This is a genomic window from Rhizobium sp. No.120 (assembly GCF_054558365.1).
Genome location: NZ_BAAJNQ010000006.1, coordinates 1 through 57,671 on the forward strand (window position 1 = coordinate 1; position 57,671 = coordinate 57,671).

Below are 57,671 nucleotides of genomic sequence, written 5' to 3' on the forward strand. Positions count from 1 at the left end.
AATGGGCCGGAACTTGCGCCCACCTCAATAGGCCCGGGATCGCCGACTTCGTAAGAACGGAATGCTGAACACTACGGCATCTCAATGTTCCCGCACACCCCCGGTCCACATTGCGTCTTGCCGGACTTCGCAGCGACATTATCGAGAAACTGATATTTCGGAGAAAAGTTGATGACCATAGCCGAAAGGCAATCCGGCTTCGCCATTCGTGTTGGGGGCGTAGTGGCGAAGCCGGGTATGCGGGGCGACCAAAGCCTGGTCGAGCCAAGCTGCTGATCGATGGCGATTTTACATCAGTTGGGGGCAGCGACATTTCTGAATGTTGCCGAAACAAGGCATTTTGGCGAAATTTAATGTCCCGGCTTTTCCGCAGGCGCGAACCATTTGGTAAGTTCTGTAATCTTACTTTTAATACTGGTTTATGTAGAATTTTCGAGAGTTCTACGCAAGTAAAGCCTGTTTGATCGCACGGATGTTCTGGCAGCAGACCCCGTCCCTGCCAGAGACGTCCCAGCTGCGATACCACGATGGTTTGGATTCGCGTCGCTCGTGCTAGCTTGCGACCTTGGCCCCGGCGCTCTTGAACGATACGACCTGCTCCAAGCCGCGTGGCTGGCGGTTGCGTACCTTGATCTCGCCTCCGAACCGGTTGATGATTTCGCGCGCAATAGCCATCCCAAGACCGGCCCCCGGAAAAGATCTTTGCCTTGCGATATCGATCCTAAAGAAGGGCTCAAATACCTGGTTCAGCCGGTCCTCCGGAATGCCGGGGCCGGTATCGACAATACGCACAACCGCTCTATCGCCAAGATGCGTCACCGTCACCACGGCTGATTGGCCGTGGGTTGCGGCATTGATAAGCAAATTTCGCAAGGCTCTGGTGATGGCGAGCGGGCCGGCGCAGATCGTTGCCTGCTCCAGTTCGCCCCTCGCGACATTCATATCGATCGCCTTCAGCTCGCTAACGATGTCATCGACGATCCGGTCGAGCCTGACCTGCTCCAGGCTGTCCCGGGAGATCTCCTCCCGGACCAGCCCGATCGCGCTGTCGGCGATCCTGTCGAGCTCCTCGAGATCGGCAAACCATTTGCGACGCTCTTCGTCATCCCGGATGAACTCCGCCCGCAGGCGCATGCGGGTCATCGGCGTTCGCAGATCATGCCCAGCGGCTGCAACGAGGCGCATGCGGCTTTCCGTCGCGGCCTTGACCCGAGCCGACAGGCCATTGAGCGCCTGGGCGGTCGCGCGGATTTCGCCCGGCCCGGTTTCCGCTATGTAAGGCAGGGTGCCGTCGGGATTAACCGCCGCAACAGCCTCTTCCAGCAGACGCAGCGGTTTCATGATTTTCGAGGCGGCAAAGATGGAAACCAGCACGCTGCCGATTATGATGAGACCGAGCCACCCTACCAGGATCTTCCATCCGCCCGGCGGCGGTCCATGATCCGGCATCGGCATGATGAGCCAATTGCCGTCGGAAAGCTTTAGCGACGCAATCATCTCGCCTGTCGATTGGCGCACTATGACGGCTTCGCGCATGCCGGCTATTCGAAGCAGGGCCTCCATCAAAAAGCGCGACAGCTCTTCGTCGCTCGGGCCTTCCGCCGGCTTGGGAGCAACGACCAACCCCGCCGATGCCGCTGTCATTCTGTCCTTCTCTGCGAAGGTGGCGAGAATGGAAAGCTGCCGCGCCATCCGTTCGACGGTCATATCCGGACGTGGCCCGCGCATGACAAGGCTTGCCACGAAGGACGAGGAAATGACGACCAGCACAATCGCCGTCATTAAAAGCAGCGCCAGCCGCGCCCCAAGCGACCTCATGAATCGACTTTAACGGCCGTCACGGGGACAACCAGTTGATAACCGCCATTACGAATCGTTCTGAAGATCGGATCTTCGGCCGTTTCGCCGAGCTTGCGGCGCAGTCGACTCATCAGGACATCGATGGAACGATCGGCGGGATCGCGATCACGCCCTTGTGTAAGGTCAAGCAATTGATCGCGCGACAGGAGCCGGCCTGCGCGCTCCAGGAATGCCTTGAGAAGATCGAATTCAGCGCCGGTCAGCGAAATCGCCTCGCCGCTGTCTCGACTGACGCTGCGAAGTTGCGGATCGAGCATCATGTGCGCAAATCGATAGCGCTTCTGTTCGGGCTCAGACGAGGAAATCTCATTCGTCCGACGCAGGACAGCGCGGATACGCGCTGCCAATTCGCGCGGATTGAAAGGCTTGCCGAGATAGTCGTCGGCGCCGATCTCGAGGCCAAGAATGCGATCGATGTCCTCCTTCAAGGCCGTCAGCAGAATGACCGGCACGCGAGGGCGGCGGTTTCGCAGATCGCGGCAAAGATCGAGGCCAGACCCATCGGGCAGCATGACGTCAAGAACGAGAAGATCGGGGTTCCGCCGGTTGAGCGCGTCGTTGCATCCGCGAAGATCGCTCGCCGTCGACACTCGAAAACCTTGTTCCTCGAGATACCGGCTCAGAAGCGAGCGTATTTCATGATCGTCGTCGACTATCAGAATATCCGGTGCGGCGCTCGCGTTCATGGGCTTCATTCCGTTTTCTCAATCCTTATACAAACTATGACTTCTCTGAAAAGAAGGGTTTTGCGGCGCCAATACGGAAATCTTCGCCGCGAAACATTGGTTTACAAAATTCCGGGCGTCAGAAACGCTGAGCAACAAAATAATGGGTCAAAAAGTGAATCCGCTGGCGCTGCAGGCCAGCGCAGCAGCCAGGGCCGCGGGCGCCTATTAGAGACAAGAGCCGATTGTCAGGCTGCTCGCAGCCACTCGACGCTCCAGGCCGAAAGACGCCCCTCGATTGCGCCGCTATCCATCATCAATCGAATTTCGATCGGCGCACGCGGATCAACGACATCGATCGGCACTGCCGCTTCGAACGAGCCGGTGCCTTGCGGGCACACACGGAGACTACCGAGCAATTCGGCAGCATGTACCTCGAGGGTGAAGATCTGCCCCCGGCAGTCTTCGTCGACATCGAAAAGGAATTTTGCATTCCAGCGCCCCGTCGGCAAGTGGAGGTATGGGCCGTAGATAAGGCAGCGGGCACCACCGGTAAGATCGACAAGATCGTCCAGAGCCTGCCCCAAACTATCCCCTGACAGGAATGCCTCTTGCGGCCAGAAGACGGTGTTCGAGGCTTTGCGGCGATCGAATTCCAAGGGGTGGAGAACCTTCTTTGCCGTCTCACGGAGTGCCTCGCTGACCTCCGGAACCGCCTCCTGCGGTGTCAGGTAGCCCGCAATGACAGCCGCGGCGGCCTCCTCCAGCCTCGGCGCTTTTTGGGGTGGTTGTCCGGAAGGTGACATGCCGACATGCAGCAGCGCGTTGGCTATCTGCTCGAGTTTAAGATCGGTGCTGAAATGGCGGTCTATGGTCTTCAACAACAGATCTATGCTGCCTTTTTGATCAACATCGCCGCGACGCAAGACCAGCGCCCCTGAAGCGTCCGCAAGCGGCTCGAGACAGGCAAGGCTTGCCGAGACGGCCCTGACCAAACCGATGTCCCGCTGCCCGGTCGCGCGAGCAAGATAGGAAACGGCGTCGAGGGGATCTTCGAGAAACAACAAAAACGGCACGTTGACCCTGAGGATCAGTTCCGATAGCCGCGCTTCCGGAAACTGCGAGACAAGAACGGCATGCGCGCCCGATCGCGCAAGGACGTGCTGCTTGAGATCCTCCACGGTATCGGTGGTAATCACCGCATAGTCCCCGAAGGCTTCGCGGGCCAGAGCGTGAACTGCTGCAACGCCCCAGGAAGACATGACCCCCGGCATTCCGAACGCAAAGAGGATAGTCATGACGAACTCCCCTTTTGATTATCCGTTAAGGAGGCGATCATAAAGCGAGCCAACCTTCTGTTGATATCGATCCGGTGAAAAACGTGCGGCTTGCATGGGGCCGGATTTGGCGAAAGAGGCGCATAACCCGTCATCCTGATCCAGACTGACAATCGCCTTGCGCATCTCCTCCGTATCGTAAGGGTCGACCAGCAGCGCCGCATTCCCGGCTATCTCAGGAATCGATCCCTCCGTGGAGCTTAGAACAGGCGTTCCAAGCTGCATGGATTCCAGCACCGGTAAGCCGAAGCCCTCGTAGAGCGAAGGAAATAGCACCGCGCGCGCTCCCCTGATCAGACTGATCAGCAAAGGATAGGACACGAAATCGAAGCGTTGGATTTGCCGCTGAGGCAGGATACGATCCTCCGCGCGAAGATAGAAGCGGAAACGATCGTCATCGATCAGCTGCTGCGTCTCCGCACCCTTCCATCCGGGCGCGCCGACAATGATGAGCGGCTTGTCTGTCTTTGCGGCAAGATAGGCTTCGATCAGCCGGGAGATGTTCTTTTTCGGCTCGAAAGCGCCAAAGAAAAGGAAATAGCCCTTCCAATCGAGATGGAAGATGCCGGCAACCTCGTCCGCGACAACGTCGTCCGGCTTCTCGCGAAGTCTCTCCGGTACATGAACGGCCTGGTAGGTATTGCTGACGCGCGCCTCGTCAACGCCGAGAACCTTGATGATATCGGCGCGCGACGTTTCGGATACCGTCACGATGTGATCGGCTCGCCGGACCAGAGAGCGCAGCATCTTATAGTGATAACGCTTGTTGTCCTCGGTCAGATAAGGCAGCCGCAAAGGAACCAGATCGTGGATCGTGTAGACGTTCAGTGCTCGTTTTGCCGCAATCGGCATTGGATAGGTGCAATGAAGAAGATCGGGCTGCGTCTCGAACTTCATGGTCAGATTGTTGCCGTAACGCTTGAAATGATAGCGCGCGAGCTGGAACAAATCGTTGGCGGCATAGACGGTGTCAGCCGCACCAAGTTGTGATTGAAGCGATTTCACAATGACGGTGCCGCTCAAAGGGATCGGAACCGGAGCGATGCCGAACGGGGCAGCGATGCGGCGCCGCAGCCAGCGCTTTGCGACCGAAATCGCTCCGGGCACATGAGCATTAGCATCATCGAAGAGGAGCACTTCCCGCAAAACCGGGTCCTTCGGTACCTTCCCAGGAATCCCATGGACGACGCCCGTCAGATAGCCGAGGGACTGGGCCGTCGCCATCAGGCTTCGGGTATAGGTCGCAACCCCGGTGCCCTTCTTGAGGGAAAGATTGAGACCGTCGTAAAGGATCGTCTGGCTCACTCCCATTTCCCCCTCAGCATTTGGGAACCCTCATTACTTCCGATCAAACTGGCTTGTCGCGCGAAAGGACGAGCAGCGAATCGTCGGCCCCGTATTTCGAAAGCAGGTCTTCGCTGGTGATGGGAACCGCTTCACCGCTGAAATCGAGACGTCGCATTGTCCCGTAGATACCGGCGAGCCGTTCAAGAAAACCGGATGCGTCGGCATAGCGGGCAGGATTGAATTCGACCACGAGCATCGGCTTATGGCGGGCAATGGTCTCAGCCATTCCTTCGAGTATCACCTCCTCTGCCCCTTCTGCGTCGATCTTGATGAAGTCGACGCGAGAGCAGGAGGCGCTCATCCCGTCGAGGGTTGTCACCGGGACCTTGATGACGACACCGTCCTGAGGGCGGGGTTGGAACATTTCCGAAACGATCAACGCATTCTTCGGCTCGGTATGGGGAATATATAGAGAGGCTTTTCCCGATATCGTTGCACCGAGCGCCGAAGTTTCGATCCGCGTCCGTCCGAGCAGCCCGTTGAGCTCGACACTGCGACGCAGGAAATCGGCGGCATGGGGATTGGGCTCGACGGCGATCAGTTCGCCCCTTGTGCCGATGAGCTCGGCAAGCAGAAGGGAGTAATAGCCAAAATTCGCACCGACATCGATCGCGGTCATGCCGCGCTTGACGTTGCGCGCGCAGAACAGCGTCAGCCAGATTTCCCAAAAGCCGTCCAGAAGAACATGGGATGCGAAACCTCTGTCTCGGGTGTCTACGTAAAGCTTGTAGCGACCGAGCACACGCACCAAAGCCGTGTGATTCCCGAGGTAGGCGCTGCTCACGCGCTGCAGGATGGCCGTTTCGGCCTGATGCCGATCGAACGCCATTAATTCATGGAGATGTAACAGTGCCGAAGAACTCATTGTACCTCTCTCGTTCCTGCATGCCCGTAACGCATTCCACAGGCCGGGCAACATCAGGAATCTCCCTTGATCGCAGCGAGATTATCCGTCTCGGCCTGTCCTTCGCTTTTGCTCCGTCATCTTCAGTTTGCTGCCGACGCGGAGATGCCGACCGATGCCGCAGACAGAGCCGTCCCGGTGACTCCCTGGAAGAGGCCCATGAATTTTTGAATATCGATCGACGAGGCATTGGAGATGTAAATTATATCTCGCGGTTGAACTTCGAAGTTCTGCATCGCCAGAAGTGTCGAGCCATTTTTCAGATTGAACCGATAGACGATCGGCACAGGTCCGCCACGGCGCAACAACGGATTGTTGGGCGCAACGAAGCGGCGGGCAATCTCAAGCGGCTCGTAGCGGAAGAGGAAGACGCCTGAAGCATCGGCGCGGCTATCCTGCAAGCCTCCCGCCCGCGCAACCGCGTTCGCCATCGTCAAATGCTGAACGCTGAAGGGGACCTCACCGCTCTGACCTGAGGCGCCAAGGATCGTGTATGTAACCGGCTCGCGCACCACCGTAACAACGTCTTCAGGCCGCAATCTCACGTTTTCGCGCGGATTTTGAACAATCGCGGTAAAAGGCAGATGCATCGTTCGGCCGCCACGCGTCAGATAGACGACGCTGTCGTTGACGCCGGCGCGCAGTCCTCCCGCCGCGGCAATAGCATCGAGTACTCGGCTACCGGCGGGCGAAAGTGCGACGCGCGCGCCGCCAGCCACCTCGCCTGTAACTGTCACGGTGTTCGACGAGCTTTGCTGGACGGTCACCAACGCCTGTGGTTGCACCGCCTTGCCCATCAGGCCAGAAACCACCGCCTTTTCGACCGAGGCTGGAGTGCGCCCAGCGGCCGCGATCCGGCCCACATAGGGGATACTGATGGTGCCATCGCTGTTGATGGTTTGCGGCGGGATCGTCACCGAACTACCTGTCGCCTGTTGTTGCCCCGAAGCGCTTGAGGCCATTCCGAACAGGCTGCCGGGCGGCGCTTCCCAAAGGCTGACGGAAACGACATCGCCAACCGCGATCCTAAGGCCGGGATCCCGTGCGCCCTCACCAAAATATGCCGCGAAGCTGGCTTCCGGTCGAGCGACGCTCTTGACCATCGCCGTCGATGTCACATCGACCACTGCGAATGGTGGCATGGTGCGCGCAGCCGCCTCTTCCAAGATGCGGGAGGCCTTGGGGCCGGCCTCCGGTAATCCACAGCCCGTAAGAACGCAGGCAAGAACGCACAGTAGTCCGAACTTCAACGGCATCGATGATCCTGATTGGCATGGAGGCAGTTTTGACGAGGCAACATCGTGCCAAGCAGGCTAGGCCGTTCCGGCATCGTTGCTACGCTCCCGGGAAAAACGAAGCGTCGACGACGGACTGAAACCGTAGGCATGTTTGTAAAGAACGGAAAAACGTCCGGGATTGGAGAATTGCAGGCTCATGGCAAGATCGGTAATGCTTTCGGCCCGGCCGCCCTTGATGGCGCCATGCGCTGCGGCAAGTCGGTAATTGCAAAGGATTCCCATCGGCGTATCGCCGCGATAGGTTTTGAACATGCGTTGCAGCGCGCGAGGGCTGCAGCTCGCCGCGTTCGCGAGATCTTCCAGCATGATGGCATTGTGCAGATTGTCACGCATGAAGGCCTCAGCCCTCAGGAGCTGCCGCGGCGCGTTATCCAAGGTGCCGCGATTGAAGGCATCGGACAGATTGTGCGGCAGCTTGGCAAACAGCTTTACCAGCAGGAGCTCGCCGTAGGCCTTGGCGAGCATCATTCGTTCGGTCTGGCGTGCGGTCGTCAGATCCTTTTCGGCCTGACGCAACGTCTGATAGAGCCCCTGAGCACCACCTTGCCGGAAGCTTACCGGGGCCAGCGCGAATTCCTGCACGTAAGGCTTGCCGGTCAGCTCTTCAAAATGTTGTCTAATAACCGATTCCGGGATCTGAAATAGCAGCCAGGAGCTGCGCGGTTTGATTTCGATGCGCTTGCCAGCGCGATCACTGATGCTCGCGACATAATTGGCGGGAATGCGCAGTGATTTATGCATTCGCCGGTGATTGATTTCTATTTCTCCCGCGAGAACGAAGACGATGCTGACTCGCGGCAAATCCTGTTTGGCGATACCTTCCAGGCCCGCCGAATGCTCGGCGCTTATGATCGATGCTGACTGAAGAGGTTGCTTACTGAATTTGAAGGAATAGTCGCCAGAGGTTTCTGAGGGAACAGACCACTTCCAGTTTGGTTCAAGCATATCGAGATTACGAATGATTGCATCACGGGAATACACCTCGAAAGTACCGACGCATTGCTCGATAACTCTTTCCAACATCGCCATCCGCTATTCCTACTCAAAATCTCAAGTTGCATATTAGCAATTGCTAACACGTGATTTCTATCTAGGCTACACTTTTTCCAGCGTTCGTTATGACGACTCCATCATCCCGTTCCCGCGGCTATCCAGGTTGCGGGATCGTTTAGCGTAAGTTGCATTATCTTTCATTAAATTAGCACGACGAATTTTAGCGCAACAGTACAGATAGTGACGATGTTATACAGAATCCTACCAGTTCACAGCTCGACTGAACGTTGAATTTTCCAAAGCGACGAGATCGGACAAAATACAGCCGTACGGACAATATAACCGAAGCCCTACCGGTGCTGGTTGCAAAGAGAGCCGGAGGTTTCTGCAAATAGACTTACCGTAAGGCTATTAACCCGACCCGGTTCTTTCGGGTGACGGGGGCAATGGATCCGCATCGCGCCATGGCTAATAGAGTCGACTGACTCCCCATGATATTTTTAATTATTCTAATTATAGAAAGGCTTAGATGTGCAAGCCTCTAACGATACGCGAAGCTTTCGCCTGTCCTGTGACCCAGCGCTCAAAGGGATTGAAATGCCGCTGGCTGCCGCCTGTTATTGTGTCAATTTGCAGCGGATGCGTACATTGTTGTTGCCAATCAACGCAACCCCTTGCGGTGACTTGGCCTACAATGTGGAGTAGATTCGAAATGCCGTTTCAATATCGTTGAAGACGCGACCGCGGCCGTTCTTCAACACAAGCGCTGATGTGCACAAATCACCGATCACGTTGAGATTGTGTCCCACAATGATCATCGAGCGATCTTTGCGCTTGACGAAAAGCTCCTCGAAGCTGCGTGTTTGGAAGCGTTTGTCCCCGACGGCCAGCACCTCGTCGATGAGATAGCAATCGAAATCGATGGCAAGCGACATTCCAAACGCCAGCCGGGCCCGCATGCCCGAGGAATAGGTTCTGAGAGGCATCCGCAGATAGCGGCCAAGCTCACTGAAATCCTCCACGAGATCGCGGATTTCATTGAATGGCTTATCATAGATGCGCGATAGGAAGCGCATGCAGTCGAAGCCGGTCATCGAACCCCCGAAGCCACCGCTCAAGGCGATTGGCCACGACATCGACATATTGCGCACGACCCTACCTGAGGTCGGCTCTTCTATCCCCGCAATCATGCGCACGAGGGTGGATTTGCCGGCGCCATTGTGCCCAAGCACGGCGATCTTCTCGCCGCGGCCGATTTTAAACGACACGCCGTCAACCACGCGACGCATCCGGCCATTCACTTCATACTCCTTGACGAGATCGAATACCCCGACGATGCCATCTTCATGCCAGGGAATGTCCTCTTTCGACCCCGGCGCCCCTGACGGCGCGATTTGCGCAAGACTGGAAGGAAGGATGGTCATTGCTGGGCTGCGTGCTCGTGGACCTGAGTCACAAAAAAGCGCAGGATCCAAAAGGTAGCGAAGCAAACTGCAACCAGCATCAGAAACGAAACGAGGCGTTTCGGATACAGCGCATGATCGGGCAAGTTGGGGTCGGCGATTCGTTCCAGATACAATTGTTGGCGTTGTGCATCGATCCTGGCGTTTTCCAGAGAAGTGGTTGCCGATGTCAGCATCTTCGCCGCCATTTCCCGCTCCAGCAGCAGTTGTTCATATTGTGCGATTCGCGGCGCCATAGAGCCGTCGCTGCCGACGATCCGTGTCCGTTCATCGCTGATCTGACGTTCCATCGCTGCCACCCGCGCCCTTAGCGCTTCGCCTTGCGGGCTTTGCGGCGCCTGTTCCTCCAGCGCTGAAAGCCGCGCCTTGCTGTCGGCGAGATTGTCTGAGAGCCTCGCGATCATATCCAGAGCGGCGGCCGACTGCTTGCTCGGGTCGACAAGCGCCTCGCGATTGCGAAAATCGGTCAGGCTTGTCTGCATCTTGGACAGTCTCGCTTGGCTGTCATTTACCTCGATCTGCGCATAGCGAATGGCATCATCACGGGCGCGATCGTTGAGCCGGTTGATGAGCTCTTCGGCATGCTGCACGAGGGCGTTGGCCAGGCGATAAGCATCATCGGCGCGAAATGCGCGCACATCCAGCGTAGTCACGCCGCTGCCGCTGTCGGTGTGCACATTGAGGAAACGAAGATAATGCTGATACAGCTCCTCATTATTGGCTTCGGCCCAGGGCAGTGGATAGCGGCTCAGGAAGTCGCCTTCCGGACGGGAAAGAATCGCTTTCAGATCGTCCCTGCTCACCAGCGCGTCGACAGCTGCGCGCGACTTGATGAATTCGGTGACGATGTAGCTATCGTCCTGCGCGCGGACGAACCCGGTGCTCTGAAGAAACCCGCTGAGCAGGCCGGCTGCATTTCTATTGGGGCTGCGCACGACAAATTGCGTTTCCGACGCGTATTGATCGGCGCAGATGAAACCATAATAAATCGCGCCAAACACGCCGGGAACGACAACAACCAGCAAAAGAAGCAGCTGCGATCGCACCCATTGAACAAAAGAATGATGCCAGGAAACTGGTTCGCCTATAACGACGCCAGACGAACGGGCACTCACCAGTGTAATGAAATCGGTAAATTCCTTATTATTTTCGATGCGGCTCATCTGGGACCATCAAATCTTTCTTGGAATTGCCAAGACCATTCCACTGGCTGCCTCTCCGAAATATCCGATCGGCTCCCGTGATCTCGCGGCTTCCACCGTTCAGCTTCGCCTTTGGCGGCGGTTCACGGGACGATGTAGGCGGCAATTTACTCCTAAAACATTCCCATATATCCTTTGAAAGTCAAATATAATTCTGGTTATCGGAAATTTTTACATATGTGAATAAGAATAATGTCCCTTCTGTCGCAATTAATACTTTGGCGACGCGATCCGTATGGCAGGCCGAGATTGCGACGGCAATAACTGCCATTCGATTAGCTATTTCTCCCTCATTGCTGGTTCGAGGAATTCGGAATGGGAAAGCTCGGAGGCGCGTTGAGGCAAGTCATCGGTAACGTTGCGGCGGATGGTCATGGAGACCTGCTGTTCGGCCGGGTTCGCCGAAGCCTCCTGAAGTTTCTTGCATGCCGGCAGCGCAAATCAGCAGGCCTCATATTTGAGGATGTCATCCGGCTGCAACTGTTCTTCATGCCCCCGAAAGTAGCTCCGCTCATGCAGCCGGTCGTAATCGAATATCGCAAGCTCCGCCGTTCAGGCGCGGGTTTTTGCTCTTAGCGGGCATCTTGGGGGATTGATATGTACAGGGATTCGACAGTCTTTCCTGAGGGGATGCAATCTTCGGTCGCAAAGCCGAGCGAGCAGCCGTCCTGGCTACCGCCAATCAACGCGCGGCTGCTTGCTTTCCTTCCGACACGCCAGCGCTTTCCTCTTATCGGTGCAGCTTTCTCGGCATCCCTCAGGCCGATCGAATTGACAATGGGTGCCGCTGACGGAGTCGTCAGCTGGGGAAACGGCCCGCTTTCAAGACTGGCGCGTCTCTATGCGCAGGTGCTGCGTCTGCCTTTCTGGACAGTGGACGGCGGCTTCTTGCAGTTGCCCGCCGCGGACGCCGCTTCACCGATCTCCATCATCGCCGATGACCTTGGCATTCATTTCTCCGCCCGCCAACCTTCACGGCTCGAGGCACTGCTACAAGACGCGTCGTCCGATGCTGATATTCGGCGAGCACGGGACCTGCGGCGCTGGATCAACCACGAGAGACTTTCGCAAGACGGCCACGTCCTCGAAGCAAAATTTCGTCTTCGCCGGAGCCGCCGCAGGCGCATCCTGCTCGTCGACGAAGTGGTCGGAAATCGCGCTGTCGACAGCGCCGGCGCTGATGCAGAGGCCTTTGTGAGAATGTGGACAGCGGCTCTGGCGGAGCCAAATGCCGACATCATCGTAAAATGCCATTCCGACGTCGTCGCCGGCCGAGCAAGAGGCTACCTTCAGTCTCTTGCTCGGACCACTGAGGCGCAGTTCGTGGACAAGGCGATATCAACGCACTCCCTGCTGGATATGGTGGATGAGGTCTGGACGGTATCAAGCCAGCTGGGTCTCGAAGCGCTTCTGCGGGAAATACCGGTGGTCACCTTCGGCATGCCCGCTTATGCTGGGTGGGGACTGACAACAGACCGGGCCGAAGGCGCGGTAGCGGCTGCGGCACGCTCGCGTCGGGGACGCCATGTCAGCATAGACGAGTTTGCCGCGGCTTCGCTCTTTCAATATTCGCGTTATGTGGATCCCGTCTCACGCAGCCCGATCACAGCCGAACAGGCAGTGGAACGGCTACTCGAATGGCGCGCTCGCGCCCGCTCGCTTACCGGCCGTTACCTTTGCGTCAACTTCTCCCTGCACAAACGCGCGGTCATGCGCCGTTATCTGAGCAGCCCCCGATCACAAGTTCGTTTCGCTAACAATCCGAGCGCCTTGGAAATCCAGAGCGCCGACACGATCGTTCTTTGGGGCAATGCCCCCGCTCCCGAGGAGGGAATTTTGTGGAAGCAGGGCAAGAGATTGCCGATCGTCCGGGTTGAAGACGGTTTCATCCGCTCCTCTGGCCTTGGCAGCTCGCTCGTGCCGCCATCCTCGCTCTGCTTCGATGAGGAAGGCATCTATTTTGATGCCTTTACCCCGAGCCAGCTCGAAACGATCCTGAACAAGACGAATTTCGACGATGCACTTCTTGAGCGGGCACAACGCCTGCGGCGAGACATCGTCTCCATGGGCATCACCAAATACAATTTGCCGCCTCAGCCCGCACCGGACTATCGAGCTCTGGCAGAAGGCCGCACCATCGTTTTGGTAGCCGGCCAAGTTCCGAACGATGCGTCGTTGCGCTTCGGCATGGCAAGCCATTCTTCCGATATCGAGCTGCTCAGGGCCGTCCGACGCACCAGGCGCGAGGCATTCATCATCTATAAGCAGCATCCGGATCTTCTGGCGAAGGCGACAGGCCGTCACCCAACACCATGCCCGCCAGCGGAGGCCGCCGATCTGGTGATCGGCAATGTCGATCTGGACAATCTTCTGAGTGCGGTCGACGAAGTTCATGTCGCGACCTCGCAGATCGGATTCGAGGCACTGCTGCGCGAAAAACCAGTGTGGTGCCACGGCCTTCCCTTTTATGCGGGCTGGGGTCTTACGCAAGATGCGGTTGTCTCGCTGCGGCGAAAACGCGTGCTAACGCTTGATGCGCTGGTTGCAGGCACGCTCATCCTCTATCCGCGATACTGGTCTAACATCACCAATCTTCCGTGCGAGGCCGAAGACGTCGTCGCCGAACTCTATCGTTGCCGCCAGGGCATCGCTCCCAATCCATCACGTCGGCGCTGGCTGGCGCAGGCCATCCATATGCTCGAGGCTAGAAAATTATGACCACGTCCGTCATCATGGATATTTCCCGATTGATGGAACGGGCGCATTGCCCCACACCTACCGGTATCGATCGCTATGAGCTTCATTACGCCAACTGGCTAAACGAGCGCCGCAAACGGACTGCCTCGACAGGTTTCGATGCGCTTACGCAGCCCTCATGGTTCGTCGAAACCGGCCACAACAGCGCCATTCCCATACCGTCAGAACGGGCGGACAAGCTGGTTTCCATGCTCAACAGCCGCTGGTCGGCGACAGAAATATCGCCAGCACAGGCCGCTCTTCTCGAACGGATTTTCGCCGCCATTGATGGCAAGATCAGGTGGCAGGCAGCGGCGGAAGTGAAGACAGGGGAGGCCCATACGCAAAAGCTGCGCAAGATCGCGCATGCTGTCGCCAACCGTTTCGCATATGGTCTAATGCTGCCGCCCAGGGCTTCCTTCGTCCACGTGTCGCACAGCCGGCTGGATCGGACATCCGCCTTCTCCTGGCTGAGAGAAACCGGCCGTAACGGCGTCTTTTATGTTCACGATCTCATCCCGCTATCGCATCCGGAATTCGTCCGACCGGAGGAGCCGGAGCGACATCGCCGCAGGATGGAGACAGTGCTCAAACACGCGTCGCTGGTGCTTTGCAATTCGCAGGTAACCGCACGTGCCTTGCGTACGTTTGCCCAGCAGAGCGACAGGACGCCTCCCTCGATTGCGGTATTGCCTCCAGGCATCGAGCGCTGCTTCCAGTCTCTGCCAAACGACATGCCGCGACCGCGAATGCCCTACTTCGTGACGCTCGGAACAATCGAGCCACGCAAGAATCACATGCTATTGCTGCACCTGTGGCAATACCTGGCCGAACGTGACGGGGCGATGGCCCCGCGGCTCGTAATCGTTGGCAAGAGAGGGTGGGAAAACAGCCACATTCTGGCAATGCTGGAGCGATGCCCTGCCCTGCCCGGCCTCGTCATAGAGGTGCCTGGGCTGGAGGATGCGGCTCTCGCGCGGCTGGTTGCTGGCGCAGCTGCTCTTCTGGCCCCATCCTTCACCGAGGGTTACGGCATGCCTGTCGCCGAGGCTATCGCGCTCGGCACGCCCGTCATCGCCTCCAACATCAGTGCTCATCGAGAAGCCGCCGCCGGACAGCCCGCCATTTTCCTCGATCCGCTTGATGGTCTGAGTTGGAGAGCCGCGCTCGACATGATCGCCGCTTCGCCACATCGCCGAATGAACCCCGGCCCATCGAACGGATGGGACACGCATTTCGATGATTTGGAGACACTGATCGACGCCGATTTTTCGGCGCGGCGCCACGCTGCCCAACGGGCTCCGAGGCGCATCGGGAGAATATCGACCTCGTCGGTTTTACAGTGAGGGCAGTGGTGCTGGCGCAACACAATAACAAAGTTCGTCAGCAAGACGTGGGAGCGGCGACGTGACAAGCTTTTACGACATCGAGAATTGCTACAAATTCATTCTCGGCCGTCCGATCAACGACGATGAGCGAAATGTCATCGGCAACCATCTCCTGCAAATCACCGATCTGCCGCTGGACGTCCATCGCAGGCGTTTTCTGACTTCCAGCGAATTCCACCAACGTCATAGCGAATTGCTGTTTCACAATTTCGTGCCGAGCTCGATCGTCGTCCTTTTTGAAACCGCATACAATTTTAAATTGTATCTGGATCTTCGCCAATATCATATTTCTTTCGGCATCATGAACGGTGAGTATGAGAAGTTCGACATCGAGCTCGTGAAAGCCATCGTGCCCGATAACGGGCAATTCATCGATGTCGGCGGCAATGTGGGGTACTATTCCCTCTCTGTCGCAGCGCATCATTCGCCGTTTAGAGGAACGGTTCTCGCCTTCGAGCCGTTGCCGAAGCTCTCGGAGTTGCTCAATCGATCGATCGTAGAGAACGGATTTGAAGACAGAGTGAGCGTCCACCAGCTCGCTCTTGCCGATGCACCCGGAGAACTACCGCTCAATGACGCGGGGGAAACGGTCAACGCTGGCGCCACGCGACTGGTTACCGATCTCACCAAGACCAAGGTCGATCGCATGACCAAGGTCGAGACACTTGATCGCGTCATTGGCAATCTGCGGCCTGATGTTATGAAAGTCGACATACAGGGAGCAGAAGGCCTGTTTTTGAAGGGGGCGCTAAGAACCATTGTCACAAGCAAGCCTTCCCTATTAATGGAGATCAATCATGATATGCTCTCGATTGTCTCCAAAACCACTCCAGGCTGGATCCATCGCCAGCTCGCCGATCTCGGTTACCACGTCTGGATCAGCTCCCAACATCGGCTGACGCGGATGGCAACTTCGGAGGAATTCAACTCGAACTTCTCTGCCGGCGCTGTAGCGAACATATTTGCAGTTCATGAAGTTCGCGCCGAGGACGTCAACCGGCGGCTTCAGCACCTTGAGTTGCAACCGATTCCGACCAAGCGAAAAAGGCAATACCAGAAGGAGACTACCGCCTAGCTGTCGCACTTGATTTTCGGCTTCAGCACCTGAGCGTGGATCGAGAATGAAGATCTTGTTGAACAAAAAGGGGCAATCATATGGGTGGCATCGCCTATTATGGCTCATGCCCTAGCGAGGAGTTTGTCCGATACGTGTTCCCGGATAGCAGCATCGTCTTCTTCTGCTACGGCATCAACGTCGCCAGCTTCATGAACGACAGGCAGGCGTCCATCACCGCCCTCGAGGGGTGGCCCGAACCGATCCAAAAGAAGCTGCAGTTCGAAGCCGACAAAGGCTTCTGTGATCGATTGAGGGCGTCAGCGCCGATGACACTGGTGATCGATTTCAGCCGCGCCACGCGCGCCTCGCTCCTAGACTACGAGGGCACCTTACTCACCGTTCCCTACGAGCTTCTGGATGCCGGATCCGAGTTGCAGCGCGAAGCATTCAACATCTTCAAGCTCATTCCGTTCGGTAGCCGCGATTTCTGGACGCTGGTGATCGAGGCAGCGCAAAGGTTCTGCGAGTTCCTGAATGCGAACCTGCCGGATACAAACGTGATATTGCTCGATATGCCCCCCACAACCGACTATCGAGGCACGCTTATCGACCGCAATACCTACATGACCGACTTTTGCCGCTGGCAGATACGGTATCCGATTTCTCGCGCGCTTATCGACTTTTGCCGGGAGCGTATTGAAAACAGCAGGGTACTTGCACCGCCGTCAGGCCTCTATTCCGACGACACCGCACTCTACGGACCCGCACCGATGCACTATTCCGTGGAGGTCTGGAAGGAAATAGCCGTTCGCTTTCATGCGAATGGCGGCTTCGACGGATTGCCGCGTACAAGCGATACGGTTTCCACACTCACGAACTATTCCGGCCTTATAGACGCCTTCACCAAGACGGCGCTGACCAACCCGAACCTTCATCGGTTCAGCCTCGATATTCTGCTTGGTGCACTGCCCTATCTCTTCGCAAAAATCAGCAACCCCGCCTATAACCACTTTGGCGACCCCATCGATTCCTATGATGTCGTTGCAGCCTTTCGCTGGATTCTCGGTCGCGAGCCGGAATCCGTCGAAACCTTTCTCAGCCATTATGCGCTGCCCAGCCGAAGGGATTTGCGCGAAACGCTGCTACGGTCCTTGGAATTCCAGTACCAGGTGACGAACTATGTCCAACGTTAGCGCGACCGCAGCGGCATCACTCGAACTTGATGTGATTGCGTGCCGCGTTGATCAGGAAGAGCCCGACAGCCGTCGTAAACAGGCAGCACTTCGCAAGGTAATCAATGTCATAGAAGGTTTGCACGGAATCGCCGAAGACACCGGCACGAAAAAGCTCGAAGCAATGAACGAGAGGGACATAAAGCGCCAGCTTCTGGGCACCGCTCGGCAGCCAGGCCACCATGAAGAACATGCCGCAGATCGGCAATGTGAGATATTGAAACGGCGGCACCAGCTTCTCAACAAACTCGAACCGTTCCGAACCGGCGGCAAAGATGAGCGCCACCGCGAAAGAGAGCCAGGCCATGAACAACCAGCCCGCCAGCACCAGACCGAGATTCTGATAGGGCGGAATGATGTTTGCCAAACGCGCAACCGTGTAGACGAGGATGAGAGCGGCGGTCGTGCCGGCGGTCTCCAGAAGCGCACGGGCAATTATGGCGTCAGCCAGGCGGATCTGGCGATGATACATCAAGGGCATATTCTGGCGCAGACAAGAAACCGCATGACCGGTTATGTGGCGCCAGAGCGTCAGCGGCATGTAGCCGCTCAAAACGAAAGCCGCCACCGTCAATCCGTGCGCCTCGTGATTGAGCAGCGTCCACATGATCATGACACCCGTGGTCAGGATCATCGGTTCCAGCGCAAGCCACAGGAAGCCGATGTTTTCCCGCCCATAGCGTATGAGCATTTCGCGCATGATCAGCGCACCAAGGACGCGCCCCTGAATCTTCAATCCGGTAATGAACTGCGAACCCCCGCGCGCGTTTGCAGATACCCGATGCACCCGAAGCCCTCCTGGTCGCTATCCCATCTCCATCAGACGGTCGGTCAACGATACCGGCGAAGAGCAACCGCTCAATCTTCATTGCGCCGGGCTTGGACAATTAGCGTCCGTGACGTCCGCTCGCAGATCTGCAACGACAGACGATCACCAGAAAGGGCATGATCATGGCTCTGATTAACTCCGAGACCCAAAACAAGAAAGTCGATGCAGAGCAGCGGCCGCAACCTTTCCGCCGTATGATTGCCACTTCGGTTGCCGGACCTGCAAAAGCCCGAAAGCGTCGCAAGCGTTACGGCCGTCTAAGCGTTTATCTGCTGGCGGTTATTGCCCCTACCCTGGCGGTCAGCGCCTATTACGCATTCATCGCCGCTCCAATCTATGTGTCCGAATCCTCTTTCGTCGTCCGCATGGCCGCGCCGCCATCCTCCAATGTCTTCGGCTCTCTGCTGCAGAACAGCGGGATAACGCGCTCGCAGGACGATACTTTTTCCGTGCAGGAATATATCCGCTCCCGCCAGGCACTGAAGGAACTTGCCGAACGGCTTCCCGTACGTGCTATTTTCGCTAGTCGACAGGCGGACTGGCTGACCCGCTTTCCCCGCTTCTGGGAAAACAACAGCGAGGAACAGCTCTTCAATTATTATTCGAGCCGGGTGTCCGTCATTCACAACGACACCACAGGCATCACCGTCCTGCGGACAACAGCTTTTCACGCGCAGGATGCCGCGGACTTGAACACCTCATTGCTGGCACTTGGCGGCGATCTTCTTGACCGGCTCAACAATCGCGCCCGCGGCGATGCGGTTCGCTTTGCCGATGGCGAGGTGCAGCAGGCGCAGCAGCGGGTCATAGATGCCCAACGAAACATAACGAACTTCAGAAACAAGGAGCTGATGGTCGATCCGAATGCCAGCTCCATGTCGATGATCGATCTCATCAGCAATCTGACATCCGCTCTCGCCAATACGCGGGCACGCCTTGCAGAAACGCGCAAGACTGCGCCGGACAGTAACTCCATTCCCTTTCTGACGAGCCAGGTCGCGGCACTGGAGCAGCAGATCGAGAATGAGCGAGCAAAAATGGTCGGATCCGACAAGTCCGTCGCGCCAAGAATTGCGGATTACGAAAGCCTCGTGCTGATGCGGGAGTTTTCCAACAAGGCGCTCGTTGCCGCCCTCGATGCGCTTGAAGCGGCCCGAGCCGATGCCCGCCGCCAACAACTCTATCTTGAGGTCGTTGTTCCACCGCAGATGCCCGACGAGGCAGAGATGCCTTATGCGCTGAAGAACATTACCGTCGTTTTCCTGTCCTTGAGCCTTTGCTATCTGCTGGGCTGGCTCATGGTCACCGCCATCAGGGATCACGAAAGCGGCTGACCTTGCCGGAGCCAGATCGAACCCGGATTGCCGACCTCGATATTAGTGCCTCTGAGAGGGTTGTCTAATCGCAGTTGGGCGTGCCGCACCGCTTTTGCAACCCATGCATTTATTGAAGTTCACTATCACATAGAAACGGAAATGGAGCACATTGTGATCGAAGAGCAATCGAAAACAAGCAATGCAAAGGACGTCATCATCGCGGCATATAGAGGCCTTCTAGGACGAGATCCTGACAAGAACGGCATGAGTTCTTATCTCGATTTGCTGGAGAAGAACTCAATTTCATATGAAGATCTTATCCGGCAAATCAGTAGTTCTGATGAATTTAAGACCATACATGGATACATTCACACATATGGTTCCTCCAGAAGAGAGGCAATGGATGTATTTCGGCAATTCAGAAAGTATGAGGGGCCGGGCAGAGCAGGCTTTGTGACCAACTTTCTCGGTTGCGTTTCCAACGTGAACCATGTCGGTCTTGCAAGCCATTCGGGACTGATTGAATCATTTCCGTTTCCCGGTAATTTTCATGGGGCCGCCTTGGAATGGATCGCGGTATTGCGTTCAGTTCTCGACGCTCGGGAGCGATTCAGCATGATCGAGCTCGGCGCCGGATGGGCGCCTTGGTCGGCAATCGGCTACGCAGCCGCCAAACAGAAAGGTTTAAGCGCTCACGTGATCCCGATCGAAGGGGATCGTGGTCATATCGACTATATTCACGATTCGTTTCGTGAAAACTCCATCCCCGATGGCGATGCCGACGTTATCCATGGGGTCATCGGCGTTGAAGACGGGATGGCCAGGTTCCCTCGGGCAGCGCAGGCCGGGCATGTTTACGGCGGTGCCGCTGGTTTTTCTGGCGAGGGCAATGATGGCGATGCATTCGGGACATTCCTGAGGCATCATAGTGGCCTTATAGCAGAAATTGAAGAGGTGACATGTTATAGTCTCGCAACGATCCTGAACGGCAAAGGGACCATTGATCTCATCCATTGCGATATTCAAGGTGCCGAAGGCGACCTCTTTGAACACCATATCGATGTGGTGACGAAGCAGGTGAAGCGCGTATTCATTGGCACGCATTCCGCTGACTTGGATCGGCGCCTCATCAGCTTGTTTCCCAAGCATGGCTGGGTTTGCGAAGGCATCGTTGCCGCAAAGACGAGGGACGATCCGCACGGAGATCCGATGCTTGTTGCGGATGGTGACCAGGTATGGCGCAATCCGGCATTCTTCTGATCCAGGTCTTACAGCAATTCCGGGAAAGTGTATGGCGGTTTTCCGTCAGGAATTGCGTATAGATGTCCGTACTCACAGTCAGCTACTTTGCCGCACACTTCTCAAGGCGGCCTTCGGCGTACGCGGTAGTTATTTCTTCACGAAAACAAAGATGCTGGTAACATTGTCGATATGGCCAGGCTCTTCATGCAACTCGAATAACCGGCAGCCAGTTCTATCGGCCAGCTCCAAGATGGAATTTTGCGGCGTAGAGTGCATCTCCATATCGAGTTTGGAACCACCCTTGAGATAGTCTGCTACTTTGAAGCTGTAGCCATCTTCATGTGTCCTAACATGTACGATCGCGACTCCTTGAGGCGGCAATCCGGAAAACGCCTTCTCTAGGACAGACAGTGTAACTGGCGGCGGATTATGTTGCAGCACCAGCCGGGAATACCAAAGATCGAAGCCGCGTCCTGGCATGACGTTCTCAGACGTGACTTGGATAAACTCGACATTATTAGCGCCCGAAGATGCAATATGCTTTTTCGCCAATTCAATATGAGGGGCAGAGATGTCCAGCGCGATAACATGCTTGAAGGCCGTAGCCAGCGCAGCCGTCGCACGCCCGACACCACAACCAAATTCAAGGATAGTTTTGAAGTCATTTAGCGATCGGTTCATTCTACGGAGCAGGTCGCGAACCAGGTACAAATCTCCGACACCGCTTTCATAAAATTCAGCCAGATTTTGTTCCAATTGATCCGGCACATATTTATCCAAAGACAACACAGACCAATGTGGTGCCTGAGCACCAATTTCTGACCAATAGGATGCCGTCTTGGATACCACCTGTTTAAGGGTGGGATGGTCCATGATGGTTTCAATATCGGAGGGCGGAGTGTGGGCCAGAAAAGATTTAGTGACCGCTATCGGATTCTTTAATTTATACTCGGGAGATTCCATCAGATGCCGGCGGAATAATTCAATGTCTTCGAATGCCTGGCGATAAATTTCTATAACATCGTTGTTTTCCGGCAACCTGCCTAAAAGATAGCGATAGCCATAGCTCACGTCGTCCTTAGAAATTGGCATTTCTTTCGTCCTTAAGTGATATTTCTTGGCGCACAAGCCGCGACGGTCGTTGTTCTTCTTATTGTCCTGATGCGAACGTACATGATCCTCCAAGTACGAAGGAGCCGGAGCCGCCCGTCACAATCGTCGTCGGGGCCGGTATTGTCGCCTGGCCGCTGCCGCTTTGGACGAGCAATATTTGATTTAAGCCACTGGCTACAACTCCAGATAGAATAGTAAACGAGGGACTGAGCGTAATTCCCGCCATACTGGAAATGGTGCAGAACGCGCGCTGGTCTGGTAGCTCATTGTCCGTAAACGGCAGACCATTGATAAAGAGAGAACCTGAGAGGCCGCTGGAGGCAGTACCGTTTATGTAAAAGGTAATCGTCACCTGAGAGCCATCATACCAGAACGTCCCAACACGCGAGCTATACGTTACCGTGCCGCTCTCGCCGCTCCCGACCACTCCCGGAGTCCAATACTGTCTTACGCCGCGCAGCTCATAAATGCCGCCGGCGGATGTTGTGGGAATCACAGGTGCTGGATGTGTGACATTGGCTATACTTGGTGGATTTGCGCCTGAAATAAAGCCGGAAGCTCCGGCATTAATAGCGGCCGACCCATTATTGTCGTTGTTGTAGTTCCAAAGGACTCCGTTACCAAATTGCAGGCTTCCGCTGCCCAATACAGAGATGCAGCTACCGCCAGCGTAGAAGCAATCTATATTTCCGATCGATACCTGCGTACTTGTCCCAGAATCCTGATAGGTGCCTGAACCAGGCTGACTTCCGGTTCCGGGAAATGCCTGGCCCGACCCGCGAAGATTGGCGATCTGTAATTGCACGCCTGTCGCGCCGGGCTTAATCCAAATGCCGTATAACGTGGCGTCAGCGGACACAGAACCGATCTGGGCACCCGTCGTGGTACCTTCGTTCGATTGGGTAAAGGCTAGGGCACTATGATAAGACAAGGTAAAAATGTCGTCTATAAAAGGTGAATCGGATCGCGCATAGACAATCGGATCAACAGTCTGGTCGAACGCCGCGACGGCGGAAGCCCCTGACCAGAAAGGCCAAAACTGGATATCTTTAAGCGTCGAAATATCATGCATATGATCAAAGGAAAGACACGTTCCCTGGGGCTGGCCATAAATATTTGTGATGTGACCCCGCGCAGAGTTAAAGACACTGATGCAATGCGTTGTATTATAGAACATGATATTATCAAAATCGACCCGGCCATTATTGTTAAGTACGAAGAAATATGGATAGGCGTTTGGGGTCCAGGGACCAGTACCAATCGTTGGCTGATCGTCATAGAACGCTATATAAGAAAAGGAAGGCGTACCTCCTTGGCCAAAAAGTCCACTTATTGTGGCGGGGATGAACGAAGTGCTAGAGCGGTGAATCCACGTACCAAGCATATTTGTGCTGCTCAATGATCCCGCTGAAACCGCCTCATTCCAGCCTGCTCCGCGGATGCAAGGGGTCTGCGCCGACATTGTTACTGCAGAGGACCATAACCAAATTCCCGCCGGGATAAAGATGCAACCAACATTTGCGTCGTAGGCTTTCTGGACATATTGGCCAATATCTGTCGAGTTGTTGTTTTGTGCGCCCCAAATGCGGATGTCCGTTATTGTGCTAGGCTGCAGCATCCAACACCCTGTCCCGCTTGATGGCTGGACCTTCGCGCCGTTATCTGGGCCGGTGCAGTTGGATGCCGACAAGGTGTATGTACCCGCGCCGCCGTCACCGGCAGCGTAAAACCCGCTACGGACAATAGTCGTTCCCACCGCCAGTCCCGAAATGGACGTCGATTGTAACGCAGCGTTTGTTTGGACCGTGCTGGCGCTTTGCGCCCAGGCACCCGTACTGAAACTGAACACGATAAGTGCCCATGCGAGCAGCAAAAATTGTCCGGCAGTACGGTTGTTGTTTTCTGGCAACCTGCCCGAGAGATAGCGATAGCCGTAGCTCACGTCGTCCTTGGAAATTGGCATTTTTACAGTCCTCACCGACTTATGGAGACGACGCCGCTTCGCCTCATCTCTTGCCACTTGCCAAAGGCACGCTAGAACTCCCAACGGAGGAAATTCTCAATAGTTATATTTCAGTTTGAAAGCCGCTCACGGGGGATCAGCGCCAGATCTTCAAGGCGAGTATTCGCTCCATAGTTCTGTAAAAATATGCCAGCGTCTCCTATGTCCTTCGGTGCGCCCGTCGGGTCCGCTCGATCAAGAAGACCAATGTGATAACCAATATCGACAAACCTCTTCAAATAGCTCAGTGGGTCCACTCCAGATATGCGCTGAAGCATCTCCGGTGAGAACTCCGTCGATATGATGGGCCTATCGCGCTCTATAAGAGGCCAAGCGCCGTCAAAGACCTTGGACTCTGCGCCCTCTACATCCACCTTAATGAAATCGATGCGCTTTTGGACAAGCTGATCCAGGCGAAAGACCGGCACCACCGTACAATAAGGACTGCTTAAGACAGCCGAGTTTTCCGGCAGCAAGCCGCCATTAGAACCCACATGCGTAGAGAAATAGGCAGCTCCTTCGGCACTGGATAGTGCGACAGGCAGAAGCTTTACATTGTCAATTCCATTTCGCTCGATGCTCAGCAGTATCAAGCGACTATTTTCGGAATTCGGCTCTATTGCTGTTACGGAACCCGATGGTCCAACGAGCCTTGAGGACAACATCGTGAAATACCCGATGTTTGCGCCTATATCGACGACGTGCATTCCTTCTGTGATTGTCGATTTACAGAAGGCAGTGACATGAGGCTCGTATATGCCGGAATGCAATATGGAAAGACCGACGGCCCTATCCGCATTATCTACCGCCAAGCTGAACGATCCGAGATCAGCGTAGAAAATATCCTCTGGTCCAAATCTGACAATGATAGGTGTGTTTAAGCTCTGACGATCAAAAACACCTATAACAGAACGAATTTTTGAATAAGATAGTTCTCCATCCGAAATGCCGTGTCTGCTAACGTGATCTTTATGAGATGAAGGAATATCGTTCCCATACAGGAACTGACATATCGTTTCTAAACTTCCATCCATAAACAATCCTCCATTCACAGCATTGAATCTCGGGAATCGAGATGAAAAAATATAGGCGGACCACACCGCCTAACGGGACGGCATCGATCAGTTTCGGCTCAGCTGCGATTGGAGCGTTACCTTCTCCAACAAACCCACTCGTTCCAGTGGGTCCGCCCCATCGCAGTACGCAACGGCTGAGAGACCGAGATGGCATGACCGCTCGCCGGTATCGCCAAATCTGCCCCGCGTCAGCAGATTGACCGTAACTCTCCCGTGCGGCCCGACGATGCCCCCAAACGAAATATAGGTCGACCGATCGACGAGTTGGAAAGAGCACGTTTCTCCCCCGGCATCGGCGATAACGGCGATATTCTCGCTGAGAGGCGGACATTTCACCTCAAGATAGACGCGCACGCTCTCGCCCTCGGCGAGTTCGCTATCGAATACAAGCCGCGAGCGGCGCTGACTTGCCCAAACGCCCCAATCTTCCATAGCGAACCAGCCGGAGTCCCGCGCTGCGCGGAACGTGAGGATCCGCCGGCCTTCGGCAGCGATGCGCAACAGTGCCTTGTCGCCACCTTCGATGATGGTGTTGCGAGGCAGGCGGCAATTCAAAAGTCCAGGCTGGTTTCCCAGGCCAACGCTCATGTCGATCGCCGTCGAGAACAGCTCGGAGCAGAACGAATCCCACGATTTTGGCGCGAAATTCTCTTGGATATCGCGCTGCCAGTCGGCCAGCTCATTGCGATCGACAATGACCTGCTTAAAGACGTTATAGCCGTCCTCGACGTTGTACGGATTGATGTAACGCACGAAATGCCCTCCGACCTCTGGCATCGAGGTGACGTTGGAGGCGATGCAGGGCTTGCCGTAATTCAGGCTCTCGCCAATGGGTAGGCCAAAGCCTTCGGCAAAGCTTGTATAGGTCGTAAACAGAGAATGCCGGTATAGATATTCCAGCTCGTCGTCCGAAATGTCGTTGAAGATGTAGAGCCAGTCCCCGACATAGCCGTGAGTGGCCAGATGGTGGCGCAATTCGTCGATCTGCCAACCCCATTTGCCCACCCAGACGAGTTTCGGCGCCTTCTCGCCTAGTTCGCGGATCAGACGTTCCCAGATGCGGATCTGGTACATATGATTCTTGCGAACCTCAATCGTTGCAACACAGAGGACATATTCCTCCTCTGCCATGCCGAGGATGTTGGTATTAAGGATCCTCGTCTTCTTCTGTGTCTTCCGCAGCTCAGTAGCAAGCGGAATTGCCTTGACGGGCAGCTCGAAGTTGAGGCGCTCCTTGAAATATGCTCTAATTTCGGATGCGACGAACTCTGAGTTCGCCAGAACGAAATCGCAAACCGACAATACATCGATCAGCTGTCTTTGAAACTTGTCGACGGCAGCCTGCTGGACATATTCCGGATTCCGGATCTGGATGAGATCGTGAATGAATACGCAGAAGCGCATGCCCTTTTCACGAAGCTTCCGCATGACATCGTAATGCGGATAGATCCAGAAAGCGCCCGCAACGACGAATATATCATCCTGCGTGGGCCAAACTTCGAAGCGCGCGTCGAACACGGCGGCAATTGCCTTATCGACCATGCTGCGATCGACAATCGGGACATCGAACTGACGAACAAGCGTTGCAAGGGCTGCCGGGCTCGCGGCGAGAATCCGATGGCGGTCATACTCGGGGATCACCGGGATAACGCGGTAATCCTTGAATATACCGGACTCGATATGAAGGACCAGGTTGGCAACAACGCGTTGAATTCCGCTCAGGCTCTTGTTGTGCTGAGCATATTCCATGAGGTCGGTGACATCGAGCCAGATGGTCTTCACCGTTTTTTCGCTCTCGGCGCTGAAATCGGAAAAGACATCGCCAGCAGCGCCCGCTGCCACCAGTTCGATGACGGCATCGTGGTTGCCAGGATTGCATTCTACCGATCGCTTATAGCTTTCGATCGCTTCGGTCGTGCGACCCATGACCTTCAGCAGGTGCCCGCGCTGCAGGTGGATGTCGGAATCATCTGGGCTGAGCTCCAGCGCCTTCTGGTACCGCTTGGCTGCCTCACGGTGGTCACCCGCCTCCTTTAGGCAGTTTCCCGCCTGAACCCAGATCCCTGTGTCCTCGGGATTGGTCTGCAGATGCTCATCATATAGGTCGGCCGCTTTCTGCCACAGTCTCGAATCCCGCGCCACGTCGGCCTCACGGACGACATTTCTCATTTCTTCCTTGCTGCGAAAAATATTCATGAAATCTCGCCCGGTTCGTTGGGTCAGGTTGATCGCGATGGCTAAGGGGATTTCGGCGATGGTTCGTCGGCGCTCGCAACTCCGCCGGTTCTTGCTGGAGACGGATAGGTCTATCCCATCCGTCTCCGGCTGCTGAATAGCTGCTCATTCTGTCGGCGGTCCAAAGGTGGACCGCCGCAAGGTGGGCTTTCCTCAAGCGGCGCGGAGCCCCGCGACGTCTGCTTCTTCCGGCGCCACCCAAGGTTGGCCGGCTTCCGCATAGCCCGTCAGGCGCAGGATCACGTGACCCTTGCAATCGGCCCACAGCGTGGCCGGCAGCACGAGATGACCATTGGTCCACGACCAGTTGCATCCTGCTGCGAGCTCTTCCGGATGGAGGCCGACGAGGCCGTCCAAGCCAACGACATGATCGGTCTTGAGGCCATCGAAGATGCGCAGGCTCTCAAACCGCACGCCGAGCGCACGAACCTCGCGGCCGGGAGAGAAGGTCCGCGACACCAGGCTCGCCGTCTTGGCAGAGGCCGGGAAGATGAACCGGGCGAGGTCGCCGTCGATCTGCCCCTCCACGCGTTTGCCGTCGACCAGCATATGCAAGTCCATATCCGCAGCTCGGCTCCAGCCAAGCGCCTCCGCCCGCGCAATCAACCGCTCGCGGATCGCCTCGACGAGGACACCGCGATCAACGAAGGGACGGGCATAACGGGTCAGGCTCTCGGCCACACGTTGAGCGGCGTCGACCTCGACAAGGCGGCCATAAGCCCTGCCGAAGAAAGCGCGATTGCCCACTTCCATGTAGCTCTCGCAGCCCATGCCCTCAGCCACCAGCACATCATGGCTTTCCAGTTCCACGTGCCAATATGTGACCTCGGGCCACTCCTCGCGGACGATAGTCGCGCCATTGGCCAGCTCGCCGACCGGCACGAACACCTCACCCATCAAGTCCACGCAGACCGCATGGCCGCCGGATAGCAACAGATCGCGAGCGGGCAGGTTATCGCCGAATGCGCCGGCACGAACCCGGACCGGCCACTCATTGCGCACCGGCCGTTCGACCCGTTTGCTGCCGATCCAAATGATCGGACGTGCTTCGCCGGTCGCCGTGATCGCCAGGTCACCAACCCTCAGATCTTCGACGGCGACCTCGCCGCGCGCGGTAAGGATACGCGTTCCGGAAACGAAGCAGGGCGTCGCCACCGGAGTAATGTCTATCGCTGCGCCATTCGCAGTGATTGTCAGCGGACCTGCCTGGCCGGCTATGAAAGTGCCGGTCGTGAAACTGGTGCCGGCAACGGAGACATTTCCGAGCGGATTGTTGCTGCTGTCGAAAAGACTGATCGTCTGGGAGCCACCGCTCGAAGTGATGGTGTAGTGATCCACCGATCCGGCCAGCCCCTGGAATTCAATCTTATCCGTCGCTGCATCGAAACTATTGATGGTCGTTGACGAAAGATCGAGAACCGCCCCACCGGCGTTCGCGACGAAGGTGCCCCCACCGGCTCCGAAGTTGATGGTCGTGCCGTTCAGCGCGCTGATCAAGGCCGTTCCGTTGGTAAACGTGCCGCCATTTTCGATATCGACACTCAAGCCGCTCAGCGCTCCGAGGACCGAGCCGCCGGCAGCGGTGGCGGTGCCGCCGTCGACGATGACGGTCATGCTGCTCAAGGCGCTAACACCCGAATTGATAGTAGCGTTGCCGCCCACATAGACCGTGGATGAGCCTAATAGCGCAGCGGTAATGTTGACGGTTGCCGTCGCGCCGGGGGCCACCACATAGTTGGTGTTCCCGAGGACCGATAGGATAGACAGCGAACTGGTGCCATTAACCGGCGTCGCGACATTGCCTGGCGCAATGTTGGTTACCGTTGTTGTCGTAGCGTCAGGGTTGGTGATGGTAAGGTTGTAATTTGCACCTATCCCAAGTGGACCACCAGGGTTGTAGGTCAGATTATACTGTACGCCACTCGCTGTGGTGGCACTATAATTGCCTTCCGCCATGTTTCTTGCTCCGTTAAAGTAAACGAGTTCAGAACTAGTCTATGCTGACCCTCATCGCGTAGGACGATGGAGCTTCGGTTCGCCCTTCGCACATCTCCTTCAACGCCGTAGCACGAGGAACTCCAGAGCATGCAAAGACCATCAGCACTTTTGTCCAGGCGATCCCGCCCGTGCCACACCATTCCCGTCACGACAGTATAAAACGCGACAAAATATTCATGATCATAACCTAATGAAGATATTTCTGATTTTCTTAAGAGCTAGTTGACTTTTCAAAGTGGAATCATCGGCACACATAGTCTGTGGCTGTAAGATAATTGCAGCGTCGGTCAGGGATAAAGAACCGGTACCTTGCTTATCGTCTGAAGGGTGCCGATAGATTGTTCGCCAGTTTTCTCGACAAGACTTTGAGGTTGGAGACCACGGTTTCGGTCGGATTGAAATCGAGCTAAGCGGTGTAAGATATTCTGGCTCTTCAGCGATATTCGATTATTTCGCCAATCCTCCGCCGCACACCGTCAGAGCACCGCTTAGGTGATAAGCGAGTATTATGAACCAATCGTCAGGCGCTCAAAATGCGATGGAACGCGGGATGGCGAAGAAGCCGCGTGTTTTAGGGCCGACCGCTTTCGATCGAAACTTGCCCTTCGATCCGATCCATAGCTAGTAAATTGGATGAAACAGCATCATTTTGTTGCGTATTCTTCTGTCAGGATGCTTCAGCCTCATGGAGGTGATAACCCATTTGCTCCGCCCGCCTTTCAATAGACATGCGGGCCTGCTGGAGCACCTTGCCGGCATAAACTGGCGGATAGCACCAGTCGTTCCAGGCACGTGTTGCCGTGCTTGCAAAAGAACCGAACCGCAGTACGCCAGGCTCAAGGAAGGACATACGACCACCGAGAGCGAGATAGGTCTCGGTCGGTGCGCCTTCGGCAAGAATGATCGAATGCTGTTCGAGCTCGATATGGTAGTACTCGAACGGTACCAAAGTTGTCTCTTGGGTAATCGTGGTACCGTTGAGGAGGAACTTTGCTGGAATCAACGATTCTTCCAGAAACATGCAACGGTCCGGCGAAATGTAAAGGTCTCGAGAAGGGATATTTTCGGCAAGCGCGCCTGCCTGTATGCGAACCGGAAGGGTATCGCGTGGCTTATCGATCGCCTTCGGATCAATCCGCCGCCGTCCAACCCATCGGATTTCAGCAACGCCCTTGTGGGTGACCACAAGATCGCCAGCCCGTAAATCCTCGACCGGAGTATCTCCGTCGGGTGTGCGGATGAGCGTGCCGCGCAGGAAGCAGCTTGTAAAGGTCAGGCTGTCCGTGTTGGCATCGTAGATGTAGGTGACACCCGCAGGTATAGTATAGGAGCCGAACGGTATTGCGTTCAACAGACCGCCGAAGAAGGTGACGGTATTCCCTGTTTGAGAGACTACGTTCGCGCCTACCACCTCGATCCTGTCACCCGATTGAACGTTTACGACGTTGGGCGGGGTAGAGAGGCTCAAGTTGATGCCGCCCGGATCGTAGGCGAACAGCCCACTACCGTTTGCATCGGCAAAATCCAAGGTAGCCCCGTTCAAAAGATCGACGGTAAGCACGTCCACATCCACCGCAATACTCGAATTGGCACCTATCGCATAAGTATAGGTGGAAGCGGCCCCGACATTTGCGAGGCCGGCATTAATCGTCACATTCGCACCACCAAGCGCTTTGATCGTTGTATTTGAAGCCGCGCCAATGCCGACGATACTGCTAATATCGACATCGACGCCGTCAACAATCACCGTACCGTTGGCAACCAGATTGAGTTGGATGCTATCCGAGGAGGTACCGGCGTTGCTACTATCAATCCTGGTCGTGCCATTGTTGATTAGGTTGACGCCAATCAAAGCCATGTTATTCTCCTCTCCGATAGATTAACATGTTGTCTTTTAGGAAAAATTTCCGTCAGAACTTGTAGTTCAGACCCACCCGGACGGCATGAAAATCAAGGCTGCCTTTGGTGTTGAGGAGATCACCCCCGAATTTGCTGCTGCCAAAGTCGACATACTGATATTCGAGTTTTGCCGTCACATGATCGGTGAAGGCGTGTTCGACACCGGCACCGATAGTCCAGCCGGCCTTGGTCTTGTCATCGTCGAAACCTACGCCAGCCAATGCACCCTTGTAGTTGATGTGCCCATAGGCGAGGCCGCCGGTGCCGTAGAACAAGGTGTTGTCATAGGCATAACCGATGCGGGGACGGACGGTGCCGTACCAATCGATCTTGGAGGATGCGCTTGCGATGTCGGTTCTGAAGGAATCGCTGATGTCAGCACCCTGGAAATCGGCTTCGAGGCCGACGACCCAGTTCGGATTGAACTGATAGTTATAGCCGATCTGGCCACCACCGAGGAAACCGGATCCCTCAAGCTTGCCAAATTTGCCGAGGTAATTTCCGAACGAATGGAAGCCGACAGTGTCGTTGCCGCCGAAACCGCCTCCAGCGTTCACACCGACATAAAAGCCGGTCCACGAAAATACCGGCGCCGCTTCGACAGGAGCTTGAGGCGGTGTGGAAACCGCAAGATCTGCTGCGTAAACGGTACTCCCCGCAGCAACCGCCGCCATCAGGAAAACGGTAGATCCCAAAAACTTGCGCATTCGAACATTCTCCTCAAAGGAATTCACGAGATTCAACATGTAACTTGCGAAAGTTCACGTTGAAGCCATAATATCGACGCGATTATAGCTGTAAATACGCGATATCTAATAAATATTTTTATAAACTATACATTATATGTATAACGCTGTCGCAATATGTATTGAGGCAATGTTGATTCTATACTTCGGAGATATCTAGGACTCCGAAATCTGCCATTACCAACCAACACGGTTTAGAATCGAACGGACGCGTCCGTGTCGTCGCATGTAGAAAGTTCTGCTTAGCCGGCAAAAGGCCTCCGTCAATTCCAAATGACGCAATCGGATGCAACCTGTCGTTTTCGATATAGACAGTCAAAGCGCTGTTCTGCAGGTTTTAGTAGCTACCGCAGATATTAATCTGCTGCGCCGGGAGGCCCGACGGGGCGGACCCTTTGAAGGAACGTCTGGCCTCCCAATTGCGCTCAATGTCCGCCCTATCTGTTTCGGAAAGAACCAGCTGCCAAGCATGCGTCGCCAAACGCACAACAGTTTGTGCTCGCGCTGGGTTAAAACGGTAGAAGATCCGGACATCGCGGGCTATAGCATGGCGAAACAATCGGCATCACGCCGTTAGGAAACTGGTTACGCTGAAAGCGGCTTTCCAATGTCAGACGCAATCGGGCCTCTGGCGTCGCTTCCGGTATGGACGACGGGACGGTGAAAAGCCACATCTTCGTAGCTGTCGCAACCGCCAATTTGCGATGGACGGGAGGCTCGGCCGCCTTACTTCAAGCACCGGTCGGGCCTCCTCGTTTTCGTGATGCACAGATCGCCATTCGCTTACGTCTTTCTCGCATGCTACGGCGTTCTGTGAGTTGAGAGGGCGGGAAGCTGTCAGACCGGTGGGCTTAATCGCCGGGCGGAATGAGGCGTATACCCGCCGCAACCGCAGCCTTGAGGAAAGCGGAGCGAACCTGTTCAGGAGCGACTCTGCCTTTGATTCCGTCGATACAGGCTTGTAGCGCTTCTTCGAAGGCATCTCCGCTGCGGATCGGCCACTGGGTGGTAAGATACTCGGTCGCTTGGGCAATCGAACCGATGAATTGAACCTCGTCACCATCGCGCGGCGCAATACCGATAGGCGCGAATGCCAGTCCCTCTGCATCGTTGGAGACGCCAAATGGCGGCGCCTGATCCTGGCCCTCGGCGTTTTCGGATTTCGCATGTCGCCGTCTCGTGACGAGCGTGGCGAGCAATGTCATGTCCCGAGCGACTCGGTCCAGGGCTGCCAGCTTGTCCTCCTCAGCAGGCGGTCGACCCAAACTGCCCTCTTCGGCTTGCGTTCGCTCCGGAGGTAGTGTCAGCCGGTCAGCCGTATTGTTCTGAGGACTGGGAACTTCAACAGGGACCGAATTAACGAGCTGCTCTCCATGATCGAGGTCGGCACCGCCATTCTCATCATTCCGCCCCATGCCTGTACGTCCCAATGAGCGTCATCGAATACATCTCATTTACGGCAGGCGTTGCCGTATCATGCTGCATCGATAAAAGTACGACTAATAAAACGTATTTGATTGATACAGATTAAAGCTTTGAAACGATTTTGACCAGTATCGCGACAAGAGAAATAGCGAATACTGATAAAATCACACGGATATTGGCTTATTTTCGATGTATAATTATGGAAGTTTTCGCTTGAAAGGCCGATAGATATCCGCGGCCACGACCGGCGCTCTTCAGGGGGCGCCGCGCTGACACGGCCCACGGCGCGCGTCAACATCTGCAGTGTCTTGGACGAAAAATGCCGTCAGAATGTTGAAGGGGCGCACCGAAGTGCGCCGCCTGCTCAGACGATGAAGAAAGTCGATGGCGGAACCTGCAATGCGGTGGCAATACGGCGAAGTTTTGCCGGATCGGCCTCGGCTCCAGCCTCGATTTCAGTGATTTCCTCACTGGTGAGGCCGCAGGTTTCCGACAGGTCGTCAATCGTGTAGCCGATGGCTTCACGCGCCTGCCGCACCGCAGCAGCGATTTCACCATCAGGAACGGTAGAAGCCTTTGAACTATCGATATTATTCGGAGTAATGGACATGAAATTTCTCCTTCCAAAGTCCGCCGGCCAAAATGTTGCCGGGTGAAGGCAGCTATTGCAGCCATGAGGCATATCGGCCCAAACAAAAGCGGCCGAACGCTGCGTCAATATAGGCATCAATGCGGCGAGGGCAAGCACGCAGGCGCATAGCAGCTAATCGTCTGGCTCTCAGCTCATTTCGAAATTTAATATTCTGTGATGGCGACAACACGTTACGGTTTCAGCCTAATCACATCCCGCGCGCTGAACTTCCACCCGAGAGCCCTCGGGGAGAACAACACCGCCCTGTGCTGGCGAAGACTATTTCTTGCCTTTTGCCTTGCGCAGCTTTTGCTCAGCCGCAAGCACAAGTCCCTTGAGTTCCGGTTCACGCACTCGATTGGCTGCCTCGATGAAGGAAACCCACTCGACGCGGCGTTGGCCTCGTTCCGGAAAATCCTGCAAGGTCTCATCGACCTCCAACAGATGCAGTCCGACAATGCAGGGCACACGATCACCGTCGGCAAGCTGCTTCAAGTAAGTGAAATAGCCGAGGGGCTTTTTTTTCACCTTGCCGCGCACGCCGGCTTCTTCATAAGCCTCGATGGCAGCAACTTCATACGGCTTCTTGCCCTTGATAGGCCAACCCTTGGGCACGACCCATCGGCCGCTTTCCCGGCTGGTGACAAGGAGCATCTCCGCTTCATCGCAACCGGATATCTTCCTGTAGCAGATGGCGGCATATTGCTCGTGGACTCGGCCGTGCAGCAACTCGTCCGCATGAGAGGCGAGCTCGGATAGAAGGCTCTCCGACCGCCGCAGGATCTTTTGCTGTGCTGAGAGTGAGGAAGTCATGTCCGCTACTCGCAACATGATCGATCGACGCACATGCCCCTCGAAACTGGCTGGCTTACGCTCACAAAAATCGCCTGTGACACGCTGCCCTCCTATCCGCTTGGGTTTGGTCGAAATTCACAACTGTCAGTATGATGCTGTGAGCTGTTGCGGTGACAGTTTTATGAAGGTGGTTGTTGATGATGCGAGAGGGAGCACCCGCCAGGCTGCGCTACACGAGACTGTGATCGAACGGCGTCGAAGTGAAAACGGCCTCCGAAGAGGCCGTTTCATCCTTGGGAGGATGATGCGAAGTTTACTCGGCGGCCTGCAGAGCAGGTACCTCGATTTCTTCGCTCAATTGCCCCGCCATGGCGGCGGCAAACTTGGTCTGGTCGAGTTCATTTTCCCAACGGGCGACAACGACCGTGGCGACCGCATTGCCGACGAAATTGGTCAAGGCGCGGCACTCCGACATGAAGCGATCGATGCCGAGGATCAGCGCCATGCCGGCGATCGGAACCGAAGGCACGACTGCGAGCGTTGCAGCTAGCGTGATGAAACCAGCACCCGTGATACCGGCAGCGCCCTTGGAGCTCAGCATGGCAACCAGCAGCAGCAAGATCTGATCAGTGAGCGACAGTGGCGTATCGGTTGCCTGTGCAATGAAGAGCGCAGCCAGGGTCATGTAGATATTAGTGCCATCGAGGTTGAAGGAGTAACCCGTGGGGATGACGAGACCGACGACGGAGCGCTTGCAACCGGCGCGTTCCATCTTGTTCATCAGGCCCGGCAATGCGGCCTCGGACGACGAGGTGCCGAGAACGAGCAGCAGCTCCTCCTTGATATAGCGGATCAGCGCCAGGATCGAGAAGCCGTTATAGCGGGCGACAGCGCCGAGAATGACTAGCACGAACAGCAGCGACGTGGCGTAAAAGGTGCCGATCAGGAAGGCAAGATTGGCGATCGTGCCAATACCATATTTGCCGATGGTGAAGGCCATGGCGCCGAAGGCACCAATGGGTGCAAATTTCATCAGAAGCGCCACCATCCGGAAAATCGGGGTGGTCAGCGCCTGTAGGAAGTCAACGACAGGGCGGCCGCGTTCGCCGGCAGCGCCGAGTGCGATACCGAAGACGACCGAGAAGAACAGCACCTGGAGAATATCGCCCTTGGCGAAAGCGCCAACGATGGTATCCGGAATGATGTTCATCAGGAAGCCGACGACCGATGCGTCATGGGCCTGTGCCGCATAGTTGTTGACGGCTTTCGTATCCAGCGTCGCCGGATTGATGTGCATGCCGGCGCCCGGCTGCACGACGTTGGCAACGATGAGACCGACGATCAGCGCCAAGGTCGAAAAGGTCAGGAAGTAGATGAACGACTTGCCGACGACCCGACCGAATTTCTTCAGGTCCGACATGCCGGCGATGCCGGTCGTGACCGTTAGGAAGATGACGGGCGCGATGACCATGCGCACCAGCTTGATGAAGGCATCACCCAGCGGCTGCAACGATGTGCCGAGCTGCGGATAATAGTGACCAAGCAGAATGCCGGCGGCGATGGCGGTCAGAACCTGCACATAGAGGTGCCGGTAAAAGGGAACCTTGGCGCGCGTTTCCGCGGCAGCGATGGGAGCAATCATGATGTCCTCCGTTAAGCCCAACCGATCTCTCGGCCCTCCGGGCGACGATTAGAATTCAACAGCCTCCGACTGTTTCGTCGTTCACTGCAATGACCGTGCCAGATGTGTGCCTTGACTTTAAATCATTGCTTTTGTTCAATTTTATTTTCCGGCACGGTTCCAAGATCATCGATCTGTGCGACTATCCGCACAGATCGAATTGCGGTGCGCGCGAAATCATGCACAATGCGCCTATGCTGCAGCGCCCGGCCAATGAACGATTTTTACCGCCTGAGCAACTGAGCCGGCGCTCCCGCCGGGTCTGGTTCGTCTTCGCGTTTCTAAGTGCGGCCGTCATCGCTGCTGGCCTTTACGGCGCGAATTTCTATGGACGGCTCTCGGCAATAGAAACGCTGCAGAGGCAGGGACATACGGATGCGAACCTCAAGGTTGCCCTACTGCGCGCTGTCCTCGAACGTCCACGCGCCCTGCCCCTCTTGCTCGCGGACGATCAGCAGGTGCGAGATGCATTGGCGGACAAGCACATCGACGATGTCGTCGCCCTGGATCGCAAGCTCGAAAGTCTCGTCACCGGCACCAGCGCCTCCGTCCTTTACGTCACCGGCAAGGACGGCGTTGCCGTGGCCTCTAGCAACTGGCGCGAGCCTTTGAGCTTCGTCGGTAACGACTATTCCTTCCGCGACTACTTCCGCAAAGCCATGGAAACGGGCACTGCCGAGCACTATGCGCTCGGCACGGTCAGCAATCGCCCTGGTCTCTACATTTCTCGACGCGTCGGCGATGCCGGCTCTGCGCTTGGTGTCGTTGTGGTGAAGATGGAGTTCGATCAGCTGGAGGCTGATTGGAGCGAGACCGGTCGTCCCGCTTACGTGACTGACGAACGAGGGGTCGTGCTCATCACCAGCCTGCCCTCATGGCGCTTCATGACGACGGTAGCTCTTGGCCGCGAGGAGGCTGTCATCATTCGCAAAAGCCTGCAATTTGGCACAGCACCGCTTTCGCCCCTTCCCGTCAGCCATCCCGAAATTGTCGGGCCGGATGCAACCATCGTGCGCGCCATTCTGCCCGGAAGCAGTTCCGCAGAATATTTGCGGCTGACGGTCGCCGTCCCATCGACGCCCTGGCAGCTTGGCTACCTGATCCCGACCGATCAGGCGATCGCCTCCTCCGTGCGCGAGACACGCTTCCTTACCTTGACCGTGCTTTTACCCATCCTCGCATTGGCCGCTTTCCTGCTTCGCCGCCGCGATGTTTCCGCCATGCAGATCGCCGTCAGCAGGATTGCGCGTGAAGAGCTGGAACGCCGGGTTCTTGAGCGCACGGAGGATCTCAGCCAGGCCCGCGACCGGCTGGAGGCAGAAATTGCCGACCACCGTGCGACGGAAGCCAAGTTACAAGGCGTGCAGCAGGATCTCGTCCAAGCCAATCGCCTTGCCATCCTGGGTCAGGTCGCCGCCGGCGTCGCCCATGAAATCAATCAGCCGGTCGCGACGATCCGCGCCTATGCGGAGAATGCCAATGTCTTCCTTGATCGGCAGCAGACAGAGCCGGTGAAGGAAAACCTTTCGGCGATCGCGGCGCTGACGGAGCGTATCGGGACGATCACCGAGGAACTGAAGGCCTTCGCCCGAAAGGGAAGGACCGCGCCGGAACCGGTTGACCTCAGAAGCGTCATCGAAGGAGCCGTGGTTCTGCTGAGAAGCCGCTTTGCCGGCCGCCTGGATGCGCTCAAGATCGAGTTGCCGCCAACCGGGCTCGGCGTTGTCGGCACGCGCATTCGGCTCGAACAAGTGCTGATCAACCTCTTTCAGAATGCTCTGGAGGCCTTGGAAGGTCGCGACGAGGCCAAGGTGGAGGTGTCGGTGTGCGAAACTTTGGAGGAAGTCGAGATCGTAGTTTTGGACAACGGCCCCGGCATTCCAGCGGCGATCCTTGACTCTCTGTTTACGCCTTTCAATACGTCCAAGGAAAAGGGTCTCGGCCTTGGTCTCGTCATTTCGAAGGATATCGTCGTCGACTATGGCGGCCGGATCGATGTCGAGAGCAATGACAGCGGCACCCGCTTCACCGTCTATTTGCGCAGGGCCACACCATGAGTAAGAGTTCCCCCGTTTTCCTGATCGACGATGACAAGGATCTGTTGAGGGCGACGAAGCAGACGCTTGAATTGGCTGGCTTTGGCGTCTCCGCCTTCTCTGGCGCGAGCGAAGCGCTCCATGCTCTCAGGACCGATTTTGCCGGTGTCGTCGTTTCCGATATCCGCATGCCGCAGATGGACGGGCAGCAGCTCTTTGCCCGCATCAAGGCGCTCGACGCCGATCTGCCGGTCATTCTCATGACAGGTCACGGCGATATTCCGATGGCGGTGCAGGCGATCCAGGATGGCGCCTATGATTTCATCGCCAAACCCTTCGCCACGGACCGGCTGGTGCAGAGCGTGCGGCGGGCGGCCGAGAAACGGCGGCTTGTGCTGGAAAACCGGGCGCTGCGGCAAGCGGCGGAACAGGCGCAGAGCGATCTACCGCTGATTGGACAGACCCCTGCCATCGAGCGACTGCGCCATACATTGCGGCAGATCGCCGATACGGATGTCGACGTGCTTATCACAGGGGAGACCGGCAGCGGCAAGGAAGTGGTGGCGAGCCTGCTGCATCGCTGGAGCCGGCGCGCGAAAGGCAATTTCGTTGCGTTGAATTGCGGTGCCCTGCCAGAAACCGTGATCGAGAGCGAGCTTTTCGGCCACGAGCCGGGCGCTTTCACCGGCGCGCAAAAGAAGCGCGTCGGACGCATCGAGCATTCAAGCGCCGGTACCCTGTTTCTCGACGAGATCGAAAGCATGCCGCTGGCAATCCAGGTACAGATGCTGCGCGTGCTGGAAATGCGCGAGGTGACGCCGCTCGGCACCAATGAAGTCCGCCCGGTCGATCTTCGCGTCGTCGCGGCGGCGAAGGTTGATCTCGGCGACCCCCGACAGCGCGGCGATTTCCGCGAAGATCTCTATTATCGCTTAAACGTCGTTACGCTCTCCATTCCGCCGCTGCGTGAGCGGCGCGATGACATCCCCCTGCTCTTCGGCCACTTCGCGGATCGTGCCGCCAGCCGCTTCAAGCGCGAGGCGCCGGCTATATCTGACGCGGTGCGCCGCCATTTGCGGGAGCACGATTGGCCGGGTAACGTTCGCGAGCTCTCGCATTTTGCCGAGCGCTTCGTGCTTGGCCTCGAGTCGGCAGCAGTAAAATCCGACGAAATGCCGGCGGCGGATGAAGGCTTGCCGTTGCCCGCTCGAGTAGAGCGCTACGAAGCCGAACTCATCCGCGAAACCCTCTCGCAGAACAATGGCGATGTGCGTCGCACCGTCGAAGCGCTCGGCATTCCCAGGAAGACCTTCTACGACAAGCTCCAGCGTCACGGCATCGTCAGAGGCGATTTTGCCGGCTTTGATGGAGACGAGCGCCGGGGCTCTTGATCCAGTGCCGATGAGCGACCACGCCATCTGAAACGGATTTGCGCGATGCGGCTCAGGCGCTGCGGCGCATCTCCTTGGCTTCGGAACCGTCGCTTAGTCGGATCGCCGCCTCGGCGGTGCGATCCAGGACCAACATCGCTTGCGCGATTACCGCTGCAAGCGCTTCATCGCTCCCGGAGGCCGCCACGACCAACGGAGCGCTCAAGCAGATCCTGAGGGCGCTTGCGGGCGTCTCGCCAAAATCGGCACAGCGAACGGGCTGGCCGAGACGCACCGACGCAACCCCATCACGGTCGATGGCCAAATCCTTGTAGATGGCCGCCATTTCCGTTGCGATCAGCATGGCGCCATCGGTGCAATTGCGCAGGTAGAACGAGAAAATGGAGGGAATCGAGTCCCAGCGAAGAGCCGATGATGCGTCCCACAGCTCACGCCTATCCAATGGCCGGCTCTGCAAAGGCTCAAAAGCCGGATCATTCGCAAGACGATTAGAGACGGCGTCGGCAAAGGCGGACAGGACCGTAATGACACGGTCTTCAGGAAGATCGAGGAAGCGTCTGAGCTCGAACAGCGCGGCCTTCCAGCGTAGCAGAAGGCCGAGATTGGCGCGGTCCGGCAAGATATCGCGAGCGGCCCAGTCTTCGGGCCACTCTGCCTTCCCGCAATAGTCAGCCAAGGCTGCGGGCAGAGAGCGCGATTTGAAGCGTTGCGACATTTCTGGCGGGCACAGAAGTGCGCCGCTGAAAATCGGCCCGGCAAGGAATTTCGAACCCGTCAACGCAACCATGAAGCCATGGGTGAGATAGGCGCGGATCGTTGCCGCCGACAGGCGGAACTGGCAAGCGTCGATCATGATGTCTAGCACCGAGCTGAAGCGCTCCTTCAGACGCATGACAGTCTCAAGGCTCGGCGCCAGCAGGCTGGTTTTCGAAACATCGGTTACCACAAGCAGGCATCTGAGGCCGGCTGCCCGCGCAAGCTCGATAAGACCGCGCAGCTCCTCTTCCACCTCGCTGTCGGCGCGAAGGGAGCCATCCCTATTGCGCACCGCGATGGTGGCGTTGCGCGTGGCATCTCCCGCCCGCAATTCCTCGCCCTTGGCGACGGTCTGTGCGCTACTGACGCGGCTCATGAAATGTCGCCCGGCCGACGCCGTCATGACGCCGCTGCCCGTCTCGTTTCCCATCAACGTGATGGTCATCAGGGCACGTTCGCCCTCGCCCGCCAGGAGTGCTGCCGAAAAGAGATGAATGTCCGTGCCCGATGTGGCCAGAATCGCGTCGACATGCGGTTGTCCGGCGACGTGATTGAGATCGAGCAGCCGCAGGAGATCCTGACGTACTCGTCCAATTTCACGCTCATAGATGGCCGCGGTCGATTCGGTTTCCATTTCGCGGACCAGATCGGCGTAGTAGCTTTCGACTTCGGCAAAGGCAGAGGCGGAAATGGTCGATGCGGTGGAAGAGCCGAAAGCGAGGTCGCTCTGACGAGGTGCCGGGCCGTAACCATACATATTGAGACCGCTGACGATATCGCAATCCAGTCGCTCGTCGCCGCCAGAAACCAGGCACTTTAAAAGCGCCTTTCTTTCCCCGCTCGATTGCTGCGACGACGCGCCTGAGATGACATTGTTATCCAGGGCATTATCGTCAGCAACTTGCTGCATGGAAAAGAAGTCCTTTTGCGCCATCGTTAAAACGCATTGCAGGAGCGCCTTGCGTTTTTCGCCGGGCGACAAAGCCTCGGCAGCGAGACATTAGACCCGACAAGATGGAGCGAGGCTGACTTGGCCGCCTCACCAAGATCGCTGGCAAAGCCAATAAAAAACCGCGATCCGGAGACCGCGGTGCGAAGAAATTACGCGCAAAGCTGCCTATCAACCGGCAGCTTCCAGCTTATCCTGCGTCTTCGTCTCGAAGTCGCTGGCATCGTGGCGCTCACGCAGCTGCTCGGACGGATCGCCCGACATACGGTTGACCATGCGGCCGCGCTTGACGGTAGGACGCGAGTAGATCTGCTCGGCCCAGCGCTGAACATTCTTGTAATCCTGCACCTGCAGGAACTCGGCCGCGCCATATTGCCAGCCTTTGACCAAACCGCCATACCACGGCCAGATGGCGATATCGGCGATCGTATAGTCGCTCCCGGCGATATATTCGCTTTCGGCCAAGCGACGATCGAGCACGTCGAGCTGACGCTTCACCTCCATGGCAAAGCGATCGATCGCATATTCGATCTTTGTCGGGGCATAGGCGTAGAAATGACCAAAGCCGCCGCCGAGATAGGGGGCGCTGCCCATCTGCCAGAACAGCCAGGAAAGGCATTCGGCACGCGCCGGCTGCTCGCTCGGCAGGAAGGCGCCGAATTTCTCGGCGAGATACACCAGGATCGAGCCCGATTCGAAAACGCGGACCGGCTTCGGACCGCTGCGGTCGAGCAAAGCCGGGATCTTCGAGTTCGGATTGACATCGACGAAACCGCTGCCGAATTGATCGCCTTCGCCGATCTTGATCAGCCAGGCATCATATTCAGCCCCGCTGTGACCAAGCGCCAGCAGCTCTTCGAGCATGATGGTGACCTTCACGCCGTTCGGCGTTCCAAGCGAATAGAGCTGGAGGGGATGGCGTCCCACAGGCAGTTCCTTCTCGTGGGTGGGGCCAGCAATCGGTCGATTGATATTGGCGAACTGGCCGCCATTGGCCTTGTTCCAGGTCCAGATTTTCGGCGGTGTGTATTCGGCAGAACCGGTCATGGGCATCCTCCTTTTCGGGAATCGAATTTGGGCGATCTTCGATGTAGCGCGCTACATAGGTCGCACATAGGGGCCGCTCTTCATTTTTGCGAGAGGAGAATGCGCACTCTTTAATGCGGAAGCGCTCCTGCCGCTTGGGCTGGAACGCGAGCTTCTCGACCGAGTTAGGTCACTGCCAATCTTCTGCAGGTCCATGAAACGAAAAAGCCTGCCGCGGGAGGAGGAGCGGCAGGCTTTTTACAAGAACCGAACAGCGGATGGGAGGAGGAGTTCCGCTATTCCTGCAGCCGTCCCTGGGAGGAGGATAAGGACGTCTGCCAAGCGAAGGGATGCGGGAGGAGATGCATCGCTTCGATGAGGAGAACATACCAGTCTTCTGCTCAGTTCATAGGCATTTCTTTGCAAGGCAGTTATGCGCCATGCGAAAACCGGGAAGCTAGATCAATCACAATCTTCAGGCAGTGCGCCGAAGAATGAGGGATGCCCATAAAGCAAAAGCGCCTGCTCAAGGGAACAGGCGCTGGCATAATACAGCTTTATAAGGAGCCGGTGCGGCCGTTAGCGAGCGATCGCTGCGCGGGCAACATCGCGGATATCGCCGCGATCGATACCCAGGTCGTGCAGTTCGCGCGTGGACATACGGCCAAGTTCGGCGACCGTCTGACGATACTTGCGCCAGTTATTGAAAGAGCGTGCTACGTTCATGATGATCCCCTTTCCTTGGGCTTTCGAAGCTGAGCGGCCGTGCTTGGCGCTCCCGTCGCTTCCATGAGAAACATATAGTCGAACCTGTCGGCTTTTTGCAGAGCTAAGGGATCAGTGCACCTATGCGAATAGTGCATACGTCGCCCGAAAAGCAGGCGGTCTTCCTGCCAGCGGTCGCGCCTACCTTCGCGATTTGCTGATGACAGCGCCGCCTTTGTCTGCGAAAAGAAGAGAGATGAGAGACAGGGGCGTCCGCCATCCGGCGGGCTGAGAAGCACCCTTCGAACCTGAACCAGATCATGCTGGCGGAGGGAGTCGCTCGGGACCTCGTAAAGCACCAGCACGTCGTCCCTGTGCGTCTCGCCCGCCTGAAAGGGGCGATATGCAAGACCAGACAACTGCAGGCAATCTGCTTCACAGCATGCGGGCGAACCCTCCCCTGGTGCAATGCATCACCAATTTCGTCGCCATGAATATTGCGGCCAATGTGATGCTTGCCGCCGGGGCATCGCCGGCAATGGTACATGCCGAAGAGGAAGCCGGCGAGTTTGCCGCGATCTCCGGCGCACTGACAATCAATATCGGCACGCTCTCGTCCGGCTGGCTTGCGGGTATGCTGAAGGCCGCGCAGTCGGCAAACGAGGCGGGCAAGGCCTGGGTCCTCGATCCCGTCGCCCACTATGCGACAGAGTTTCGTCGCAAGGCGGTAGCCCAATTGCTGGAGCTGCGGCCGGCGATCGTTCGCGGCAATGCATCAGAGATCATCGCGCTTGCCGGCGGCGCCAGCCGAGGTCAGGGCGTCGATAGCAGGGATGCCGTCGAACAAGCGGAAGATTCCGCCCGACTGCTCGCCGAAAGGCACGGCTGCATAGTCGGGGTCACCGGCGTTACGGATTTTGTGACGAATGGGCAGAAGGCGAAGCGCATCGCAGGCGGTTCGCCATTGATGCCGCAAGTAACCGCACTTGGATGCTCGCTAACCTGCCTCGTCGGTGCCTTTGCGGCGGCAGCTCCGGATGATCCGTTCCATGCGACCGTTGCGGCGCTCGCGGTCTTCGCCGTCGCCGGCGAACAGGCTGGAGCGGCTGCAGACGGGCCAGGCTCCTTCTCCTGGCGTTTCCTCGATGCTCTTGCCGCCCTTAGCCCGGAAGTGCTGGATCGCGATGCGAGGATATCAGCAGCATGAAAGACTTCGATCTCTCGCTCTATCTCGTCCTCGACCCCGTGCTGTGTGCCGACCTCGGCATGATTGAAACCACCCGTGCAGCCGTTGCGGGCGGCGCAACCATCGTACAGCTGCGCGACAAGTATGCACCGATAGCCGCCATGATCGAGACGGGCCGCGCCCTCAAGCAAATCCTGCACGGAACAAATGTCCGGCTGATCGTCAACGACAATGTCGAGGCTGCCATCGCTATCGGCGCCGATGGCCTCCATATCGGTCAGGAGGATATGAATGCTGCCGAGGCGCGCCGCATGATCGGCCCGGACATGATCCTCGGCCTTTCGGTAGAGACGGAGGCTCTCGCCTCCTCCATAGATACCGGCATCGTCGATTATGCCGGCGTCGGCCCGGTCTTCGCCACGCCCACCAAGCCCGACCACAAGCAGCCGATCGGCTTCGACGGGCTTGCCCGCATCGTCAGGCTTTGCCCCGTTCCATCAGTAGCAATCGGCGGCCTGAAGGCGGAGCATGCCGCGAGCGTTTACTCAGCTGGCGCCGATGGTCTCGCGGTCGTCTCGGCCATATGCGGCCAAGGGGACCCGCAAGCCGCGACAACCCTCATCGCGAAAGCCATCAAGGAGGCCCGTCAATGATCCGCAATGTCTTATCCATCGCTGGCTCCGATCCCTCCGGCGGCGCTGGCATTCAAGCCGACCTGAAGGCTTTCTCCGCCCGCGGCGTTTATGGAATGGCGGCCCTGACTGCATTGACCGCGCAAAACACGCAAGGCGTCTCCGGCGTCCATCCGGTGCCTCCACATTTCGTGGCAGACCAGATCAATGCGATCTTTGCCGACATCCAAGTGGATGTCGTCAAGATCGGCATGATCGCCAATGCCGCCATCGCCAGTGCCGTCGCGGACATTCTGGCGCGACATCGCGATGTACCCGTCGTCCTCGACCCGGTCATGATCGCCAAGGGCGGCGCCGCCCTACTGGCTGCCGATGCCGTTGACGTACTGACCACGCGATTGCTACCGCTGGCGACCGTCATTACACCGAACCTGCCCGAGGCGGCTGCGCTGTTGCATGACGCGGAGGCGAAAAGCCGCGAAGACATGGCGCGCCAGGCGCGTGCGCTTGCAGCGCTCGGGCCTTCAGCTGTACTCGTCAAGGGTGGCCATCTCGAGAGCAACGAAAGTCCAGATGTGCTCGCAAGCACCGGTCGCCTGACCTGGTTCGAAGCCGAGCGCTTGCCGACCAAGAATACCCATGGAACGGGCTGCACGCTCTCCAGCGCTATCGCGGCAGAGATCGCCAAAGGCCTGTCGCTTCCCGAAGCTGTCGCCGTCGGCAAGGCCTATCTCGCCGCCGCGGTTGCTGCCGCAGGCCAGCTTTCTGTCGGCAGCGGCCATGGGCCTGTGCAGCATTTCCATGCGCTGTGGGCGAATCTATAAGGAGGAGAGAAATGGCCCTATTACTCAACGATCAGGTCGTCGTTTCCGCTGTGGGATGCGGCCTCGTCCTAAGATAGGGCATAAGACGAGAAGCACTGCCCTGACGGGCAGCGCCTTTCTTTTATTGACGGTCGAATGGCAAGACCGGTTCAGGCCCAGCCCATAGTCAACACGCCAAAAAGTATGATTGCACCAAGGCCGATACGGTAGATGACGAAAGGCCAGGTCGAAAAGCGCTCCAGGAAACGCATCAGCCCCCAGATGGTGATGAAGGAGGATATGCTGCCGACGATCAGGCCGACGAGCAGAACCGACCAGGCTTCCATCGGAATATGCGCCTTATGGAGTTCATACAGTTCCTTCAAGCCGGCGAGCGCAATGGCAGGCAAGCCGAGCAGGAATGAGAATCGGGCGGCCTCTTCGCGCTTCAATCCGAGGAAGAGCGCGCCGGTCAGCGTCGAACCCGAGCGTGAGACACCGGGAATAAGAGCACCCACCTGCGTGATGCCGACGAAGAGGGCATCCATCAGCGTCATCTGACCGATGTCTTTCCGGTGGCGGCTGTAAAGCTCAGCCACCGCCAAGAGCAAGCCCATGACCAGGCAGGCTATGCCGATCACCCAGAGGCTGCGCAACGACGTGCCGCAGGCATTGAGGGAGGACGACAGCAGCAGGCCGGCGATCACGATCGGTACAGTCGCGATCACGATGGCGATCGCAAGCCGGATAGAGGGGGAGCTCCAGTCCTTTTGCCTGATTGCATCGAGCGACCCGAAGGTGACGTAACGAACGTCGCTCCAGAAATAGGAGACGATCGCGGCAAGTGCTGCAAGCTGCATCGTAGCCGAGAAGGCAGAACCGGGGTCCTGCCAGCCCAGCAAGGCCGGCACCAAGCGCATGTGGGCAGTGGATGAGACCGGCAGCAGCTCGGTCAATCCCTGCACGATGCCCAGAATTGCAATCTTGGCATAGCCCAGGGCAACAAAGCCCGTATCCACGCCTTGCGTACAAACATCAGCCACGTTTTGATATCCTCAGTTGTTCATGGGGGCTTTGCACCGGAGTGGTGCGACGAACTAGCTGTGAAACTGGTTCCCAAATCGAACTTGGCAACACCTGACGAAGGTGTCGCCAATTTCGCATCGGGACAGGTCGAGGATATAGCGGCGTAGGCTGAACTCTATCTGAAATTGCCGGCTCGAATTTCGGAGTTTGGTGTATTTCTAGCCTTCATCTTCCGGCAATGCCTGCATGTAGCGGATCACGGTGTAGAAGCCTGCAAGGAGGACCAGGGCGCCTGCCGCGTGATGCAGATTGTGCAGCATCGTATGGTGATGCCTGAGCAGAAGACAGCTCAGATTGTAAAGGGTTATGGCCACCGCCGTCATGAAGGCGGCGAGGAAAAACGCTAAGTTTCGCTGAAAGAAATCAATCATCACACACGCCTCGTTTGAGCGCCAACAGATTCCATAAGGATTGAGGAGGAATTACGACAGGGGCGCCTGGCTGCCAAACCAGGACGGATGTTCATTTCGTATAGAGCGCACGCGATCTTTCCAGATGTTTGAGCATCGCCTGCTCGGCGCCATCTGCATCGTTTTCAGCGAGGCGTGCAAGGATTTCCTCGTGTTCGACCAGCGTGAACTTTTCCTTGCCGGTCCAGATCAGCATGTCGGTGTGATAGGCTTTCAGCCATGCGAGCATCGCCTCGCTGACGGCAGCGAAGATCGGATTGCCGGAAATCTGGGCGATGCGCGTATGGAACTGCATGTCCGCCGAAATAAAATCCTCGGCATGTCCGAGTGAGGCGCGCTGCCGCTCGATAATCTCGGCTAGATCGGTGACATCTTTCTTGCTCGCGCGCTGGGCCGCCTCTCGCGCCATGCCTCGCTCGAAGAAGATGCGCGCGCTCTTTAGCTGTTCGAGAGAATCAGGTGATTGTGAGAGCATGATCTTTGCGGTGAGGTCGACCTGCCGAAAGATCGACTTCGCGGTGAGCTGAAGCACCTTGGCACGTTCGCCGTGGGAAATGTTGACCAGCCCCATATTGGCAAGTGCCTGCATGGCTTCGCGGATCGCCGGACGCCCGACGCCGAAGCGCTCCATGAGGACACGCTCGGATGGCATCTCATCTCCGGGCTTGAGCTCTCCCGACGTAATCAACCGCTCCAGCCGGTCAAATACTTCATCGGATAGCTTTCGCCGTACAATTTGTTCGACTGGCTCGCCCATGGAATCCCGCTTTCCCAAAGCTTTTCCTCCCTTATGCATTTTTGGCCGCCATGGCGGAAGCCCATACGAGTCGCCTTATCGGCACCCGGACAAAAAATAGTTGCAGAAGTTGGAATACTCATTATACCAGATCACCAGTTTGCGCCACGCGAAATCGTCGGCGAGAGGAGCATTCATCCACTCATGACCATCACCATCACCTACCGTATCGAAACGCCTGGTAGCATCGAGGCGATGGCTCGCAAGATCGCCAGCGATCAGTCGACGGGCACGTTTGTCGCTTTGCCGGGCGAGACGGAAGAGCTCAAGGCGCGCGTGGCCGCGCGTGTTGTGGCGATACGCCCCCTTGCCGACGCCGAGCGCCCGACCTGGCCGGAGGTAGCCGAGGGCCATGGCCCGATTCATCGCGCCGACATCGACATCGCCTTCCCGCTGGATGCGATCGGCACCGATCTTGCGGCGCTGATGACGATCGCGATCGGCGGCGTCTTCTCGATCAAGGGCATGACCGGCATCCGCATCGTCGATATGAAGTTGCCGGAGGCCTTTCGCGATGCACATCCCGGGCCGCAGTTCGGCGTTGCCGGCAGCTTGCGCCTGACCGGCGTCAGCGGTCGGCCCATCATCGGCACCATCGTCAAGCCGGCGCTCGGTTTGCGTCCAAAGGAGACCGCCGCCCTTGTCGGCGAGTTGATCAGCTCCGGTGTCGATTTCATCAAGGATGACGAGAAGCTGATGAGCCCGGCCTATTCGCCGCTAAAGGAGCGCGTCGAAGCCATCATGCCGTTGATCCTCGATCATGAGCAGAAGACGGGCAAGAAGGTCATGTATGCCTTCGGCATTTCGCATGCCGATCCCGATGAGATGATGCGCAACCACGATCTCGTACTGAAGGCCGGCGGCAATTGCGCTGTTGTCAACATCAACTCCATCGGCTTCGGCGGCATGAGCTTCCTGCGCAAGCGCTCCGGCCTCGTCCTGCATGCGCATCGCAATGGTTGGGATATGCTGACGCGCCATCCCGGCGCCGGCATGGATTTCAAGGTCTACCAGCAGTTCTGGCGCCTGCTCGGCGTCGATCAGTTCCAGATCAACGGCATCAGGGTCAAATACTGGGAACCGGACGATAGCTTCGTCGAATCCTTCAAGGCCATCAGCACGCCCCTCTTCGATCCTATAGATTGTCCGCTTCCTGTCGCCGGCTCCGGTCAATGGGGCGGCCAGGCGCCGGAAACCTACCAGCGCACCGGCCGGACGACGGACCTTCTCTATCTCTGCGGCGGCGGCATCGTCAGCCATCCCTTCGGACCGGCGGCTGGCGTTCGCGCCATCCAGCAGGCTTGGCAGGCAGCGGTCTCGGACATACCGCTTGCCGACTATGCGAGGGATCATCCGGAGCTTGCCGCCTCGATCGCAAAATTCAGTGACGGCAAGGACGCCTAACAGCAATGTCCAATCTTCTTCTCAGCTATTATGGCGATGACTTCACCGGCTCCACCGACGTCATGGAGGCGCTTGCCTCGAACGGCGTGCCGACGGCTCTCTTCCTCGACATTCCGAGCGAAGCCATGCTGGAACGGTTCAAGGATTGCCGCGCCATCGGCATTGCCGGCACCAGCCGTAGCGAAACGCCACAATGGATGGACGAACACCTGACGCCAGCATTCCAGTGGCTGAAGAGCCTCGACGCCGCCATATGCCATTACAAGGTGTGCTCGACCTTCGATTCCAGCCCCAGGGTTGGCAACATCGGTAAGGCAATCGAGATCGGCAAGGCGCTCTTTGCACAATCCGTCGTGCCGGTCGTTGTCGGTGCGCCGCAGCTCAAGCGTTACACTGCCTTTGGCCATCTCTTTGCCGCGTATCGGGGCGAAGTTTTCCGTATCGACCGACACCCGGTCATGAGCCGGCATCCGGTTACGCCGATGGATGAGGCCGATCTTGCCGTTCATCTGAGCAGGCAGACGTCCCTCCCCGTCAGCCTCGCCGATCTCATCACGATCCAGGCAGCCGATGCCGACGCGCGGCTCGATGCTCTGGCGGGAGGCAAGGAGGGTATCCTGCTGCTTGATGTCGACAGCCCGGAAACCCAGGCTGCCGCAGGACATCAGCTGTGGCGCCTTGCAGGCAAAGGCAATGCTTTTGTCGCAGGCTCGTCCGGTGTCGAATATGCCCTTCTCAATGCCTGGCGCAACGAAGGTTTGATCGGAGAAAAGCCGGAGTTTGCTCCTCCCGGCAAGGTCGACCGCCTCGCGGTCGTCTCCGGCAGCGTATCGCCGACGACCGAACGGCAAATCCGGCGTGCCACAGCCGACGGTTTTGACGGCATCGATCTCGATCCCTTGGCGCTTGTTGACGAAAATGGCGAGCAGGCGCTGGACGCCGCGGTCATCGCGGGCGTGGGCAGCCTCAAGGCCGGACGCAGCGTCATTCTCCACACGGCACTCGGCCCTTCCGCCGATCGTGGCGGCGATATCGACCGCATTCCCGGCGCCCGCCATCGCTTGGGGCAGGCTCTCGGCACGATCCTGCGACGGTTGATCGAGCAGGAAAATCTCGGCCGCGCCGTCATTGCCGGCGGCGATACATCGAGCCACGCGCTCAAGGAATTGCGCGTCGAGGCCCTGACGGCACTTCTACCATTACCGCAAACGCCAGGCTCGCCGCTTTGCACGGCGCATGGCAGCTACGCGCCCACCAATGGCCTGCAGATCGCTCTCAAGGGCGGACAGGTCGGCACCGACGGCTACTTCGCGCAGATACGCGACGGCCTAGGATCTTAGCTACACAATTTTTGGCGCGCATTGGCATGCTCATTGACTCATCATACCACTTGCGATACCATAATCCGAAAGTGAACGAGGTACTAACATGACTGCAATTGCTCTTTTCGGCGCCGGCGGCAAAATGGGCTACCGGCTCGCCAAGAACCTGAAAGGCTCGCGCTTCGATGTGCGGCATGTCGAGGTCAGCGATGCCGGCAAAGCCCGCCTGAAGAATGATCTTTCCATCGATTGCCTCCCCGTCGATGCCGCGCTGGATGGCGCGGACGTCGTGATCCTTGCAGTACCGGATACCGCGATCGGCAAGGTTGCTAGCGGCATCGTCGACAGACTGAAGCCCGGCACGATGGTCGTCGCGCTCGACGCCGCCGCCCCCTTTGCGGGTCATCTGCCGCAGCGCGAAGACCTCACCTATTTCGTCACGCATCCCTGCCACCCGCCGATTTTCAACGACGAAACCGACATGCAGGCCAAGAAGGACCATTTCGGCGGCCTCTTCGCCAAGCAGCATATCGTTTCGGCGCTGATGCAGGGACCGGAAAGCGCGTATGCCCTCGGCGAGGAAATCGCCAAGGTCATCTGGGCGCCCGTCATGCGCTCGCACCGCGTCACCGTCGAGCAGATGGCGATGCTGGAGCCGGGCCTTTCGGAAACGGTTTGCGCCTCGCTGCTCGTCGTCATGCGCCAGGCCATGGATGAGTGCGTCGCCCGCGGCGTTCCGGCGGAAGCCGCCCGCGACTTCCTGCTCGGCCACATGAACGTGCTTGGCGCAGTCATCTTCAAGGAAGTCGACGGCGTGTTCTCCGACGCCTGCAACAAGGCGATCGAATTCGGCATTCCTGCCCTCATGCGCGACGACTGGAAGAAGGTTTTCGAGCCGCAGGAGATCGCAGAAAGCATCCGTCGCATCACCTGATCGACGTCCCCCGGGAGGGCAATGCCCTCCCCTTGCTGCCCTGCCGGGAACAGGGCCTGTTTCATAACTGGGAGGAGACCATGAAACTGACACGCAGACTGACACTTGCAGCCTTTACCGCTGCATTGGCGCTGGGCACGGCGATGCCGGCCTTCGCGGCCGATCTGATCGCCATCATCACACCAGCCTTCGACAACCCATTCTTCAAGGCAGAGGCCGTCGGCGCCGAAGCCAAGGCGAAGGAACTGGGTTACGACACGCTCGTCATGACGCATGACGACGATGCCAACAAGCAATCGGAAGTCATCGACACAGCGATCGGGCGCGGTGCCAAGGCCATTATCCTCGACAATGCCGGTGCGGATGCGACGGTCGCCGCCTTGAAGAAGGCCAAGGATGCGGGCATCCCCTCCTTCCTCATCGACCGCGAAATCAACGTCACCGGCATCGCTGTCGCTCAGATCGTTTCCAACAACTATCAGGGTGCACAGCTCGGCGCGCAGGAATTCGTCAAGCTGATGGGCGAGAAGGGCAATTATGCAGAACTCGTCGGCCGCGAAGCCGATACCAATGCCGGCATCCGCTCGCAGGGTTATCACGACGTCATCGACGACTATCCGGATCTGAAGCTGGTTGCCAAGCAGTCGGCGAATTGGAGCCAGACCGAGGCCTACGCCAAGATGGAAACCATCCTGCAGGCGAATCCCGACATCAAGGGCGTGATTTCGGGCAACGACACTATGGCGATGGGCGCGATTGCCGCGCTGCAGGCCGCCGGCCGCAAAGACGTGATCGTCGTCGGCTTCGATGGCTCGAACGATGTGCGCGACTCCATCAAGGCGGGCGGCATCAAGGCGACGGTCATGCAGCCAGCTTACGCCCAGGCCCAGAAGGCGGTCGAACAGGCCGACGCCTATATCAAGAACAAGACGGCACCGAAGGATGAGAAGCAATTGATGGATTGCGTCCTCATCAATGCCGACAATGCCGACAAGCTTGAGACCTTCGCGCTGAAGAACTGATGCGACTAGGTTGGAGAGCGCGGGAAACTCGCGCTCTCCCGATGTCTTTCCTGCGAGATCGAGGTGCATTGCATGTTGAGGACCAGAGGCGCACTCGTGGCCCTTGTTTTGGCCGCAGCATTGCCCGGCTGCAAGATTATCAAGACGCCGACGCCCGAGGAGAAGGCAGCAGCGGCGGCAAAGAGTGCCTTCGACCCAGCTGCCAAGGTGGAGGCGATCTGGCAATCCCAGGCGCTACCCGCTATTGATAAGCGCGCGGGCGACATCAAGACGGTATTGCAAGCCATAGCCGCCAATCCGGATGACGCCGGCGCGAAATACGGAAACCCGCGAAAGCAGGCTTCTTCGCCCTGGACCTATGCCGTCAAGCTGAGTGGCAAGATCGTCGCTGCCGATACCGCCTCCCGTGCGGGCACTCTCGACGTCGATGTGGACGGCGACGGCAAGGCGGATGCGAAGGTGCAGATCGGCCCTGCGGTCCGCGGCACGGCGCTGCGCGACGCGCTGGATTTCCTAGACTTCAACGAATTCAGAAACCAGATCGAATGGGCCCAATTCGGTAAGGCCTTCAGTGAGAAGGCAAACTCATCCTTTCTGGCAGCGCTGCCTCGCAACGAGCTGATTGGAAAGACGATCACTGTAACGGGCGCGTTTCCGCTACCCCCATCCGGCCAGCTTCCTTTGGTCACCCCTTCGGCCCTGACATTGGGGCAATAATTATGAGCGAAACGTCAAGCAACGACATCATCCTGCGCCTGGAGGACGTTTCCAAGGTCTACTCCGGAATCGTCGCCGTCAGGCACGCCAACCTCGAGCTGCACCGCGGCGCGGTCAACGTTCTCGTCGGCGAAAACGGTGCCGGCAAGTCTACCCTGATGAAGATCATCGCCGGGGTCGAACGGCCGACTTCAGGCCGCATCCTGCTCGAAGGCGCGGAAGTCTCCTTCAGCAGTCCGGCCGACGCACAGGCTCGCGGAATCGGCATGATCTTCCAGGAGCTCAATCTCTTTGCCAACATGACGGTGGCCGAGAACATCTTTGCCACACGCGAAATCACCCGCGGCATGTTCGGTATCGATCACAAGGCGCAGATCGCAAGGGCCAACGAGTTTCTGGATCGGCTCGATGCCGGCATAGGCGCCGAAACCATGGTGGAGGATCTGCCGATCGGGCAGCAGCAGCTCGTCGAGATCGCCAAGGCCATCTCGCTTGACGCTCGCATCCTCATCATGGACGAACCGACATCGGCGCTATCTGCGGCAGAAGTCGACATTCTGTTCAAGGTCATTGCGGAACTAAAGGCTCAAGGCGTCGCGATCGTCTATATCTCGCACCGGCTGGAAGAACTGATGCGCATCGGCGACTACATCACCGTGCTGCGCGATGGGCAGATCACCGGTCAGGCCATGGTTCGCGATATCGATACGAAATGGATCGTCCGCTCGATGATCGGATCGGATGCCAAGGACTTCGCCAGAGATGGTGGCCATGCGATCGGCAAGGAAGCTTTCCGCGCCGAGGAGATCAGCCTGCCGCGACGCACCGGCGGCCTTGCCGTCGATCATGTCTCGCTGTCGGTGCGCGCCGGTGAAATCCTCGGCATCTACGGCCTGATGGGTGCCGGGCGCAGCGAATTCTTCGAATGCGTGATGGGCCGGCATCTGCATTCCACCGGGCGGATCTACATCGATGGAATCGAGATTCGTGCACGCGATACCACCCGGCGCATCCGGCACGGCCTCGCCTTAATCCCGGAGGACCGCCAGCGCGAAGGATTGGTGCAGGTCCTGTCCATCGCCAGCAACCTGACGCTTGCGAGCCTCGGCCGCTTCGCCCGGCTGTTTTTCCATATCGATCCGGTGGCCGAAAAGACTGCCATTCGCGACATGATCCGCGATCTGTCGATCAAAGCGCCCAATCCGGATTTCGAGGTCACCTCCATGTCCGGCGGCAACCAGCAGAAGGTCGTCATCGGCAAGGCGCTCATGACCGATCCGAAGGTGCTTTTGATGGACGAGCCGAGCCGCGGCATCGATGTCGGCGCCAAGGCTGATGTCTTTCGCACCATGCGCAGGCTCGCCGGCAAGGGTCTCGCAATCTTGTTTTCAACGTCGGACCTTGAAGAGGTCATGGCACTTTCGGACCGCATCGCAGTGCTCAGCAATGGCAAGCTCGTCACCGTTCTCGACCGAAGCGAAGCGACAGAAGAGGCCATCATCGCGGCATCCGCCAAGGGACACGGACATACAGGGAAACTCGCGTCATGACCGCAGACACGTCATCCGCCTTTGCGACCAATCGCTCGAACGGTTCCGTTCTCCTGACGCTGATGAAGCTCAGGACCTTCATCGCGTTGTTTGCCGTCGTCATCTTCTTTGCGATCTTTGCACCGAACTTCACCTCGACCGCCAACATCATCTTGATGTCGAAGCATGTCGCGCTCAACGCCTTTCTCGCCATGGGTATGACCTTCGTGATCGTCACCGGCGGGATCGATCTATCGGTCGGCTCGATCGTCGGCCTTTGCGGCATGGTGGCGGGTGCCCTTATTCTGAATGGCGTCGAGCTGCCGATCGGCTATACCGTCTACTTCAATATCTACGAGATCATTCTCATCACGCTGGCCGTCGGGCTGCTGATCGGGCTCATCAACGGCCTGCTCATCACCAAACTCAACGTTGCGCCCTTCATCGCCACGCTCGGAACGCTCTATATCGCCCGCGGCCTCGCGCTCCTGTCGTCCGATGGTCAAACCTTCCCGAACCTGGTGGGCCGGCCGGAATATGACACGACAGGCTTCGATGTCTTCGGCGCCGGCCGTATGCTTGGTCTGCCCGTTTCCATCTGGATCCTGATCGTGCTGGCGCTACTTGCCGCCTATGTCGCCCGCTCGACGCCGATCGGCCGGCACATTTTCGCCGTCGGCGGAAATGAGCGCGCAGCGCGCATGTCCGGCATCCGCGTCGATGTGGTCAAGATCTTCGTCTATATGTTCTCGGGGCTCTGCGCTGCCATCGTCGGCATCGTCATATCGTCGGAGCTGATGGCGGCGCATCCGGCGACCGGGGAAAGCTTCGAGCTGAACGCGATCGCGGCAGCGGTGCTCGGCGGCACCTCCATGTCGGGCGGCCGCGGCACCATAGGCGGCACGATCATCGGTGCCTTCGTCATCGGCATCCTTTCGGACGGCCTCGTGATGATGGGCGTCTCATCCTTCTGGCAGATGGTCATCAAAGGATTGGTCATCATCATCGCTGTCATCGTGGATCAAGCGCAACGACGCCTCCAGCAGCGCGTAACTCTCATGCAAATGGCAAAGGCAGGCTGAAATGGCAGAATTCAAGGGCGCATTGATCGGTTGCGGCTTCTTCGCGATCAATCAGATGCACGCGTGGCAAGACGTCCAAGGCGCAAGCATCGTCGCGATCTGCGATCGCGACCCGGAGCGGCTGAAACTCGTCGGCGACCAGTTCGGCATCGAACGCCGCTATAAGGACGCGGCCGCCATGTTCGCCGATGGTGGCTTTGATTTCGTCGATATCGCTACGACGGTGCAAAGTCACCGCGCCCTGGTGGAAATGGCTGTCTCTCATAAGATCCCGGCGATCTGCCAGAAGCCCTTCGCAAAGACGTTGAGTGATGCCAAAGCCATGGTCGCAGTCTGCGCTGAGGCTGGCGTGCCGCTGATGGTGCATGAGAACTTCCGCTGGCAGACGCCCATTCAGGCAGTCAAGCATGCCCTCCAGTCCGGTGCGATCGGTGAACCCTTCTGGGGGCGCTTCTCCTTCCGCTCCGGCTACGACGTGTTTTCGGGCCAACCTTATCTCGCCGAAGGCGAGCGGTTCATCATCGAGGATCTCGGCATCCATACGCTCGACATCGCCCGCTTCATCCTCGGCGACGTTTCTTCACTGACGGCCCGCACGAAGCGGGTCAATCCGAAGATCAAGGGCGAGGATGTCGCCACCATCCTGCTCGACCATGAGAATGGTGCGACCTCGATCGTAGACGTCAGCTATGCCTCCAAGTTAGCGACCGAACCATTTCCCGAGACCCTGATCGAACTCGACGGCACGAAGGGTAGCATTCGGCTCTCGCAAGGCTATCGCCTTGAAGTCAGCGGCCCTGATGGCGTGAGCGTCTCGGATGCATCGCCGCGGCTTCTGCCTTGGGCTTCGCGCCCTTGGCACAACATCCAGGAGAGCGTGCTCGCAATCCAGCAGCATTGGACTGACCGCCTTGCCAACGGAGGCGAAACCTTGACGTCGGGCGCTGACAATCTCAAGACCCTGGCGCTGGTCGAAGCCGCCTATGAGAGCGCCGCCAACGGGAAACCCATCGACATCGGAGCGATGCTGCGATGAAGAGCGAGATCGATCCATTCCAGCTTTACGGTACCCGCGAGCTCGAAACGCCGCCGGTGCGACTGACGGCGGGCAGGCTTGAGGTCGACTTCAGGGACGGCAATCTTCGAGCCATCCGTTATGATGGCGTAGAGGTTCTGCGGGCCGTTTCCTATCTGATCCGGGATCGCGATTGGGGCACCTATTCGCCCGATATCGACGATCTGCGGATCAATCAGCATCAGGATGGCTTTTTCGTCAGCTATGTTGCGCGTTGCAGAGGCCCTGAGAATACCGAACTTGCGATCGACGTGCGGATAACGGCTGAGGCCGATGAAGCCCTGACCTTCGAAGCAACAGCGCTCTCGACGACCGGCTTCGAAACCAACCGCTGCGGCTT

The 57,671-nt window shown here is 57.5% G+C and carries 49 protein-coding genes and 1 riboswitch (1 of these 50 running past the window's edge); of the genes, 20 read left to right on the forward strand and 29 right to left on the reverse strand.

Annotated elements, in window-relative coordinates; all coding sequences use genetic code 11:
* Positions 1–552: 552 nt before the first annotated feature.
* The 9 genes from ACYJRZ_RS18270 to ACYJRZ_RS18310 form a co-directional block, all read right to left on the reverse strand.
* A complete protein-coding gene (locus tag ACYJRZ_RS18270) occupies positions 553–1,818 on the reverse strand; it encodes an ATP-binding protein (RefSeq protein WP_459461273.1) in 1,266 nt (421 codons plus the stop codon).
* Complete coding sequence (locus tag ACYJRZ_RS18275) at positions 1,815–2,546, reverse strand: response regulator (protein WP_459461676.1); 732 nt, start codon at positions 2,544–2,546, stop codon at positions 1,815–1,817. Before ACYJRZ_RS18275 ends, ACYJRZ_RS18270 begins: the two co-directional genes overlap by 4 nt.
* Positions 2,547–2,773: 227 nt before the next feature.
* On the reverse strand, positions 2,774–3,823 hold the full coding sequence (locus ACYJRZ_RS18280) for a hypothetical protein (RefSeq protein ID WP_459461275.1): 1,050 nt from the start codon (positions 3,821–3,823) through the stop codon (positions 2,774–2,776).
* 18 nt (positions 3,824–3,841) lie between these two features.
* Complete coding sequence (locus tag ACYJRZ_RS18285) at positions 3,842–5,173, reverse strand: glycosyltransferase family 4 protein (protein WP_459461277.1); 1,332 nt, start codon at positions 5,171–5,173, stop codon at positions 3,842–3,844.
* 37 nt (positions 5,174–5,210) lie between these two features.
* On the reverse strand, positions 5,211–6,074 hold the full coding sequence (locus tag ACYJRZ_RS18290) for an FkbM family methyltransferase (protein WP_459461279.1): 864 nt from the start codon (positions 6,072–6,074) through the stop codon (positions 5,211–5,213).
* A 122-nt stretch (positions 6,075–6,196) separates the two neighbouring features.
* Positions 6,197–7,369: a polysaccharide biosynthesis/export family protein gene (locus ACYJRZ_RS18295; protein WP_459461281.1), complete on the reverse strand. Its 1,173-nt coding sequence runs from the start codon at positions 7,367–7,369 to the stop codon at positions 6,197–6,199.
* Between the two features lie 57 nt (positions 7,370–7,426).
* Positions 7,427–8,440, reverse strand: coding sequence for an AraC family transcriptional regulator (locus tag ACYJRZ_RS18300; protein ID WP_459461283.1), 1,014 nt, complete (start codon positions 8,438–8,440; stop codon positions 7,427–7,429).
* A gap of 653 nt (positions 8,441–9,093) precedes the next feature.
* Positions 9,094–9,828: an ABC transporter ATP-binding protein gene (locus ACYJRZ_RS18305; RefSeq protein ID WP_459461285.1), complete on the reverse strand. Its 735-nt coding sequence runs from the start codon at positions 9,826–9,828 to the stop codon at positions 9,094–9,096.
* Positions 9,825–11,030, reverse strand: a complete 1,206-nt coding sequence (locus tag ACYJRZ_RS18310; protein WP_459461287.1) for a capsule biosynthesis protein — start codon at positions 11,028–11,030, stop codon at positions 9,825–9,827. The genes ACYJRZ_RS18305 and ACYJRZ_RS18310 overlap by 4 nt, the downstream gene beginning before the upstream one ends.
* 636 nt (positions 11,031–11,666) lie before the next feature.
* Here ACYJRZ_RS18310 and ACYJRZ_RS18315 point away from each other — a divergent pair.
* Together ACYJRZ_RS18315 and ACYJRZ_RS18320 are read left to right on the forward strand one after the other, a co-directional pair.
* Positions 11,667–13,787 (forward strand): capsular polysaccharide biosynthesis protein, encoded by a 2,121-nt coding sequence (locus ACYJRZ_RS18315; protein ID WP_459461289.1) that lies wholly within the window; start codon positions 11,667–11,669, stop codon positions 13,785–13,787.
* Positions 13,784–15,151, forward strand: a complete 1,368-nt coding sequence (locus ACYJRZ_RS18320; RefSeq protein WP_459461291.1) for a glycosyltransferase family 4 protein — start codon at positions 13,784–13,786, stop codon at positions 15,149–15,151. The genes ACYJRZ_RS18315 and ACYJRZ_RS18320 overlap by 4 nt, the downstream gene beginning before the upstream one ends.
* A gap of 37 nt (positions 15,152–15,188) precedes the next feature.
* Here ACYJRZ_RS18320 and ACYJRZ_RS18325 read toward each other — a convergent pair whose 3' ends face one another.
* The gene (locus ACYJRZ_RS18325; protein ID WP_459461293.1) at positions 15,189–15,380 is read right to left on the reverse strand and encodes a hypothetical protein; all 192 of its coding nucleotides are present in this window, start codon (positions 15,378–15,380) and stop codon (positions 15,189–15,191) included.
* Positions 15,381–15,386: 6 nt separating this feature from the next.
* On the opposite strand from ACYJRZ_RS18325, the gene ACYJRZ_RS18330 reads away from it, so the two are divergent.
* Positions 15,387–16,268, forward strand: a complete 882-nt coding sequence (locus ACYJRZ_RS18330; protein ID WP_459461295.1) for an FkbM family methyltransferase — start codon at positions 15,387–15,389, stop codon at positions 16,266–16,268.
* Positions 16,269–16,348: 80 nt separating this feature from the next.
* Entirely contained in the window at positions 16,349–17,443 is a 1,095-nt protein-coding gene (locus ACYJRZ_RS18335; protein WP_459461297.1) for a DUF6270 domain-containing protein, read from the forward strand.
* A gap of 16 nt (positions 17,444–17,459) precedes the next feature.
* Here the strand turns inward: ACYJRZ_RS18335 and ACYJRZ_RS18340 are convergent, their stop codons facing one another.
* Positions 17,460–18,269, reverse strand: coding sequence for an ABC transporter permease (locus ACYJRZ_RS18340; RefSeq protein WP_459461299.1), 810 nt, complete (start codon positions 18,267–18,269; stop codon positions 17,460–17,462).
* Positions 18,270–18,433: 164 nt separating this feature from the next.
* On the opposite strand from ACYJRZ_RS18340, the gene ACYJRZ_RS18345 reads away from it, so the two are divergent.
* Entirely contained in the window at positions 18,434–19,645 is a 1,212-nt protein-coding gene (locus tag ACYJRZ_RS18345; protein WP_459461301.1) for a capsule biosynthesis protein, read from the forward strand.
* 141 nt (positions 19,646–19,786) lie between these two features.
* Positions 19,787–20,887, forward strand: coding sequence for a DUF4214 domain-containing protein (locus ACYJRZ_RS18350; protein WP_459461303.1), 1,101 nt, complete (start codon positions 19,787–19,789; stop codon positions 20,885–20,887).
* A 129-nt stretch (positions 20,888–21,016) separates the two neighbouring features.
* On the opposite strand, the gene ACYJRZ_RS18355 is transcribed toward ACYJRZ_RS18350, so the two are convergent.
* The 11 genes from ACYJRZ_RS18355 to ACYJRZ_RS18405 all read right to left on the reverse strand — a co-directional run bounded on the left by ACYJRZ_RS18355 (position 21,017) and on the right by ACYJRZ_RS18405 (position 36,431).
* Positions 21,017–21,961, reverse strand: coding sequence for a class I SAM-dependent methyltransferase (locus tag ACYJRZ_RS18355; RefSeq protein ID WP_459461305.1), 945 nt, complete (start codon positions 21,959–21,961; stop codon positions 21,017–21,019).
* Between the two features lie 58 nt (positions 21,962–22,019).
* Positions 22,020–23,945 carry a hypothetical protein gene (locus ACYJRZ_RS18360; protein ID WP_459461307.1) on the reverse strand — a complete coding sequence of 642 codons (1,926 nt, stop codon included), beginning with the start codon at positions 23,943–23,945 and terminating at the stop codon, positions 22,020–22,022.
* A 110-nt stretch (positions 23,946–24,055) separates the two neighbouring features.
* Complete coding sequence (locus ACYJRZ_RS18365) at positions 24,056–25,018, reverse strand: FkbM family methyltransferase (protein ID WP_459461309.1); 963 nt, start codon at positions 25,016–25,018, stop codon at positions 24,056–24,058.
* A gap of 87 nt (positions 25,019–25,105) precedes the next feature.
* Entirely contained in the window at positions 25,106–27,256 is a 2,151-nt protein-coding gene (locus tag ACYJRZ_RS18370) for a glycosyltransferase (RefSeq protein ID WP_459461311.1), read from the reverse strand.
* 192 nt (positions 27,257–27,448) lie between these two features.
* A complete protein-coding gene (locus tag ACYJRZ_RS18375) occupies positions 27,449–29,251 on the reverse strand; it encodes a Hint domain-containing protein (protein WP_459461313.1) in 1,803 nt (600 codons plus the stop codon).
* 709 nt (positions 29,252–29,960) lie between these two features.
* Positions 29,961–31,151, reverse strand: coding sequence for a Hint domain-containing protein (locus ACYJRZ_RS18380; RefSeq protein WP_459461315.1), 1,191 nt, complete (start codon positions 31,149–31,151; stop codon positions 29,961–29,963).
* Positions 31,152–31,203: 52 nt separating this feature from the next.
* Positions 31,204–31,899: an outer membrane protein gene (locus ACYJRZ_RS18385; RefSeq protein ID WP_459461317.1), complete on the reverse strand. Its 696-nt coding sequence runs from the start codon at positions 31,897–31,899 to the stop codon at positions 31,204–31,206.
* Positions 31,900–32,789: 890 nt separating this feature from the next.
* Positions 32,790–33,353: a DUF982 domain-containing protein gene (locus ACYJRZ_RS18390; RefSeq protein WP_459461319.1), complete on the reverse strand. Its 564-nt coding sequence runs from the start codon at positions 33,351–33,353 to the stop codon at positions 32,790–32,792.
* 374 nt (positions 33,354–33,727) lie between these two features.
* Positions 33,728–33,973, reverse strand: coding sequence for a helix-turn-helix domain-containing protein (locus ACYJRZ_RS18395; RefSeq protein ID WP_047634520.1), 246 nt, complete (start codon positions 33,971–33,973; stop codon positions 33,728–33,730).
* Between the two features lie 300 nt (positions 33,974–34,273).
* A complete protein-coding gene (locus tag ACYJRZ_RS18400) occupies positions 34,274–34,807 on the reverse strand; it encodes an NUDIX hydrolase (protein WP_459461321.1) in 534 nt (177 codons plus the stop codon).
* A 295-nt stretch (positions 34,808–35,102) separates the two neighbouring features.
* Complete coding sequence (locus ACYJRZ_RS18405) at positions 35,103–36,431, reverse strand: dicarboxylate/amino acid:cation symporter (protein WP_459461323.1); 1,329 nt, start codon at positions 36,429–36,431, stop codon at positions 35,103–35,105.
* Between the two features lie 218 nt (positions 36,432–36,649).
* On the opposite strand from ACYJRZ_RS18405, the gene ACYJRZ_RS18410 reads away from it, so the two are divergent.
* Together ACYJRZ_RS18410 and ACYJRZ_RS18415 are read left to right on the forward strand one after the other, a co-directional pair.
* On the forward strand, positions 36,650–38,527 hold the full coding sequence (locus ACYJRZ_RS18410; RefSeq protein ID WP_459461325.1) for a sensor histidine kinase: 1,878 nt from the start codon (positions 36,650–36,652) through the stop codon (positions 38,525–38,527).
* Positions 38,524–39,897: a sigma-54-dependent transcriptional regulator gene (locus tag ACYJRZ_RS18415; RefSeq protein ID WP_459461327.1), complete on the forward strand. Its 1,374-nt coding sequence runs from the start codon at positions 38,524–38,526 to the stop codon at positions 39,895–39,897. The genes ACYJRZ_RS18410 and ACYJRZ_RS18415 overlap by 4 nt, the downstream gene beginning before the upstream one ends.
* Before the next feature lie 52 nt (positions 39,898–39,949).
* On the opposite strand, the gene ACYJRZ_RS18420 is transcribed toward ACYJRZ_RS18415, so the two are convergent.
* The 3 genes from ACYJRZ_RS18420 to ACYJRZ_RS18430 all read right to left on the reverse strand — a co-directional run bounded on the left by ACYJRZ_RS18420 (position 39,950) and on the right by ACYJRZ_RS18430 (position 43,354).
* Entirely contained in the window at positions 39,950–41,563 is a 1,614-nt protein-coding gene (locus ACYJRZ_RS18420; RefSeq protein WP_459461329.1) for a hypothetical protein, read from the reverse strand.
* Positions 41,564–41,773: 210 nt separating this feature from the next.
* On the reverse strand, positions 41,774–42,649 hold the full coding sequence (gene yghU / locus ACYJRZ_RS18425) for a glutathione-dependent disulfide-bond oxidoreductase (RefSeq protein WP_459461331.1): 876 nt from the start codon (positions 42,647–42,649) through the stop codon (positions 41,774–41,776).
* A 558-nt stretch (positions 42,650–43,207) separates the two neighbouring features.
* The gene (locus ACYJRZ_RS18430; protein ID WP_459461333.1) at positions 43,208–43,354 is read right to left on the reverse strand and encodes a DUF1127 domain-containing protein; all 147 of its coding nucleotides are present in this window, start codon (positions 43,352–43,354) and stop codon (positions 43,208–43,210) included.
* 234 nt (positions 43,355–43,588) lie between these two features.
* Positions 43,589–43,685: riboswitch (TPP riboswitch) on the forward strand.
* 51 nt (positions 43,686–43,736) lie between these two features.
* On the opposite strand from ACYJRZ_RS18430, the gene thiM reads away from it, so the two are divergent.
* Genes thiM through thiD form a run of 3 tightly spaced genes read left to right on the forward strand, consistent with a single transcriptional unit; the run spans position 43,737 to position 45,975 of the window.
* Positions 43,737–44,540 carry a hydroxyethylthiazole kinase gene (gene thiM, locus ACYJRZ_RS18435; protein WP_459461335.1) on the forward strand — a complete coding sequence of 268 codons (804 nt, stop codon included), beginning with the start codon at positions 43,737–43,739 and terminating at the stop codon, positions 44,538–44,540.
* Entirely contained in the window at positions 44,537–45,172 is a 636-nt protein-coding gene (gene thiE, locus ACYJRZ_RS18440) for a thiamine phosphate synthase (protein ID WP_459461337.1), read from the forward strand. The genes thiM and thiE overlap by 4 nt, the downstream gene beginning before the upstream one ends.
* Positions 45,169–45,975, forward strand: a complete 807-nt coding sequence (thiD, locus tag ACYJRZ_RS18445; RefSeq protein ID WP_459461339.1) for a bifunctional hydroxymethylpyrimidine kinase/phosphomethylpyrimidine kinase — start codon at positions 45,169–45,171, stop codon at positions 45,973–45,975. The genes thiE and thiD overlap by 4 nt, the downstream gene beginning before the upstream one ends.
* A 149-nt stretch (positions 45,976–46,124) precedes the next feature.
* Here the strand turns inward: thiD and ACYJRZ_RS18450 are convergent, their stop codons facing one another.
* The 4 genes from ACYJRZ_RS18450 to ACYJRZ_RS18465 all read right to left on the reverse strand — a co-directional run bounded on the left by ACYJRZ_RS18450 (position 46,125) and on the right by ACYJRZ_RS18465 (position 48,329).
* A complete protein-coding gene (locus ACYJRZ_RS18450; RefSeq protein ID WP_459461341.1) occupies positions 46,125–46,997 on the reverse strand; it encodes an undecaprenyl-diphosphate phosphatase in 873 nt (290 codons plus the stop codon).
* Between the two features lie 201 nt (positions 46,998–47,198).
* Positions 47,199–47,411 (reverse strand): hypothetical protein, encoded by a 213-nt coding sequence (locus tag ACYJRZ_RS18455; protein WP_459461343.1) that lies wholly within the window; start codon positions 47,409–47,411, stop codon positions 47,199–47,201.
* Positions 47,412–47,502: 91 nt separating this feature from the next.
* Entirely contained in the window at positions 47,503–48,207 is a 705-nt protein-coding gene (locus ACYJRZ_RS18460) for a transcriptional regulator NanR (RefSeq protein WP_459461345.1), read from the reverse strand.
* Positions 48,135–48,329, reverse strand: a complete 195-nt coding sequence (locus tag ACYJRZ_RS18465; RefSeq protein WP_459461684.1) for a hypothetical protein — start codon at positions 48,327–48,329, stop codon at positions 48,135–48,137. The genes ACYJRZ_RS18460 and ACYJRZ_RS18465 overlap by 73 nt, the downstream gene beginning before the upstream one ends.
* 61 nt (positions 48,330–48,390) lie before the next feature.
* Here ACYJRZ_RS18465 and oiaX point away from each other — a divergent pair, with 61 nt between their 5' ends.
* The 9 genes from oiaX to apnL form a co-directional block, all read left to right on the forward strand.
* Positions 48,391–49,650, forward strand: a complete 1,260-nt coding sequence (oiaX, locus tag ACYJRZ_RS18470; RefSeq protein WP_459461347.1) for a 3-oxo-isoapionate-4-phosphate decarboxylase OiaX — start codon at positions 48,391–48,393, stop codon at positions 49,648–49,650.
* Between the two features lie 5 nt (positions 49,651–49,655).
* Positions 49,656–50,990 carry a four-carbon acid sugar kinase family protein gene (locus tag ACYJRZ_RS18475; RefSeq protein ID WP_459461349.1) on the forward strand — a complete coding sequence of 445 codons (1,335 nt, stop codon included), beginning with the start codon at positions 49,656–49,658 and terminating at the stop codon, positions 50,988–50,990.
* A gap of 88 nt (positions 50,991–51,078) precedes the next feature.
* Complete coding sequence (locus ACYJRZ_RS18480) at positions 51,079–51,906, forward strand: phosphogluconate dehydrogenase C-terminal domain-containing protein (protein WP_459461351.1); 828 nt, start codon at positions 51,079–51,081, stop codon at positions 51,904–51,906.
* 80 nt (positions 51,907–51,986) lie between these two features.
* Positions 51,987–52,928: a D-ribose ABC transporter substrate-binding protein gene (locus tag ACYJRZ_RS18485; RefSeq protein ID WP_113351124.1), complete on the forward strand. Its 942-nt coding sequence runs from the start codon at positions 51,987–51,989 to the stop codon at positions 52,926–52,928.
* A 72-nt stretch (positions 52,929–53,000) separates the two neighbouring features.
* Positions 53,001–53,645 carry a DUF2291 family protein gene (locus ACYJRZ_RS18490; protein ID WP_459461353.1) on the forward strand — a complete coding sequence of 215 codons (645 nt, stop codon included), beginning with the start codon at positions 53,001–53,003 and terminating at the stop codon, positions 53,643–53,645.
* Positions 53,646–53,647: 2 nt separating this feature from the next.
* Positions 53,648–55,195 (forward strand): sugar ABC transporter ATP-binding protein, encoded by a 1,548-nt coding sequence (locus ACYJRZ_RS18495; RefSeq protein WP_459461355.1) that lies wholly within the window; start codon positions 53,648–53,650, stop codon positions 55,193–55,195.
* Positions 55,192–56,256, forward strand: coding sequence for an ABC transporter permease (locus ACYJRZ_RS18500; protein WP_459461357.1), 1,065 nt, complete (start codon positions 55,192–55,194; stop codon positions 56,254–56,256). The genes ACYJRZ_RS18495 and ACYJRZ_RS18500 overlap by 4 nt, the downstream gene beginning before the upstream one ends.
* A gap of 1 nt (position 56,257) precedes the next feature.
* Positions 56,258–57,292, forward strand: a complete 1,035-nt coding sequence (locus ACYJRZ_RS18505; RefSeq protein ID WP_459461359.1) for a Gfo/Idh/MocA family protein — start codon at positions 56,258–56,260, stop codon at positions 57,290–57,292.
* Positions 57,289–57,671, forward strand: the 5' portion of a protein-coding gene (gene apnL, locus ACYJRZ_RS18510) for a D-apionate lactonase (protein WP_459461361.1). The gene runs 1,495 nt beyond the window's last position; the window shows 383 of its 1,878 coding nt (coding positions 1–383); its start codon is at positions 57,289–57,291; the stop codon falls past the right edge of the window. The genes ACYJRZ_RS18505 and apnL overlap by 4 nt, the downstream gene beginning before the upstream one ends.

Excerpts from the sequence above, each read along its gene's own strand:
- ACYJRZ_RS18465 (WP_459461684.1), bottom strand. The coding sequence starts at position 48,329 with ATGAGTATTCCAACTTCTGCAACTATTTTTTGTCCGGGTGCCGATAAG.
- ACYJRZ_RS18390 (WP_459461319.1), bottom strand. The coding sequence starts at position 33,353 with ATGGGGCGGAATGATGAGAATGGCGGTGCCGACCTCGATCATGGAGAG.
- ACYJRZ_RS18325 (WP_459461293.1), bottom strand. The coding sequence starts at position 15,380 with ATGACGTTGGTGGAATTCGCTGGAAGTCAGAAAACGCCTGCGATGGAC.
- ACYJRZ_RS18405 (WP_459461323.1), bottom strand. The coding sequence starts at position 36,431 with ATGATTGCTCCCATCGCTGCCGCGGAAACGCGCGCCAAGGTTCCCTTT.
- ACYJRZ_RS18350 (WP_459461303.1), top strand. The coding sequence starts at position 19,787 with ATGGAGCACATTGTGATCGAAGAGCAATCGAAAACAAGCAATGCAAAG.
- thiD (WP_459461339.1), top strand. The coding sequence starts at position 45,169 with ATGATCCGCAATGTCTTATCCATCGCTGGCTCCGATCCCTCCGGCGGC.
- ACYJRZ_RS18385 (WP_459461317.1), bottom strand. The coding sequence starts at position 31,899 with ATGCGCAAGTTTTTGGGATCTACCGTTTTCCTGATGGCGGCGGTTGCT.
- ACYJRZ_RS18495 (WP_459461355.1), top strand. The coding sequence starts at position 53,648 with ATGAGCGAAACGTCAAGCAACGACATCATCCTGCGCCTGGAGGACGTT.
- ACYJRZ_RS18380 (WP_459461315.1), bottom strand. The coding sequence starts at position 31,151 with ATGGCTTTGATTGGCGTCAACCTAATCAACAATGGCACGACCAGGATT.
- ACYJRZ_RS18480 (WP_459461351.1), top strand. The coding sequence starts at position 51,079 with ATGACTGCAATTGCTCTTTTCGGCGCCGGCGGCAAAATGGGCTACCGG.
- ACYJRZ_RS18300 (WP_459461283.1), bottom strand. The coding sequence starts at position 8,440 with ATGGCGATGTTGGAAAGAGTTATCGAGCAATGCGTCGGTACTTTCGAG.
- ACYJRZ_RS18490 (WP_459461353.1), top strand. The coding sequence starts at position 53,001 with ATGTTGAGGACCAGAGGCGCACTCGTGGCCCTTGTTTTGGCCGCAGCA.
- oiaX (WP_459461347.1), top strand. The coding sequence starts at position 48,391 with ATGACCATCACCATCACCTACCGTATCGAAACGCCTGGTAGCATCGAG.
- ACYJRZ_RS18355 (WP_459461305.1), bottom strand. The coding sequence starts at position 21,961 with ATGCCAATTTCTAAGGACGACGTGAGCTATGGCTATCGCTATCTTTTA.
- ACYJRZ_RS18505 (WP_459461359.1), top strand. The coding sequence starts at position 56,258 with ATGGCAGAATTCAAGGGCGCATTGATCGGTTGCGGCTTCTTCGCGATC.
- ACYJRZ_RS18305 (WP_459461285.1), bottom strand. The coding sequence starts at position 9,828 with ATGACCATCCTTCCTTCCAGTCTTGCGCAAATCGCGCCGTCAGGGGCG.
- ACYJRZ_RS18275 (WP_459461676.1), bottom strand. The coding sequence starts at position 2,546 with ATGAACGCGAGCGCCGCACCGGATATTCTGATAGTCGACGACGATCAT.
- thiM (WP_459461335.1), top strand. The coding sequence starts at position 43,737 with ATGCAAGACCAGACAACTGCAGGCAATCTGCTTCACAGCATGCGGGCG.
- ACYJRZ_RS18485 (WP_113351124.1), top strand. The coding sequence starts at position 51,987 with ATGAAACTGACACGCAGACTGACACTTGCAGCCTTTACCGCTGCATTG.
- ACYJRZ_RS18360 (WP_459461307.1), bottom strand. The coding sequence starts at position 23,945 with ATGCCAATTTCCAAGGACGACGTGAGCTACGGCTATCGCTATCTCTCG.
- ACYJRZ_RS18320 (WP_459461291.1), top strand. The coding sequence starts at position 13,784 with ATGACCACGTCCGTCATCATGGATATTTCCCGATTGATGGAACGGGCG.
- ACYJRZ_RS18280 (WP_459461275.1), bottom strand. The coding sequence starts at position 3,823 with ATGACTATCCTCTTTGCGTTCGGAATGCCGGGGGTCATGTCTTCCTGG.
- ACYJRZ_RS18455 (WP_459461343.1), bottom strand. The coding sequence starts at position 47,411 with ATGATTGATTTCTTTCAGCGAAACTTAGCGTTTTTCCTCGCCGCCTTC.
- ACYJRZ_RS18345 (WP_459461301.1), top strand. The coding sequence starts at position 18,434 with ATGGCTCTGATTAACTCCGAGACCCAAAACAAGAAAGTCGATGCAGAG.
- ACYJRZ_RS18410 (WP_459461325.1), top strand. The coding sequence starts at position 36,650 with ATGCACAATGCGCCTATGCTGCAGCGCCCGGCCAATGAACGATTTTTA.
- ACYJRZ_RS18285 (WP_459461277.1), bottom strand. The coding sequence starts at position 5,173 with ATGGGAGTGAGCCAGACGATCCTTTACGACGGTCTCAATCTTTCCCTC.
- ACYJRZ_RS18420 (WP_459461329.1), bottom strand. The coding sequence starts at position 41,563 with ATGCAGCAAGTTGCTGACGATAATGCCCTGGATAACAATGTCATCTCA.
- ACYJRZ_RS18430 (WP_459461333.1), bottom strand. The coding sequence starts at position 43,354 with ATGAACGTAGCACGCTCTTTCAATAACTGGCGCAAGTATCGTCAGACG.
- ACYJRZ_RS18315 (WP_459461289.1), top strand. The coding sequence starts at position 11,667 with ATGTACAGGGATTCGACAGTCTTTCCTGAGGGGATGCAATCTTCGGTC.
- thiE (WP_459461337.1), top strand. The coding sequence starts at position 44,537 with ATGAAAGACTTCGATCTCTCGCTCTATCTCGTCCTCGACCCCGTGCTG.
- yghU (WP_459461331.1), bottom strand. The coding sequence starts at position 42,649 with ATGACCGGTTCTGCCGAATACACACCGCCGAAAATCTGGACCTGGAAC.
- ACYJRZ_RS18310 (WP_459461287.1), bottom strand. The coding sequence starts at position 11,030 with ATGAGCCGCATCGAAAATAATAAGGAATTTACCGATTTCATTACACTG.
- ACYJRZ_RS18415 (WP_459461327.1), top strand. The coding sequence starts at position 38,524 with ATGAGTAAGAGTTCCCCCGTTTTCCTGATCGACGATGACAAGGATCTG.
- ACYJRZ_RS18375 (WP_459461313.1), bottom strand. The coding sequence starts at position 29,251 with ATGGCGGAAGGCAATTATAGTGCCACCACAGCGAGTGGCGTACAGTAT.
- ACYJRZ_RS18335 (WP_459461297.1), top strand. The coding sequence starts at position 16,349 with ATGGGTGGCATCGCCTATTATGGCTCATGCCCTAGCGAGGAGTTTGTC.
- ACYJRZ_RS18395 (WP_047634520.1), bottom strand. The coding sequence starts at position 33,973 with ATGTCCATTACTCCGAATAATATCGATAGTTCAAAGGCTTCTACCGTT.
- ACYJRZ_RS18365 (WP_459461309.1), bottom strand. The coding sequence starts at position 25,018 with ATGGATGGAAGTTTAGAAACGATATGTCAGTTCCTGTATGGGAACGAT.
- ACYJRZ_RS18500 (WP_459461357.1), top strand. The coding sequence starts at position 55,192 with ATGACCGCAGACACGTCATCCGCCTTTGCGACCAATCGCTCGAACGGT.
- ACYJRZ_RS18270 (WP_459461273.1), bottom strand. The coding sequence starts at position 1,818 with ATGAGGTCGCTTGGGGCGCGGCTGGCGCTGCTTTTAATGACGGCGATT.
- ACYJRZ_RS18370 (WP_459461311.1), bottom strand. The coding sequence starts at position 27,256 with ATGAATATTTTTCGCAGCAAGGAAGAAATGAGAAATGTCGTCCGTGAG.
- ACYJRZ_RS18475 (WP_459461349.1), top strand. The coding sequence starts at position 49,656 with ATGTCCAATCTTCTTCTCAGCTATTATGGCGATGACTTCACCGGCTCC.
- ACYJRZ_RS18295 (WP_459461281.1), bottom strand. The coding sequence starts at position 7,369 with ATGCCGTTGAAGTTCGGACTACTGTGCGTTCTTGCCTGCGTTCTTACG.
- ACYJRZ_RS18460 (WP_459461345.1), bottom strand. The coding sequence starts at position 48,207 with ATGGGCGAGCCAGTCGAACAAATTGTACGGCGAAAGCTATCCGATGAA.
- ACYJRZ_RS18400 (WP_459461321.1), bottom strand. The coding sequence starts at position 34,807 with ATGACTTCCTCACTCTCAGCACAGCAAAAGATCCTGCGGCGGTCGGAG.
- ACYJRZ_RS18290 (WP_459461279.1), bottom strand. The coding sequence starts at position 6,074 with ATGAGTTCTTCGGCACTGTTACATCTCCATGAATTAATGGCGTTCGAT.